The sequence below is a fragment of the Acidovorax facilis genome (assembly GCF_023913775.1).
Lineage (GTDB): Bacteria > Pseudomonadota > Gammaproteobacteria > Burkholderiales > Burkholderiaceae_C > Acidovorax > Acidovorax facilis.
Map to the genome: position 1 here is coordinate 1 of NZ_JAMXAX010000039.1, position 40,857 is coordinate 40,857.

Consider the following 40,857-nt stretch of genomic DNA (forward strand, 5'->3'; position numbering starts at 1 on the left):
CGGGTCTTGGGCGACTCGCAGCGGTCTCAGCCGAGTCGAAAAGGCAGACTCCGCCTCGCGCCGCCGCGAACGGCGCTGCGGGGTCGACGCAATAGACCCGCGCGGCTCAAGTCCGACGGCCTCCTAGCGCGAGGGAAAGGTTGTCGGTGCTGCCGCAGGACCCTGTGCTGGCTTGAACGGGCTGGCGGGAGGTGCGTTTTGACCTCGGGCCGGACTTGGATTCGGATCATCGGTCGGTGGTGGTGCAACTGACGGAATCGCCGTAGTGCACACCACCCGAATACTACTGATTTGATAGCTTGAAGCGAATATCCATCAAGCGCTGGATACCTTTTCGGCATAATTTTTGCGGAGGCGTTCCTCTACGGCCTGCGAGCACAACGGGCCGTTCACGCTGAGCCTGCCCAATCACCTGGTGGGCCATTGACAAGCGCAGCCCGAACGGATTTGCGCCATCTACCCCCATCCAGCACGACGTTCCCGGCGGGGGTAAGTTGTGGCGCCCTCAACAGCCGTTCGCGTGCACGGCAGTGCCTGGGTTGAGCTTCTGGCACGCTTTGACCTGGTTGGATTTGACCCGGTTATCCACCCAAATAGTGATGTGCGGATCCGTGGCCTGATGGCAGCCTTTTTCGACCTCAACCACACCACACGAGTCCAGAATCTGGCTGGCCAGGGGTGCGCCGGAACGGCGGTCCTTCGCATTGTTGAGGAACGCCTCAATCTGAGTCTGGGTGTAGGGCTGCCCGGTGGCGCCGTTGTTCACATCGTTGTTGTTGGGTTGATTCCACTGAGGCTGGAATACATAGGTCGGCCTCGCAAAGGCTGTGCCGCACAGCAGCAACACGCAGACCGCAGTCATGAATTTTTTCATTGCCAAGTTCCCCTTCATGCCTACTCTCTGACGATTTTCGGCGCCCTCGGCTTCATCACGTGTTGATGAAGTGAGCCCATGGTGGCGCCACCAAAGCGGTTTGGCGATTACAGGAAATTACAGCGAAGCTACTCCCAACGTTTGGCGCATTTCACGCATTGAGCGTGGGGGCGGGCCTGATCAGCGGCTTGCTGTGGTGGAGCCAGGAGTACCCACCCCCTTCGAACGGGGCCGCCGAATCGTCCACAGCGCCACAGCCATCAGCCCCACGCCGCCCAGTTGGATGGGGCTGAGCGTGCGGCCATACACCACCCAGTCCACCAGCACCGCCGTGAGCGGGTACACAAACTGCAGCACCGCAATGCGCCCCAACCCCAGGCGCGACATGCCGGCAAACAGCACCACATACGCCAGGCCGGTGTGCAGCACGCCCAGGCCCAGCAGCCAGCCCCACGCGGCGCCCTGCTGCGGCCAGCCCAGCACAAAGGGCGCCCACACCAGCACCACCGCGCCCACCAGGCACTGCCACAGCGCCATGGCAAAGGGGCTGATGGTTTTCTGCGTGTTGGCGAGCAGCGTCACGCCCGCATAGCAGAGCGAACCGCCCAGGCACATCAGCACGCCAACCACATAGCTGCCGCCGCCGGTGCTGCTGGCCGCTGCGACACCTGCGGTGCCGTCGAGCAAGCCCGTGGTCAGCACCAGCCCGCCCAGCGCGGCCAGCGTGGCCAGCCACTGCGTGGGCGACACGGCCTCGCGCAAGAACAACGCGCCAAACACGATGACCCAGATGGGCTGGATGTGAAAGATCACGGTGGCCACTGCAATCGATGTGCGTGGGATGGCTGCAAAGAACAGCGCCCAGTTCATCACCATGAGTACGCCCGTAGCGCAGGCCACCCAGCGGGCGCGGCCGTGCAGAAAAAGTTGCTGTCCCCGCCCCGTGGCCAGGCACCAGGCCAGCAGCGCCAGTGCACCGAATGCGCAGCGGAACCACACCGTGACCAGCGGGTGCTGGCCCGCCTCTTCCACAAACACGCCGATGGTGCCCAGCAGCACGCCACCGGCGATGAGCAGCCACTGGCCGTCGCGCTCGCGGGTGAGGGCATTGGCATTGACGGGCAGCGGTGTGGTGGCCAGGGAAGGCGATGCGACGGTGCTGGCTTTGGAGTGGTTCATGCCGCCGATGCTCACGCTTTACAGGCATCCTGTAAAACGGATAAATCGAACAGCTACCATTCGATAAACGAATCCACCAATCCACTGGGGATGACCCACCACTTTCGTCACTGGTCCGACCGATAAAGGCCCCCATGAACTACCCAGACTTTCAGATCGACTGGCTGCGTGCCTTTGTGGCCGTGGTGGATGCAGGCTCGCTCTCGGGCGCGGCGCCGCTGGTGCACCGATCACAGTCGGCCGTGAGCATGCAGATCAAGAAGCTGGAGGCCGCGCTGGGCCGCCCGGTTCTGCTGCGCGGGCCGCGCCACCTGGAGGTGACGCCAGCGGGGGCCGAGCTGCTGTCGTATGCGCGCCGCGTGCTCGATTTGCAGGCTGAAGCACATGCCGCTTTGTTTGGCCCCAAGCTGGCGGGCCGGGTGCGGCTGGGGGTGCCCGACGACTATGCGTCGGCCTACCTCACGCCAGTGCTGCGCAGCTTTTCGCACCGCTACCAGGGGGTGGAGATTGAGCTGACGTGCGAGCAGTCCACGTCGCTGATCCCGCGTGTGGTGAAGGGCGAGCTGGACCTGGCGCTGGTCTCGCAAGACAAGCCGCAACGCGGGCGCTTCTTGTTCGACGAGCCGCTGGTGTGGGTGGGGGCCGCCCAGTTCGAGGCCTGGCGGCGCGACCCGCTGCCGATTGCGGTGTATGAATCGGCCAGCATGGCGCGGCAGGCCACCCTGGCCGCGCTGGGCACGCGGCGGCGGGCTTACCGCATCGTGTACCACAGCTCCAGCCTGGCGGGCCAGCTGGCTGCTGTGGAGAGCGGTTTGGCGGTGGCGGTGCTCACGCGGTGCAGCGCCCCGGCCCATTTGCAAATCTTGCAGAACCTGCCGGCGGAGTTTGACCTGCCGCCGCTGGCTTCGATGAACGTGGCGGTGCTGCGCAGCAAGGTGTCGCTGCGCTCACCGGCCGTGGATGCGATGTATGAGCAGATGGTGCGAACCTTGGGCCGACGGGGCGAACTGCTGCCCAAGGCCTGAACGCCGCCGCCGGTCATCCACGGCGTCAGGCCGCCAGGACGTGCTCTACCAGTTTCTCGCGCGGCCCCAGCAGCGCATCGCCTCCGATCAACCGCAGCGCACCGCCCTGCCCCGCCACCACCAGTTGCGGCACGCCGCGGGCACCCACGGCACGCAGCATGGCCTGGGCGCGGGCTACGCGCTCGGCCACCACGCTGTGCAGTGCGGCGTCGGGTGCCAGCGTCAATGCGGCGGCATCGGCCAGGCCCAAAGCCCGCAACAGGTCTGCCAGCACCTCGGGTTCTGCGGTGTCGCGGCCTTCCACATAGCGTGCGTGCTGCAGTGCGTGCAAGGCTTCCAGTTCATGCGCAGGCGCGGTCTGCGCCACGGCAGTCAGCGCGAGGGTGGCAGGGCCTGAATCAAAGCGACCGGACGCAGCACCCAGAATTTGATCACGGTAGGCCTGCGTGAAGGGCTGGCCTGTGAGCTGCTGGATGCGCTGGTCGTTGGACCAGGCATAGGCGGCAAACTGCGCGTCCATGGGCCGTGCGCCTGCGCCTGCAAACAGACCGGTGGGGGCCAGCACCACCTCGACACCCTCCTGTGCTTGCAGGAACTTGAGCGCGGGCGCGGCGGCATAACACCAGCCGCACAAGGGGTCAAACAAGTAGGTCACGGTGACGGTGGGCATGGGTCAGGTTCTTTCTTGAGGGTCTGAGGTTTCGGACGCGGCCAGTGCGGCCTCAAACGCTGCGATTTCTTCGGCCAGCGTGCCCCGGCTGCGGAAGTGGCGGGCGGCGCGGTCGTACCAGTTTTCGGCGTCTTCCAGGTCGCCCTCTTGCAGGTGCAGGATGCCGTGCAGCCACGCGCCGAGCATGGAGCCGTCGTGCTGCACCAGATCGTGCGCTGCGTTCCAGCGCCCGGCGTGCAGGTGCTGCAGGACTTGTTGGAGCGGGTGCGTGGTCACGATCTGGTTCCTTTCAACAACTTGCTTTGACAGCTTTCAGCACGTCATCTCACCACTTCATCTCGCCCTTGTTGACCTTGGCGCCGATGTCCAGCGACAGGCCCATGGGCGCTGCGGGGTAGGCCTTTTTCATCGCGTCGATGAGTTCGGCGCTGGTCTTGGTGGCGGCGGCGTTCTTCTCAAACGCTTGCAGGTAGCCCTTGGTGTAGCTGATGTTGGCGGCATCCAGCGCGCCACCGGCGGGCATGTGGCCGGGCACCACCACTGTGGGCTGCAGCGCGGCCATTTCGTCGAGCTGGGCCACCCAGGCGCTGCGCTCGGCCACCGTTTGCGTGTCGGCCGTCCACACATGGGTGTTGGTGCCAAACACACCGATGGTGCCCACCACGGCCTTGATGGACGGAATCCACGCATACGGGCGGTGCGCCAGCAGGCCGGTGGTGCCGCGGATCTCGACGGTCTGACCGTCCACGCTCAGCGTATTGCCGGCGATGGCCTTGGGCAGTACGGGCGTGCGCGGTGCGTTGGCGCCCATCTTGGGGCCCCAGAAGGCGATCTTGCCCGCCAGCTTGGCGTTGATCTTCTCCAGCACGGCGGGCGTGGTCACCACGTCGGCCTTGGGGAAGATTTCTTTCAGCGTCTCGACGCCAAAGTAATAGTCGGGGTCGGCCTGGCTCACGTAGATGGTCTTCAGCTCTTTGCCGGTGTCGAGCACGTTGGCTGCAATGCGCAGCGCGTCGGCACGGGTAAAGCCAGCGTCGATGACCATGGCTTCTTTGTCGCCATAGACCAGCGTGGAGTTGACGTTGAAGCTGTTGCCGTCGGCGTTGTAGACCTTGACTTGCAGGGGCTGGGCGGCCTGGGCGCCGGTGAAGGCAACGGCGAGGGTGGCGGCAATGAGGGTGGTGCGGAACATGGTGGTTTCTCCAGGGTTTTGAGAGGTTGGTCTTGATGACGTAATGAAGTTTATTTGCGCAAATCGATCCAATAAACCCGATAATTCGCGCATATTTGTTTCACCAATCGATCAAATAACGCCTTATGGACCGCCTGACCGCCATGCATGTGTTTGCCGAAGTCGCCACCAGCGGCAGCTTCAGCGCCACGGCCGACAAACTCGATATGTCGCGTGCCATGGTCACGCGCTATGTGGGCGAGATGGAGCAGTGGCTGCAGGCCCGCCTGCTGCAGCGCACCACCCGCAGCGTGACGCTGACCGACGCGGGCGAACACGCGCTGCGCCGCTGCCAGCAGATGCTGGCGCTGTCGCAAGATCTGGAAGAAGAAACCGCCACCACCACCGAGGGCGCATTGCGCGGCCAGCTGCGGCTGACCTGCAGCGTGTCGTTTGCGTTTGCGCAGATGGGTGCGGCGATTGCGGACTTTCTGGCGCAACACCCGCAGCTCAAGATCGACCTGGACGCGAGCGAAGGATCACTGAACCTGGTGGAAAAGCGCATCGACCTGGCCATCCGCATCAGCGCCGAGCCCGACCCGCTGCTCATCGGCCGGCCGCTGGCGCGGTGCGATTCGGCCCTGGTGGCATCCCCCGCCTACTTGGCCGCCCACGGCGTGCCGCAGCAACCTGCCGACCTGGCGCAGCACCGGTGCCTGAGCTACGCCAACTTTGGCAAAAGCGTGTGGCAGCTGACGCGCGGCGAGGTGGTGGAGCGTGTGGGCGTGAGCGGCCATTTCAGCGCCAACGAGGCCACCACGCTGATGCGCGCCGCGCTGGCGGGCGGCGGCATTGCGATGCAGCCGACGTATCTGGTCAACCCCTACCTGCACAGCGGCGAGTTGCAGGCGGTGCTGCCACAGTGGGACTTGCCGGTGATGACGATCTATGCGCTGTACCCGTCGCGCAGGCACTTGTCGCCTGCGGTGCGGGCGCTGCTGGATTTTTTGGTGGAACGGTTTGCCGGGGTGCCGTGGTGAGGGATGGTCGCCTCGGCCAAATCACTACCAAATTGATAGCTAATAGTTCTTATCCATCAGGCGACAGAGGCCTCTTTGGCTTGATATTCACACCCCTTTGAAAGCGCGCTGACACTCCCTCTCGCCTGGTCGGAGAGGGAGTGAAGACGCGGCGCAGCGTGTGTTAACCGCCACCGCTACCGGGCCTTCGATTTACTCCGCCTCAATCCCCGCCGCCTTGATCACCTTGCCCCACTTCTGGGTTTCGGCAGCCTGGAACTTGGCCAGTTCATCGGGCGTGGTGGTCCAGGCTTCGGAGCCCGCGTTCTCGAAGAAGCTCTTGGCCGCTGGGCTTTTGGTGGCGGCGGTCAGCAGCTCGTTGAGGCGCGCCACCACCGGCGCGGGCGTGCCTGCGGGTACGTAGGCCGCAAACCAGTAGCCCATGTCGTAGCCCTTCACGCCGGCTTCGTCGATGGTGGGCACGTCGGGTAGCTGGGTACTGCGCTTTTGCGTGGAGTAGCCCAGCGCACGCAGCTTGCCCGCCTTGACCTGCGGCACGCCGGTGGAGGTGTCGGTGATCATCAAATCGATCTGCCCGCCCAGCAGGTCGGTGATGGCCAGCGGGTTGCTCTTGTAGGGCACGTGCAGGATATCCACGGCCGCCAGCTGCTTGAGCATCTCGCCCGCCATGCGACTTGATGAGCTGCCGCTGCCAAAGCTGAGCTTGCCGGGGTTCTTCTTGGCAAAGGCCAGCAGCTCGCCCACGTTCTTGTACGGCGCGCTGGCGTTGACCACCAGCACCTGCCCTCCCTTGCCCAGGCCGGTGACGGGGGCGAAGTCCTTTACCGGGTCGTACGAGAGCTTTTTGTACAGGTGCTCGTTGGCTGCGTGTGTGGTGTTGGTGGTGATGAGCACGCTGTAGCCATCGGCCGCCGACTTGGCCACGGCCGACGCGGCGATCATGCCGCTGGCGCCCGCCTTGTTGTCGATGACCACGGGCTGCTTGGTGTCGTTGGTGATGGACTGGCCCAGCGCGCGTGCCAGTTGGTCGGTGGCGCTGCCTGCGGCAAACGGCACGACAAAGGTGATGGCCTTGGCCGGGTAGGCACCGGCCGCCTGGGCCAAGGCTGCTGGGGCGTGCAACGCGCCCAGCGCCAGTACGGCAGCAGTGGCGAGCAGAGCGCGGCGGGGGGACGAATGGGTCATGTTGTCTCCTGGTGTTGGTATGGATGGAAAAGAAAAACGGGGCTACACGGAAGGGCCGCCAAAGTGCGTTGCCAGGTGCGCGGGCACGGTGACGGGTAAATCGAGCAGCAAGTAGCTGAGCGCCTTGCCATGGCTGTCGAGGTTGAGCGAGTCGTTCACACCGCCGTCGAGCACGTCGTCCAGCACGAGGTTCATGGCCTGCAGCTGGGGCAGCAGGTAGCGTGTGACCTGGCGCGGGCGGCGCTGCGCAAACTGCTGTGCCACGGCGGCCTCGGTGACTTGTTCGACCAGCACATCCCACAGCGCGGGATGCCAGGCGATGACGCTGATGTTGGAGCGGTTGCCTTTGTCGCCGGTGCGGCTGTGGGCAAGTCGATACAACGGAACGGTGATGGTGGTTGTCATGGTGTGTGTACTCCTCAATCCACCATCTCAAACCGCACGGCCACGGCCTCGCGCGGCACCAGGCACGACACCGTGCCCAGGCGCGGGCGCATGGCGGTGCGCACGCCACCACCGCCTGCGGGGCCGCAGGTGTAGAGCGCGGTCACCTCGCGCACCAGGCGCTGGGCGCTGGCATGGTCGCGGTGCTGCAGGGCCACGCGCAGGCGCACATCGCGGGTGTCACGGCTGTCGCTAGCGGGCGCATCCAGCCAGCGGCTGGTGTCGTCGCCAAAGATGCTGGTCACGCCGATCAGGTCGATGCGCAGCGGGCCCAGGCCCTGCAAGCGCTCGCGCAGCACCTCGCCCGCCAGCCGGGCACGGGCTTCGGCACGCGGGCCGGCGTAGGAGATTTCGCCCTCGGCAAACCAGCCCGATTCAAAACACACATTCACTTTGAGCGTGGCGGGCCGCGCATGGCCCTGCACACCCTCCAGCCGCACCGCGTCGGCGCCCACGGTGGTCACGCGGGCGGTGGTGATGTCGGCCACCACATCGGGCGTGAGGTACGCCGCCGGGTCGTGCAGCTCGTACAGCAGCTGCTCCTTCACCGTGCGCTCGGTGATGCAGCCGCCCGTGCCCGGGGGCTTGGTGATGGTGCAGTGGCCGTCGGCGTCGATCTCGGCGATGGGGTAGCCCAGTTGCGCCAGGCCTTGCACATCCTTGTAGCCAGGGTCGGCAAAGTAGCCGCCCGTAACCTGGGCGCCGCATTCCAGCAGATGCCCCGCCATGGTGGCGCGGGCCAGCCGGTCCCAGTCGTCCAGCGCCCAGCCGTAGTGCGCCAGCGCGGGGCCCAGCACCAGTGATGGGTCGGCCACACGGCCGCAGACCACGATGTCGGCGCCTTCGCGCAGCGCATCGGCAATGGCCTGCGCGCCGATGTAGGCGTTGGCGCTGACGATAGGCTCGGTGGGCATGGCGCTGCCCAGCGCGCCCTGCAGCAGCGCGCGGTGTTCAGGGCCGCTCAGGTCGTCGCCCTGCAGCACGGCAATGCGCGGGCGGGCCAGGCCCAGCTCGGTCGCCAGGGCGTGGATGCGGCGCGCGGCGCCGTGCGGGTTGGCGGCGCCAAAGTTACTGACTATGCGCACGCCGTGCGCCAGGCACTGCGCCAGCACGTGGCGCAGCAGGTCCACCAGCAGGGGTTCATAACCCGCATTGGGGTCTGTGCGGCGCGCCAGCTGGGCCAGTGCCAGTGTGCGCTCGGCCAGCGTCTCGAAGATGAGCACCGCAGGCTGGCCGCTGGCGATGAGCGCCTGCACCACAGGCAGCGCCGCGTCGGTGCGGTCGCCCGAGAAGCCGGCGGCGCAGCCCACCAGCAGGTTGGTTTTTTGGTCGTTCGGCATCAATCCGTTGTCTCCTGCAGCCGACTGTAGGAACATCCCGGTATTCTGTGAAATCGATTGTTCTTATGAATCCATCTGAAACACAGATGAATCAAATCACCCCCGAATGAGCGACCCCCACCTTTCCAGTCGCCAGCTCGACGCCTTCCTCGCGTTGGCCGAGCAGCGCAGCTTCACACGCGCCGCCACGCTGTGCCACCTGTCGCAACCCGCGTTCAGCGCGCTGATCCGCGCCCTGGAGGACGACCTGGGCCTGCGGCTGTTCGACCGCAGCACGCGGCATGTCCATCTCACGCCCGAGGGCCAGAACTTTCTGGAATCGGCCCGCCGCATCCGGGCAGAAATCACCAACGCGCTGGCCGCCGTGCGCGACACAGCCACCTTGCAGCGTGGGCGCGTGGCGGTGGCGCTGCTGCCGTCACTGGCCGCAGGCTGGCTGCCAGGCGTGCTGGCGCAGTACCGCGCGGCGCACCCCGGCATCGAGATCGACATTGCCGATGTGCTGTCCGAGCCCTGCATCGACCGCGTGGCCAGCGGCCATGCCGACTTTGCGCTGGCCGCCATCCGCGCCGACACGCCCGCGCTGCAGGCCGAGCCGTTTTGCAGCGACGACTTCTACCTGGTGTGCCCGGCTGACCACCCGCTGGCGCGCCGCCGCAAGCCCATCACCGCGCAGGACCTGGCTGCCTGGCCCTTCATCCACCTGGCGCGCACCAGCAGCGTGCGCCAGTACCTGGAGGCCGCCCTGCACCCGCAGGCCATGCACACGTTGATGGAGGTGGAGCAGCTCGCCACGGTGATGGGCATGGTGCGCGCGGGCCTGGGCATCAGCGTGGTGCCTGCGCTCACGTTGTTCCACTTTGACCAGCCGGGGCTGGTCACGCGGCCGCTGTCGCTGCCGGGGCTTACGCGGCAGATCTACCTGGTGCGGCGGCGGGACGAAAGTCTGTCGGTGGCGGCGCAGGCGTTGTATGGGCTCGTGATGGCGCAGCGGCCCTGATTCGCAACGCAGGGCAGCTACTGAATTGATAGCTTTTAACGCTTATTGGATGAGCGCCTGAAGGCAATCAGAGCCAAAAATCCACAGCCATCCATTCGCAAGCTCCATTCGTTGCTCAATCCGTGCTCTGGTCCCGCGCCAGCACCGTAAGCTCCTGGTGCAGCAGCAACTCCACCTCAGTCGGCTCGAACTGGTCCTGCAGCAGCGGGATGGCAAAGCGGTATTCGCCTGCCACATGTTTGCGCAGCACGTAGGCCAGCTGCAGGCGTGCCAGTGACTGGCGCAGGGCCTGCGCGTCGCCCGCGATGCCGTGGCTTTGCAACAGTTGGGCCAGGGTGACCAGGCTGGACTGCCCGGCCTGGGCTGTGTGGTAGACCACGATGCGGTCGAGGCGGCAGGCGGCTTCGTCGTGGCTCAGGCGGCCCCAGCCGGCCAGTGCGTCCTGCACGGCCTGCGAGGCCAGGGCCTGGTCGAGATGGCGCTTTTCGATCACGCGTTCGCCGGGCAACAGCGCCTCCAGGCATTCCTGGCACAGGATGGCGACCAGGTTGGCACGCTGGCCGCTGGCGTCGATGAGACGATCCACCAGTTTTTCGTTGTCAAAGCCCAGGCGCAGCTTGCGCAGTGGCTCGGTGGCCAGTTCGCGGCAAGCGGCGCGCTCCAGGCCGCCAATGGCCAGCACCTCGCCAAAGTTGCGCAGAGGGCTTTGGTAGTCGAGCACGGCCGTGGCATACAGGTCCCAAAAGCCCGCCAGCATGAACCAGCAGCGCCCCTCTTCGCTGAGCGCGCGCAGGGTGGACAGCTGCACGTAGCCGTTGGCCGATTCATCGCGGAAGAACAGGTCGGCCTCGTCGATCAGCAGCACCAGGCGCTTGCCCTGGTACTGTGCCTGCAGATGGTCCACGATGGCTTCGAGCGGGGTGTCGGCCGCCAGGCCAAACTGCAGCGCCATGCGCGGCGCCAGGCGGTGATCGCGCAGCGAGACGTAATGGCACACAGTGTGCGGATGGCCCGCCATGCGGCGCTGCACGGCCTTGAGCAGGCTACTTTTGCCGAGCTGGCGCCCACCCACCACCAGGTAGTTGGCGGGCTCGCGGTTGATGACACGCGCCAGCAGCTGGGCGCGGCCGAAGAAGGCGCCTTCGCGCGTGACGCCGCCGCGCGTCTGGTACGGCGAGATGCGGGTGATGCGCAGTTGCGCGGCCAGTTGGCGCAGCAGCACTTGCAGCGCATCGCCGCCGATCAGCCATTCGGTCTGGCTGGCGCTGTCCACCATCACATGCAGGTTGGCGCGGTCGCCGGCGTGGGCCTGCAGCAGCGGCCAGGGCGTGTCCATGCTGTGCTCACACAGGATCAGCAGCACGTCGCTGCCGGTCTGCACGGCGCGCAGTTGGCGCAGCACGGTGGCTTCGTCGATGCCGGGCGTGGGCACAAAGACCAGGCAGCGGTCCAGCGACACGGGCAGGTCGGGCGGGAACAGCCACTCAAACACCGCACCGGGCAGCGCCCAGTCGGTGCTGGGCTGGCAGCGGGCCGACACGCGCTCGGCCAGCGCGCGGGCCAGTGCCGGGGCGCGCTCGCCGCCCGTGGCCTGGGCGCAGGCCACGGCGCGGCGCCAGTCCACCATGCGAATGTCGGCAGCCAGCAGCGTGGGTTCCAGCCGCCGCAGCCAGCGCAGCAGCCGGTCGATCTGAGGCAGCCGCGCCAGCGGGGTGCGGCGCAGGCGCGCGGGCCGCAGCTGCCCGGCGCCGATCATGGGGTGGCGCACCACCCATACCACGGCGCCTGCGGCAAAGATCACGCCGCACCACAGGATGAGCGAGCGCACCCAGCCGAACGGGTCTGCGTCGGGTGCAGGTTTGGCGGGCTCGAAGTCGTCGGAGCTGCCTTCCAGGCAGTTGATGGGCAGGTAGCCCGGTGGAATGGGTGGGTTGCCGGGGCGGCACGTCCAGGTGTGGGTGCCGGGTTTGAGCTCCACCACCACCTGCGTGCCTGCCAGTTTGCCCAGCTCGGGGTTGTGGGCGATGTCGGCCTGCAGCACGTTGGGGCGCGGAGACGTTACGCGCAGCTGCGGGTTGGCAATGCGCGGTGCGTATTGGTGGATGTCCTTGGGCCAGCCATCCAGCTCGTTGCGCGCCTCGATCATGGCAATGCGCCACTGCACCAGCTCGCCCCACACCGGGCCAACATTGACCGACGCCAGGAACGAGCCCCGCGTGACCGGGTTGAGCTGCGGCGTGAACAGCGCGCTGGCCACGAACAGCGTGACCACCGCAATGACCACGGCACGCACCACGGCCCTGGAGAAAAAGGGGCTCAAGCGTTCGAGCATGCGTCCAGCACCATCAAGCCCGCATCGCGGATGGTGGCGCAGCGCCAGTGCAGCCGCGCCGCATCGCCCGTGCCGCGCACGTGGATGAGGTTGCCCCAGAACAGGCCGCGCAGTTCGTCGTCCTGCAGGTAGGGCCGTGCACGGCCCAGGTCGTCGGCCTGCAGCAGCTGCTGCAAGCGCGTGCGCGTGGCGGGCGCCTGGGCCAGCGGCAAAAAGGTTTGCCACAGGCGCGGGCTGCTGGTCAGGTGGGTGCGCAACGCAGCAGACGATGCATGACCATCACCCACCCCTTGGTCTACCAGCCACTGCAACCCTTCTTCAAACAACGCGGGATGGCCGCCGCTGAGCGCCTGCAAGTCGGCCACCACGGGTTCGGTCCAGGAGTGCTCTGGCCAGCGGTGGCGGGCCAGTTGCGTGAGGTCGTCCAGCGACGGGTCGGGCCAGTGGTGGACCTGTGCGATGTTGAGCAGCGAGAGATCGCCACTGCGGTACTTGAGGTCGGCCAGCGCCTCGCCGCCACACAGAAGCAGGTGCAGGCGGCCGCTGTGCATCTCGCTCAGGCTGCGCAAGATGCCCGCCAGGGTTTCGCGCAGTGCGGGCGTTCCCTGCTCAAAGCGGCTGACCAGGCAGAAGATGCGCTCGCCCGCCAGCAGGCGGCGCTCCAGCGCGGATTCAAACTCGTAGTCCGACGCCACATCGCCCAGGCCACATTGGCGGCCGATGGCGGCGAAGTATTCGGCGGGCACGGTGCTCACGCTGTAGGGCGGCTGGATGTGCAGCACCGAGCCTTCGGCATACTGCGCGCGGGCACGCTGCAGCAGCTCGTGCCGAAACGGCGGCTGCCCCCAGTGCGCGGGCGACAGCAGCAGTGAGATGGGGTAGGGCACGGCCTGCGCCAGCTGGGCGAACACTTTGTCCTGAAACGCGGCAAACGGCTGCGCGCCGGTGGATTCGGCCTGCAGGGGAAATTCTGGCGCAAACCCTGCTGCGCTGAGCAGGCGGTTGGCCTCGCTCTCGGTCAGGCGCAGGTAGCGGGTGCAGGCCACCAGCTTGTCGCGCGAGCGCGGGTTGGGCACCGACACGCCGTTGCGCCAGTTGTTCACCGCCTCGCGACTCAGGCCGATTTCGGTGGCCACGCCCGAGGCGCTGGCACGGATGCGGCGCATGTAGATCGACAAGAGATCGGCGAAGGAATCGGGGGACATGGGCGATGCGGCGGTGGCAAGGATGGGCACGCTGGAACAAAAAGGGACCCGTGCTGCAAATAATCGGCAGGTGGCTGGCGGGCATTGTCATCGGTGCCGAACCACCCGGACGCAAGGTATCGGCATTGCCGATGCGTTAGAGCAACGGCTGCACCATGGGCCAGGCCTTGAAGCAGGCCAGGCCACAGGCCGTGAGGACCGGGCTGTACAGCACGATGGCGCCGACTACCGACATCAGCCATCCTGGCTCCTCGTAATCATCGGCCTCGGCTGTCTGGCCCTCCTTCAAAGGCTCCTTGCTGCCGCCCCCCTCTTCACCCTCGCCCGAATCCCCCGTCATCTCCTGCACCAGCATTACGGCCACCACCAGCAGCGAGATGGCCAGCAGCGCCAGGTAGCCGTATTGCAGCGCGGGCTGCGTGAGCGGATAGAAATAGCCCGCCAGCAGCGCGGCCGGGGCCAGAAAGAACACGTGCATCATGAGCCGGTACCAGGGAAAACCGTCCACTGGCCTTTCCAGCGCCCCCATGACCATGCGGTAGGTCAGCGCCCCCAGCACAAAGATCACCCCACCCCACCATTCGATTTGCGTCAGCATGTTGTTGTCCTGAAATTCACTTACTGGGGGGCCATCACCGTGGCGGGGCCATCGTCGCCAGGCTTGTCGGCGTCATCGCCGCCGTCGTCCCCGCGCAGCTCCTTGTGTTCAGTGACCATGTTGTACAGCGGCAGCGCCACGGCCAGAAGCAGCCCCAGGCCCATCCACAGCCAAAAGCCTTTGAACAGCAACACGGTGACCACCGTGAATGCCACCGCATGCACCAGCCCCTTGAGCCCGGCGCGCAGCAGCAGCACGGCAATGAGGCCTTGCATGGGCGATTTGCCGCTCTTGCCCATGGCCTGCGCCATTTCCACGAAGGCCTCGGCCGCCTCCCGGGCCTCGCGCATGCGCTTTTCTTCCTGCTGGCGCAGCTTGGCCACGGCAAGGGGCTTGGCCGGGTCTTTGGAGCAGGCGTAGGGGTCATCGGCCTCACCACCCTCCTCGCCGCCGTTGCCCTGCCCTTCGCCACCATGCTGCGCAGGCTCTACCACTGCGCGCCACTGCGGGTTGGCGTCCATGAATGCCTTGCGCGACACCCACTGGCCCCGGTCGAAGTGCATGCGCTCGGTTTCCCCCACCTGGTCGTAGAAGATCTCCAGCACTGCAGCCCGCAGGCCCTGGTCAAACAGGGCTTCGAGCTGGCGCAGCGGTGGTGGGTCGCTCGTACCCGTGTCGAACTGGAGCAGAAGGTGCGTGGAAGCGGCAGATGCCGACGCATTGAACCATTGCGCATCCCACAGGGACTCCAGACTGGAGGCCCCCAGCTTGTCCACCCAGCGTTGGGCCTGTTCCGTGTTGTCTGAGCACAGGTATTGGTACGTGAGCTGTGCGAGCTTCAGCTTGATCGGGTCTTCGAAAAACAGTTGCAAGGTCAGGGTGTTTTGCGACATGGGAAACGCTGTTCACAGCGGTAGGCATTGCGATGGATTGGGATTGTGTGGACGAGGCCCGCGCATGTCCCCTGCGGGCTTGTCCATGCCGGGGCGGCGCGAGGTTGACAAAACGTCCACCGGCACGGGTCGCCAAGGCGCTGATTGTCACAAAACGTTCATGCATACTGGCCGACCCGCGCGCAGAACGCGCTTTCACCACAATTGGAGGGAAAACAACGATGCGATTCGATACCCGCTTTTTTGCACTGCTGTCTGGCACCGCGCTGATGCTGGGCCCGGTAGCTGCGCAGACCGACCGGGCCGCGCCTGCCCGCGCCGCCGCAGCCACCCCGGCCGCCACGAGCTTCGCAGGCAGCCCACGCGAGAAACTGGTGGTGGCCATGCCCAAGACCTATGCCAAAAGCGAAACCATGCTGCTGTGGGGCGACTACTTCAACCACCTGGCGCGCTGCGGCAACATTGATCTGCAGAATCTGCAAGGCGAATCGCTGGAGAAGAGCACCAACATCGATGTGCTGGGCGAAAAGGAGCTGATCGACAGCCTCCTCAGCGGCAAGGCACAGCTGGCGCAGGTCAACCCCGGCCTGGTGCCCCAATTGGTGGGCGCTGGCCAGCCTGCCCCGTTTGGTGTGCCCGGCAACAAGGCCAGCGGCAAACGCAATTCCTACACGCTGATCCTGATCTCGCGCGTGGACAGCCCTTTCACCAAGCCGCAGGATCTGGTGGGCAAGAAGATTGCCCACTCCACACCCACCTCCAACTCCGGCAACCTGGCGCCGCGCGCGCTGTTCCCGGCCATCGGGCTGGTGCCGGACCAGAACTACGAGGTGGTGTTCTCCAACGGCCACGAGCGCTCGGTCACAGGCGTGATGCACGGCTTCTACCCCGCCGCAGCCGTGGCCAGCGATTTGTACCAACGCATGGTGGTCAAGGGCGATGTGAAGGGCTCCAGCATCCGCACGCTGTGGGAGAGCCCGCCCTTCATGACCGAGACCTGGACGCTGGGCAAGGACGTATCGCCCGAGCTGCAGGCCCGCGTGAAGAAGTGCTCGTACAGCTACAGCTTTTCGCCCAAGCTGCGCCAGCTGCTGCCAGGCAATGACACCTTTTTGCCCATCAATTTCGAGCGCGACTTCGCGACGGTGATGGAGGTCTACACCGAGACGCAGAAGGCGCAGGCTGCCAAGGCTGCCGCCAAATAAGTCCCGGTGTCAAAAGCGTCTATCGCCGCCCCCGCAAGCCGGACTCTGGTTTGCGGGCTCAGATGGTGCAGCAACAGAGTGCCGCCATAACACGACAGAGCCAGGAAGAGCAGGCCGCCCGGCACCAGCAGACCCTGGCAAGCAGGGATGCAAACACGAAAGCAGCGCCGGTACCGGAAGGCCGTCGTACCCCAGGCCTGGTGGAAACCATCAACACTCTTGTCTGAATGCGGCCACTCAAGGGGGACGCATTGCGAGAAGTGCGCCACGGCAAATTCCATCAACTCCATCTCCGACAGCGCTCCAGAGTGGTGGCCTGGAGAGGTATGGAACGACGGCAGCGCCACCACACCAATGCACATCCTGCCGACAACCGCTGCCAGCGCGCGCCTACACACTGGCCCGCTCGCAGTGCCTACAGTGGATCGCACGAACAGCCGCTGCGCAGTGCACACATTCCGTCAGGTGCCATAAGGTGACGTCAGGTGCAACGGCAGCCCCGGCAGCAACCCCAGGAGGAGCAAGCCCCATGCGCATTCACACCCCACCCCGTGCCCATTCGCCCTGGCCGCTGGTCATCGGCGCTGCCGCAATGATGGCGTTGCTGGCGCTCACGGCCTGCTCCACGCCCCGCGCGCCCGAAGGCATTCAGCCCGTTACGGGGTTTGACGCAGACCGCTATGCAGGCCACTGGCACGAGGTGGCACGCATCGACCACGCCTTTGAGCGCGGCCTGACCCAGACCAGCGCCACCTACAGCCGCAACGCCGACGACACGATCAAGGTGGTCAACCGAGGCTACGACCCAGTGCGCAAGGAGTGGAAGCAGGCCGAGGGCACGGCGCGCTTTGTGGATGAGCCCACGCGCGCTGCGCTCAAGGTGTCGTTCTTTGGACCGTTTTACGGCGGCTACAACGTGGTGGCGCTCGATGAAAACTACCAGTGGGCCATGGTGGTGGGCTCCAGCACCGATTACCTGTGGATCTTGTCACGCACGCCCACCCTGCCCTGGCATGTGCGCGAGCACCTCATGGAGCGGGCACAGACGATGGGTGTGGATGTGCGCAAGATTCTGTGGATGCCCGCCGCCAGCGAGCAACACGCCAAGCGGGCCGTGATGACCTGAAAAGCTTCAACGCCAGCAAGCGCAAATAGCTATATTTTTGATAGCTATTAACGCTTACCTAATAAGCGCTAGGGATCCTCTGCACGAATCGAGCGGCAAGTGTGCGCTGCGGATCGGGAGGGGCTGCAAGGCGCAAAACGCAGCAATAGCCGCAGCTATTGCGAGTATTTGCAACGCGGCAAACCGCCCGAGCCCGCAGATGCACGCGGCGCGGTGATTCGTGCAGAGGGTCCCTTGGTGCCATTTTTATTCAAACATCAGCCGATACCCGGCACGGTGGCCGCCGCCACCAGGCGCTGGGTGTAAGGGTGTTGTGGTGCATCCAGCACGTCGTTCACGCTGCCACCTTCCAACACGGCGCCATCCTTCATCACCACCACGTCGTGCGCCATGGCGCGGATCACATCCACGTCATGGGTGATGAGCAGGTAGCTCAGTCCCTTTTCTTTTTGCAGCCGCTGCAACAATCCCAACACCTGCTGCTGGATGGTCACGTCCAGGGCGCTGGTGGGCTCGTCCAGCACCAGCACCTGCGGCTGCACGATGAGAGCCCGGGCGATGGCCAGGCGCTGGCGCTGGCCGCCGGAAAATTCATGCGGATAACGCTCCAGCAGACGGGGGTACTGTGCTTCGGCCAGTCCCACCTCTTCCAGCGCGGCCTCGACGCGCATGCGGCGCTGGGCCACGGTCAGTGTGGGCTCGTGCACCTTCAGGCCCTCGCCCACGATCTCTTCGACCGTGAGGCGCGGGGACAGCGACGAAAACGGGTCTTGAAATACCACCTGCACGCGGCGGCGCAGCTGCTGGTTGGCGGGGGTATTGCGCATGGCAGGTTGCTGCCACGCCTGGCCCCCGACCTGCAACTGGCCGGCGTAAGGCAACAGCCCCAGGATGGCCTGCGCCAGCGTGGACTTGCCCGAGCCGGACTCACCCACCACCCCCAGCGTTTGGCCCGGCAGCAACTGCAGCGTGGCGCCCTGCACGGCCACAAACTCGCCCTTTTTGAACCAGCCCTTGATGCCGGACAGCGGCGTGGGGTAGACCACGCGCAGATCCTGCGTCTTCACCACCGGGGCAGTGCCTGCGGGCGGATCGGCCTCGACCACATCGCGGCGGGGCTGGCTGGCAATCAGGCGGCGCGTGTAGGCGTGCTGGGGTGCACCAAACACCTCCGCAACGGGGCCCTGCTCTACCAGCACGCCCTGCTCCATCACGGCCACGCGGTCGGCAAAGCGGCGCACCAGGTTCAGGTCGTGCGTGATGAGCAGCACGGCCATGCCCGTCTGGCGCTGCAGATCACTCAGCAAGTCCAGGATCTGGCCGCGCAAGGTCACATCCAGCGCGGTGGTGGGCTCGTCGGCCAGCAGCAGCTTCGGGCTGCTGGCCAGGGCCATGGCAATCATCGCGCGCTGGCGCTGGCCGCCTGAGAGTTGGTGCGGGAAGCTGTTGGCTCGGCGTGCAGGCTCGGGGATGCCGGTTTGGGCCAGCAGCTCGATGGCAGCCTGCGCGCACTGGGCGCCGGTCAGGCCTTTTTTGAGCTGTAGGATTTCGGCAATCTGCAGGCCAATCGTCATCAGAGGGTTGAGCGCGGTCATGGGCTCCTGGAACACCATGGCGATGTCGCCACCACGCACGCCGCGCATCTCGCGCTCTGTCAGCGCCAGCAAGTCGCCCCGTCCTTGCAGCGTTGCCTGCCCGGTGATGGCGGCATTGCCCGCCAGGCGCAGCAGGCTTAAAGCGGTGATGGTTTTGCCCGAACCAGACTCGCCCACCAGCGCAAGCTTTTCGCCTGCAGCAATGCGGAAGTTGACGCCCCGCACCACTTCTTTGGGGCCAAAGCGAACGTGGAGGTCCTGAACCTGCAACAAAGGGGTCATGGCCGTAGGGGTCACTGGTCGGCCTTTCGGGGGTCCAGGGCATCGCGCAGCGCATCGCCCATGAAGGTCAGCAGCAACAAGGTGGTGACCAGCACCGCAAAGGTAGACAGCGAAATCCACCACGCGTCAATGCTGTTCTTGCCCTGGTTCAGCAGTTCACCGAGTGACGGCGTGCCCGGCGGCACCCCCAGGCCCAGGAAGTCGAGGGAGGTCAGCGCCAGGATGGCGCCACTCATGCGGAAGGGCAAAAAGGTGACCACGGGCGTCAGGCTGTTGGGCAGGATGTGGCGCCAGATGATCTGGCTGTTGCTCACCCCCAAGGCCCGGGCGGCCTTCACATAGTCGAGCTGGCGGTTGCGCAAGAACTCGGCGCGCACATAGTCGGACAAACCCATCCAGCCAAACAGCGACAGCAGGATGAGCAGCAGCGCAATGCTGGGCGCGAACACGGCGCTGAAGATGATGAGCAGATACAGCTCGGGCATGGAGCCCCAGATCTCGATGAAGCGCTGAAACGCCAGGTCGGTCTTGCCGCCAAAGAACCCTTGGATGGCCCCGGTGAGCATGCCCAGCAGTACGCCGGTGATGGTGAGTGCCAGACCAAACAGCACACTCACACGAAATCCGTACAGCAGCTGCGCCAGCAGGTCGCGCCCCCGGTCATCCGTGCCCAGCCAGTTGTCGGCCGTGGGGGCTGACGGGTTGGGCGATGTGGCAAAGTAGTTCAGCGTGTTGGGGCCGTAGGGGTTCAAGGTGTACAGCGCCCAATTGCTGCCTGCGGTAATGCGCTCCTTGATGAAGGGATCGAGGTAATCGGTGGGGGTTTCGAAGTCTCCCCCGAAGGTCTTTTCGGAGTAGTCCTTGAGCATGGGAAAGTAGGTCTGCCCCTCATAGCGCACCAAGAGCGGCTTGTCGTTGCTGACCAGCTCGGCACACAGGCTCACCAGCACCAGGGCGCAGAAGATCAGCAGGCTCCAATACCCCAAGCGGTTGCGCTTGAAGCGCAGCCAGGCACGGCGGGAGGGCGAGAGCGAAGGCGATGCGGAAGCAGAACTCATCAGGGCCATGGATTCGTTCGGGCTAGTCAAACTTCACGCGCGGGTCCACCCACACATAACAAAGGTCGCTGACGAGCTTGGTGACCAGCCCGATCAGTGTGAACAGATACAAGGTGCCCAGCACCACCGGGTAGTCGCGACGGATCACACTCTCATAGCTGAGCAAGCCCAGGCCATCCAGCGAGAACAGGGTTTCGATGAGCAGCGAGCCCGCAAAAAAAGCACCGATGAACGCAGCCGGAAAGCCGGTGACGATGGGAATAAGCGCATTGCGGAACACATGCTTCCACAGCACCTGCCGCTCGCTCAAGCCCTTGGCGCGGGCGGTGAGCACATACTGCTTGCGGATTTCTTCGAGGAACGCGTTCTTGGTCAGCATGGCCGTCACCGCAAAACTGCCCAATACCATGGCCGTCACAGGCAGCGTGATGTGCCACAGATAGTCCACGATGCGCGCGCCCCAGGTCATTTCATCCCAGTTGGCTGAAGTAAGCCCGCGCAATGGAAACCATTGCAATTGCCCACCAAAAATGACCAGCAGCGCCACGCCCAGCACAAAGCCGGGAATGGCATAGCCCACCAAAATGAGCAGCGTGGTCACCAGATCAAAGCGTGACCCGGCTCGCACCGCCTTCGCCACGCCCAATGGCACGGCGACGAGGTAGCTGATGAAAAAAGTCCATAGGCCCAGGCTGATGGAAACCGGCAGTTTCTCCTTCACCAGTTGCCACACATCCTTGTTCTGGAAAAAGCTCTTGCCCAGATCAAACCTCGCGAACTGTCCCAGCATCTGCAGGAAGCGCTCATGGGCAGGTTTGTCAAAGCCGTACAGCGCCTTGATCTGCTCCAGCCGTTTGGGGTCAACGCCCTGCGCGCCCCGGTAGCTCAGGCCGCCCCCCTCGGCGCCGCCACCGCCCACACCGGCCTTGGCCTCGGCCATGTACTGCTCCACCGGGCCGCCCGGCACGAACTGGATCACCACAAAGGTCAGCAAGAGCACGCCCAGCAGCGTGGGCAGCATGAGCAAGACACGTTTGAGAATGTAGGCAAACATGGGTGGGCGGTCTTAGGGCTATTTCTTGTCTGGCGCGGTCTGGGGAGGAATACGCGCCCACCACGTGTCGATGACCCACCCTTCGCCGCTGGCGTAAGGCGGCACCGTGGCCGGCCGTGCCAGCCGCCAGGCGTTGTAGGCCATGCGGTGTGTGCCCGCCGTCCACTGCGGAATGAGGTAGTGGCTGTGCGCAATGATGCGCTCCAGGGCGTGGCAGGCGGGAAGCAGTTGTGCCTCGGTCTTGGCGGAGGTCATGGCCTTGATCATCGCGTCCACCGCAGGGTTCTTGACGCCCGCAAAATTGCCGGAATCCTCCACGTCGGCCGCCTGGCTGCCAAACATGTCGGCAAACTCCTGGCCCGGGTTGTTGGTGCCCTGGTAGGCAATCGAGGTAATGTCGAAGTCGAACTTCTGCAGACGCTGCTGGTACAGCGCAAAGTCCACTGACCGAAACCGCAAGGTGACACCAATCTTTTCGAGATTGCGCATCCAGGGGGTGATAGTGCGCACGCCGCCTTCATTGCTGTCCATGTATTCGAGCACCATGGCCTCGCCCTTAGCGTTGCGCAGGGCACCGTCGCGCACCTCCCAGCCCGCTTCCTTGAGCAAAGCCTGCGCCCGCCGTAGGTTGGCCCGCAGTGAGGAGTCGCCATCCGTGCGCGGGGGCACCGTCATCGGGCCAAACGCGGCAGCCGGAATGTCCTTGCGGTAGGGCTCCATCAGCGCAAGCTCCTCGGGCGAGGGACTGCCCTTGGTTTCGCACGCCGTGTTGCCAAACAGGCCGTTCACCCGCTGGTAAGCGCCATAGAACATCTGGCGGTTCATCCACTCGTAGTCCATGGCCAGGCCCAGGGCCTCGCGCACGCGCGCATCCTGCAGCAAAGGCCGGCGGGTGTTGAGCACATAGCTCTGAAAACCCGAGGGGAGCTTGTGCACAAACTCGCCCTTGACGAGTTCACCCGTATCGAACTTCTTGCCCGTAACACGTCGGGCCCAGTCGCCCGCGCTGAAAAACCGCATGAGGTCGAACTCGCCCGCCTTGAGGGCCTCCAGCCGCGCGGTGTTGTCCTTGTAGATCTTGACAAGGATGTTGTCGAAATTGGCCGTGCCCTTGCGCACGTTCAGGTCGCGCGCCCAGTACTGCGGGTCGCGCACATAGGTGATGTCCTTGCCAAAACGCACCGGGCCGATTTTGTAGGGGCCACTGCCGATGGGAATATCCATCACCACCTGGTCAAACGGCTTGGCCTTGCCGTTCTCGACGCCCCAGTCGCGGCTGAACACCGGCAGGCCGCCCACGGTGAGGGGCAGCTCGCGATTGGGCAGCTTGAAGCGGTAACGCACGGTGCGGTCGTTGATCACATCCACGCCCGCCACCTCGATCAGCAGCGTCTTGTAGGCAGGGGATGTGAAGGGGCCCACCAGCGTGTCGTAGCTGTGCTTCACATCCTGCGCCAGCACGGGCTTGCCGTTGTGAAAACGCGCCTCCGGCCGCAGGCGGAAGGTGGCGGACAAACCATCGGGGGCAACTTCCACATCTTCGGCCAGCAGACCATAACCGGTGGCGGTTTCGTCCATCGAACCGGCGAGCAGCGAATCGAACATCAGCGACGACAAATATGCTGGCGCGTTGCCCTTGACGGTGAACGGGTTGTATTTGTCGAAGGTGGAAACCCGCAGGTTGCTGACCAGCCGCAGCTCGCCGCCTTTCGGCGCATCTGGGTTCACATACGCAAAATGCGCAAACCCGGCGGGATAACGCGGCTCGCCCCACAGGGCATACCCATGTGCAGCCCATGCAGGAACCGCACACCCCATCAGCAAAAAAGTCAGCCAAAACCGCATGCGACAATTCTGCACTACGTTCGCCGGGCCCCGCTGCAGATCGCGCATACCCACATGCGCCAGGCCGCCCGCCGACATTTCGCCATTCCAAAAGGAGATTGAACATGGGTTTTCTGACCGGCAAGAAGCTGCTCATCACGGGTGTTTTGTCCAACCGCTCCATCGCCTACGGCATTGCCAAGGCCTGCCACGCACAGGGCGCCGAACTGGCGTTCAGCTACGTGGGCGAGCGCTTCAAGGACCGCATCACCGACTTTGCAGCCGAGTTCGACTCCAAGCTGATCTTTGACTGTGACGTGGGCAGCGACGAGCAGATCGAGCGCATGTTTGCCGAGCTGTCGCAGACCTGGCCCCAATTCGACGGATTTGTGCACAGCATCGGCTTCGCCCCCCGCGAGGCGATTGCCGGCAATTTCCTCGAAGGCCTTTCGCGCGAGGGTTTTCGCATCGCCCACGACATCAGCGCCTACAGCTTTCCCGCCATGGCCAAGGCCGCCCTTCCCTACCTGAACGACAAGTCGTCGCTGCTGACGCTGAGCTACCTGGGCGCGCTGCGCTCCATCCCCAACTACAACACCATGGGCCTGGCCAAGGCCAGCCTGGAGGCATCCGTGCGCTACCTCGCCGAGGCCGTGGGCCGCACCGAAGACGGCCGCAGCATCCGCGCCAACGGCATCAGCGCCGGCCCTATCAAGACCCTGGCCGCCAGCGGCATCAAGGACTTTGGCAAACTGCTGAGCCGCGTGGCCGATGCATCGCCCCTGCGCCGCAACGTGACGATCGAAGACGTGGGCAATGTGGCAGCCTTCCTGCTGTCGGACCTGGCCTCGGGCATGACGGCCGAGATCACCTACGTGGACGGCGGCTTCAGCCAGACGGCGGGCCTGAGCGCAGACCAGGTCTGATTGCCATCGAAAATTTAGATCAAAACAGGGCCTAGCGCTTATTGAACAAGCGCTGGTAGCTATATATTTAATAGCAAATGCTCCGCAGGCACTGGCTGGCGTGGCTGAGTTTCACTGCGCTGCCCACGCACGCAGCAGATGCCCCTGCCCTGTTGCTGGCCAATGTGTACCGGCCCGGCATGCCGCTGGCCGACTATTGGGTCAGCGAAAAGTACGACGGTGTGCGTGGCTACTGGGACGGCCACACGCTGCGCACCCGGGGCGGCGAAACGGTGATGGCCCCCGCCTGGTTCACCGCCGGGTGGCCCAACACCCCCATGGACGGAGAGCTGTGGGCCGGACGCGGGCGCTTTGCGCACGCCCAATCCACCACGCGCCAACAGCAGCATCATGAGGCGGCCTGGCGCCAGATGCGCTTCATGGTGTTTGACCTGCCCCGGCACGGCGGCATGTTTGATGAACGGCTGCGGTCGCTCAACACCTTGGTGATGCAGATCAACCAGCCTTGGGTCCAGGCGGTGCCCCAAAAGCGCATCGAAAACGATGCTGCCCTGCAGACCCTGTTGCAACGCACGGTGCGGGCGGGCGGCGAAGGCCTGATGCTGCACCGGGGCAGCTCGCTCTACCAGTCTGGCCGCAGCGACGACCTGGTCAAGGTCAAGACCCACGAAGACACGGAAGCGCGCGTGGTCGCCCACCTGCCTGGCAAGGGCCGCCACGCCGGTCGCATGGGAGCCCTGCTGGTGGAAATGCCTTCGGGCCAGCGTTTCCGGCTGGGGGCGGGTTTCAGCGATGCGCAGCGGGCTGACCCGCCACCTGTGGGCAGCTGGGTGACGTACCGGTTTCGCGGCACCCACGACGGGGGCCTGCCGCGCTTCGCGAGTTTTGTGCGTGTGCGGGACGACATGCCGCCGGCCCGCTGACGGGACCACAGCAACCTCTGGCCGATCCCGGCCCTGCGATGCGGCGGCCATGCACAGCGGACGGGCAGCCCCTCCCATCCGTTGCTCAATCAGTTCGGCAACAGGACCTTGTCCACCACGAGGATCGCGCCGTTGGACTGGTACACGTCGGCAATCGTCACCGTCGCCGTACCGCCCTTTTCGTCCGTCACCATGACGGCATTGCCGCTGGCCTTGGCGGTGAGCGTACCGCCCGCCACCGTCTTGAGGTTGGCCATGCCTTTGCCGTCTGCAATCATCTTGGACAACGCAGCAGCGTCGTACTTGCCCGCGACCACGTGGTAGGTGAGCACCTTGGTCAGGGTGGGCTTGCTCTCGGGCTTGAGCAGCGTGTCCACCGTGCCGGCGGGCAATGCGGCAAATGCCGCATTGGTAGGCGCAAACACGGTGAAGGGACCGGGGCCCTTGAGCGTCTCGACCAGGCCCGCCGCCTTCACAGCGGCGACCAGCGTGGTGTGGTCCTTGGAGTTCACGGCGTTGTCGACGATGTCCTTGCTGGCCAACATGGGGGCACCGCCCACCATGACCTGCGCCATGGCAGGCATTGCGGCAGCGGCAATGGCAGCAGTGAGGGCGACGGCGGCAAGGCGGGCGTTGAATCGAAGGGTCATGAGAATCTCCTGAGAGGTGTGTGAAGACAGTCGTCACCGCATGAAAACCACGCGGCTGACAGTCAATACGGCAGCACCACAACAGCGGATTCAAATGCACAAAAAAATCGCTCCGCCAGCCATGCCGGGGGAGCGATTTTTGAGACGCTGGTGCACCCACACACCAGCGCGAAGACGTGCTTACACGTTGCGCCCGTAAGGCCCGTCGTCACCCACCTGCACCAGGTTCTGGGCGGTGGCCAGGGGCTTGGGGTTCTTGCCCGAGTGCTTGCCGTCGGCCACGCAGTCGGCGTAGTAACGCACCTGGCCGTTCTCGTCTTCCACTTCCACCAGGCCGTGGATGTCGGTCTCGAAGCCCGGGCACAGCTTGGCGAATTCGCGCGCGAACTTGAGGTAGTCCACGATCTTCTTGTTGAAAACCTCGCCAGGGATCAAGAGCGGAATGCCCGGTGGGTAGGGCGTGACCAGGCCCACGGTGATGCGGCCTTCCAGGTGGTCGATCTCCACGCGCTCGGTCTGGCGGTGGGCGATGTGCGCGTAGGCGTCCGAGGGCTTCATGGCGGGCGTCAGGTCCGACAGGTACATCTCGGTCGTCAGGCGCGCGATGTCGTACTTGGCGTACATCTCATGCACGTGCTGGCACAGGTCCTTCAGGCCCATGCGCTCGTAACGTTTGTGCTGCTGGCAGAACTCGGGAAGGATGCGCCACATGGGCTGGTTCTTCTCGTAGTCGTCCTTGAACTGTTGCAGCGCCGTCAGCAGCGTGTTCCAGCGGCCCTTGGTGATGCCGATGGTGAACATGATGAAGAAGCTGTACAGGCCGGTCTTCTCGACCACCACGCCGTGCTCGGCCAGGTACTTGGTAACGATGGACGCGGGAATGCCGGTCTTGTCGAACTTGCCGTCCAGGTTCAGGCCCGGTGTGACGATGGTGGACTTGATCGGGTCCAGCATGTTGAAGCCGTCGGCCAGCTGGCCAAAGCCGTGCCACTTGCTGGCGTTCTTCTTGCCCTTGCCATCGCTGCGGATGATCCAGTCCTCGGCGCGGCCCAGGCCTTCGTCCACGAGCTTTTCAGGGCCCCAAACCTTGAACCACCAGTCGTTCTTGCCAAAGTCGTGCTCCACCTGGCGCATGGCACGGCGAAAGTCCAGCGCTTCGAGCAGGCTTTCTTCCACCAGGGCCGTACCGCCGGGAGGCTCCATCATGGCGGCGGCCACGTCACAGCTGGCAATGATGCTGTACTGTGGGCTGGTGCTGGTGTGCATCAGGTAGGCCTCGTTGAAGAGGTGGCGATCCAGCTTGGTGGTTTGCGAATCCTGCACCAGCACGTGGCTGGCCTGGCTGATGCCGGCCAGCAGCTTGTGGATGGACTGCGTCGCGTACGTCACGGAATGCTTGGGGCGCGTGCGCTTCTTGCCCATGGCGTGGTAGCTGCCATAAAACGGATGGAAGGCCGCGTGTGGCAGCCAGGCCTCGTCAAAGTGCAGGTTGTCCACGTAGCCGTCGAGCATGCCCTTGATGGTCTCGGTGTTGTAGAGCACACCGTCGTAGGTGGACTGCGTGAGCGTGAGCACGCGCGGCTTGACCTTTTTCGCATCCACGCCCTTGAGCAGCGGGTTGGCCTTGATCTTGGCCTGGATGGCGGCAGGCTCGAACTCGCTTTGCGGGATAGGGCCGATGATGCCGAAATGGTTGCGCGTGGGCTTCATGAACACGGGGATCGCCCCGGTCATGATGATGCTGTGCAGGATGGACTTGTGGCAGTTGCGGTCCACCACCACCACGTCGCCCGGCGCCACCGTGTGGTGCCACACCATCTTGTTCGATGTGGACGTGCCGTTGGTCACGAAGAAGCAGTGGTCGGCATTGAAGATACGCGCGGCGTTGCGCTCCGATTCACCAATGGCACCGTTGTGGTCCAGCAGCTGGCCCAGCTCTTCCACCGCATTGCACACGTCGGCACGCAGCATGTTCTCGCCGTAGAACTGGTGGTACATCTGGCCCACAGGGCTCTTCAGAAACGCCACGCCGCCGGAATGGCCGGGGCAGTGCCAGCTGTATGAGCCGTCTTCAGCGTAGTCGAGCAGTGCCTTGAAGAATGGAGGCTGCACGCTTTCGAGATAGCTCTTGGCCTCGCGGATGATGTGGCGCGCCACAAATTCGGGGGTGTCCTCGAACATGTGGATGAAGCCATGCAGCTCGCGCAGGATGTCGTTGGGCAGGTGGCGGCTGGTCTTGGTCTCGCCGTGCACATAGATGGGCACTTCGGTGTTCTTGCGCCGCACTTCACCGATGAAGTTGCGCAGGCTCAGCACGATGGGGTCCAGCCCCTCACCCACCGTAAATTCCTCATCGTCGATGGACAAAATGAATGCGCTGGCGCGGCTTTGCTGCTGGGCAAACTGCGACAGGTCACCATAGCTGGTGACGCCAACCACCTCGAAACCCTCAGACTCGATAGCCTGCGCCAGCGCGCGGATACCGAGGCCCGAGGTGTTCTCGGAACGATAGTCTTCATCGATGATGATGATGGGAAAGCGAAACTTCATGCGCAGCCTCCGTGCAACCGTGCCCTGCCCGGCCAAAAAACGAAATAGGCGCGAAGTGTAAGGAATAACCTTGACGCGCCTTTGAACTGCAACCCTTTTGTCCCAGAATGTGGTGCACTAAACACAACCACAACAAGGAGTTGGCTATGGAGGAATCCACCATCTGGTGGCTCGCAGCGGGGGCTGTGGTCGTTGCAGAGCTGCTCACCGGTACGTTCTATCTGCTCATGGTGGCCATTGGCCTGGTGGCAGCGGCCCTGGCGGCCCATCTGGGGTTGCCAATTACCGCGCAGATCGTGGCAGCGGCTGTTGTGGGCGGTGGCGCAGTGGTGGGCTGGTACTACCTCAAGAAAAAGCGGCCCGGAGATCCCTCGGCCCGTGCGGATCGCAGTGTGAACATGGACGTGGGCGAAACCATTCTCATCGAGGGCTGGAACGCTGATGGCACCACCTCCGTGAAGTACCGGGGTGCCACCTGGACAGCCATCCACCGTCCCGGAGTCACCCCCTCCACGGGCATGCACCGGGTTGCTGAACTGGTGGGCAATCGCCTGCTGGTAGACCCTCTCTAAAAATCCCGCTGTCGCTCACCTTCACAGATCAACAACGAAAAAGAGGCTCCTCATGGAAATTGCCATCGTCATTCTCATCATTGCCGTCATTTTCATCGCGCGGTCCGTCAAGGTCGTGCCCCAGCAAAATGCCTGGGTCAAGGAGCGCCTGGGCAAGTACGCGGGCACGCTCACACCGGGACTGAACTTCCTGGTACCTTTTGTCGACAAGGTCGCCTACAAACACAGCCTCAAGGAAATCCCGCTCGACGTGCCCAGCCAGGTTTGCATCACGCGCGACAACACCCAGCTTCAAGTGGACGGCATCCTGTACTTTCAGGTGACTGACCCTATGCGCGCCAGCTACGGCTCCAGCAACTACATCATGGCCGTGACGCAGCTGGCGCAGACCTCGCTGCGCTCGGTCATCGGCAAGCTGGAGCTGGACAAAACCTTTGAAGAGCGCGACATCATCAACGCCCAGGTCGTACAGGCCATCGACGAAGCTGCCCTCAACTGGGGCGTGAAAGTGCTGCGCTATGAAATCAAGGACCTGACACCACCCAAGGAAATCCTGCACGCCATGCAGGCCCAGATCACTGCAGAACGCGAAAAACGCGCGCTGATCGCCGCCTCTGAAGGCCGCCGCCAGGAACAGATCAACATCGCCACCGGCGAACGCGAGGCCTTCATCGCCCGATCCGAGGGCGAAAAGCAGGCCGTCATCAACAAGGCCCAAGGCGAGGCAGAATCGATCAAGGCCGTGGCCGAAGCCAACGCCCAGGCCATCGAGCGTGTGGCCTCGGCCATCCGCCAACCCGGTGGCGAACAGGCTGTACAGCTCAAGGTAGCCGAGAAGGCCGTGGAGGCCTACAGCCAGGTGGCAGCAGACTCCAACACCACACTTATCGTGCCGAGCAACATGACGGAGGTGTCTGCGCTGATCGGGTCCGCGATGAAGATGGTGCAAGCTTCACAGAAAGCGGCCTGAGCGCAAGCAAAGCTTTTTTCGAGGCAACGGCTACTGTCAGCCCAGATATCCCTTTTCCTATGGCTATAATCGAAGGCTTCGGAGAGGTGGATGAGCGGTTTAAGTCGCACGCCTGGAAAGCGTGTGTGGGCTAATCCCCACCGCGGGTTCGAATCCCGCCCTCTCCGCCAGTTTTCTATATAAATCAACAACTTAGGCGATTTGTAGAATTCTGACCCACATAAAAACCCACATAAAATTGTTGGTTCAAGATCTGATTTCAGGATCTAGGTGGTGCACACTGCACTAAGAACCTGTTCAAAGTCTTTTGAGCAGTAGAGCCAAGAACGTCAAGTGGATGAATTGCAAGCTGGGGTTGAGCAGCCTCTCGCAGTTCTTCCACAGCCGCCTGTTTTTCTCCCACCACGCAAAGCTGCGCTCAACCACCCAGCGTTGGGGCATCACCTTGAAGGTATGTGGCTCGCTGCGCTTGACTATCTGCACGCTGACGTGTCCGCCCAACATGTCTTGCACACCCTGGGCAAACGGCTTGCCTACATTTTTAAATCAAGAAGTTACGCGGCAGGCTTCACAAGCTGCATCAATAACTGGGAAATTGAACCCCAACATAGGTGAAAGGAACGCTCATCAACTACCGACTGAGGCCAGGCCACATAACTGCTGGTGTTGTGATCACTGACTAAAGGTGTGGTGGCACGCAAGGCACTTGTAGTTGTCTAGCACGTGCTCATCTACTGCTTTCCCTGCAGCAGCACCTGCGGCCGCGCCAACCGCGCCGCCTCCCAAACCGGCGGCAATTGCGCCGGCAATCGCACCAATAGTTGTACCTGAAATCGCACCCACAGGGCCTGCAAGCGCGCCAATCAAGGCACCAGCCTCGCCCCCGGCTACGGCGCCTGCCCATGCTCCAGCAGCACCACCAGCAGCTCCGCCAGCACCACCAACGGCGGCGCCTACACGCTTACCATAGTTTCGAACATCCACTCGGCCAGAGTGGCAATTTGGGCAGACAGGTGTCATCAACATCTTTCTTAGATAGGGGGCTCCGCAAGTCCTTGCAAGCTAAATAGCTGTACGCTTCAAGAAAAAAGCTCACTCGTCAAGAGTGCACGCCTTCTTGCGATACCGCCGAAGAGTTAGGCACTCCCGCCCTGGGCCAACGACTCGCACCCGAACTTTGCATCGATCTGCAGCTCGTGAATGTAGATCACTGGGCTGACTATTTCGTGCCGAAGTATCCGCCCTTCCTTCACTGCCAATTTTTCGGGGTAGTCGGCAAACCTGTCATTGCTTAGCACAAAGCTATGGTTATCATCTTCTGCAGCAGACAGGACGGTTTCGTCGGCCTTTCGCATTGAAGCCACTATGTGGACTCTGGCGCCAAGGAACACCCCCCCAATGTCCCGGTCGCTCATCCCGAGCTTGCGACGAATGGTCGCGTCGAAGACCAGCGTGACCGCATATTTTTGAGCTAATACTGGGACCAATGCCTTTAGCGCGAGAAGTCCGAGAAAACTATTACCTTCGTAGCAAAGGTTGTTCGCATCGATGATGATGCTTCGGATATCCCAAGAAGCAAATTTAGCGAGACCGTCAATCCGCGTCTGAAGCTTTGAAATAGCGTCATCAACTCGGCGTAGTTCAGCTCGGTTCTGCCGTAATACACTTGCCGGTTTTCCGACCCCAAAAGTCTCTTCGCAACGTGCATGGATTTGAGCTTTTTCACGAGGACTCGCAGCTCGAGTCAGTGCGGTTTCAAATGCCTCCGCTCGCGAAATATTCTTTAAGAACATAGTACGCTGCGCCTCTTTATGGCGCAGACTCTTGAGGGGCTCAAGCAAAACTTTATCCAAGTCATTGCTGCGCTGGCGCAAATTCGCCAACTGTGGTTCTATCCGGTCCAAGATTGATTGCATAGCCGCAATCGCTGACTGGGCGAGCAATGGATCAAATGCCCGCGCCCGAGAAATCTCTTCCTGGTTTCTGCGCTCAGCTTCTGCCTCCTCCAAAACTTGGGCCTTTACGGCAGTGATCTCGGTGTGAATGTCTGCGATCATCGACAACTGCGCGGCGGACTTCTGCTGCACGTCTGCTAATTTTCGCTTTGCGACTGCGCGTTCGGATGAGAACCAAGAACGCGGGTCGATGCCAATTGCGACTTCGAGTTCTAGCTGTTTTTTCGATGAGTCCAAAGCCGCTGAAGCTTGCTGCGCTTGTCGGAGCCTGAACGTAACCTCTAGCAGTTCGCGCTCAAGGCGCTGGACATTAGATTTTTTCGGAGCTGGTTTGAAGTTGTCGAACCAATCGAGTTTTGTCTTCCACTCCCGCATCTCGCTACTACATTTAGTGTATTCACGTTGCAAGGCTTCAATGTCTTTCGTAAAGGGATTCATGATATAGCTGAGCTCCACTCGGGAATGCAGGATGTTGGTGATTAGAGAGCAGCTAGATCAGGGCAGAAACCGGTTTGAGGGGCTTGGACGAGGTTTTGCGTAATGCTGGTAGGTGAACAAAGCGCCGGCAGCAAAAACCAGCGTATACGAGGCCACAATGCGTAGTGGGGTTGAAACGATGATGATCATCAAAGCACCTATGAACTCAATTCGCAGGGAGCCGTAGGGAAAGCGGCGTGCCACATTCACCGCAGAACTTTTTTCCGACCTCTACAGGAGCCTTGCATGCGGGGCAACTGCGATAGGCTGCTTTTTGCCGCATGTATGCGATTTGGATCACGCAAGGAACCGTCACGCGGTAGGCGGGGCTACCGAGGTCGAACACAGTCCATATCGCCGTGATAGCCCAACCAATTGGACCAGCGAACACGCTGATGCTACGCATCAGCCCTGCAGTGGCACCAAAGGCCAGACCACGCCCGAGAATTGCTTTTGCGACTGCGTTGGCGACCACTGCGGCCAGCTTGAAGGCCCCGAAGCCGGAGGCTTTAATTGCAGCTTGAAGCGCCGCCATCACAGCAGGCCCAGCCCCCGGCTTGTAAGTGGCCCCAAACTCTGCGAACAGGTCTGCTTTATCTTGTTCGCTCATCTTGACCATAGACTGCGCCAACACAGCCTCAAGGATAGCAATCTCAATTTGCGCGCAATCGTCCTTGGGATTAAAAGTTGCCTTCACATGACTGGCCACATCGCAAAGCAGCTCCTTGTAGGGCACCCCAGTGCCACCGCGCGCAATATTAAAAAGGGTATTTCCACCGAAGCGCTGGAGCTCTTCGGCAATGAGAGCGCGGATGGTCTCGTCCATTGAACCGCTGGCTTTCGCGCTCATCAATTTCTTGCTTGTTTCAGACGACAGCGAGATCCGTCCGTCGCCCTTGTCTGTGATGTGATCGATTAGCACGCCGAGATCATCAACATCGGCAGTGCCTAGCACGTGGGCGAGGTCTGGGTCGGAAATAAGAGTGCTCATAATCAAAGTCCTTTTATGCTGTTAGGCGCTGGGGTTGGCTGTGGGATCATGGGGCGTCATTGCGTTGGCCAATGCCGCAGAAAGAGCAGTCAGTTCCACAAAGAAGCTGCGTTCGCCACGCGCTGCCGGTTGGGCTAAAGCTGCCAACACCAAACTGCAACGACGTCTCCATTCGTTGCGAGCGTCAAGACGCTTGAGCTCTTCAGGCTGCGGATCCGCATACATCGGAGGTCGATCCGGATGAACCTTGCATCGTTTCAACACGATTTCGGCGATTGCCGGGCTACCAAGCTCGTCAGCCACCAAAGCCTCGGCGGCAGTCCGGTATAGGCCTAACCCATTGCTGATCTTCGCCAGTAGCCGCCAGTCGTCTGGAGACATGAGCAGAAAGGCAAGAGGAACGCCTATTGCGTGCGCAAGTTTGTGCAGGGTAACAAGATCAGGGTTGCGTTGATTGCGATTAGATGTGTCTAACAGCGGCCTGAGCGTTGTTCGGGACATTCCTGTGCTGCGCATAACATCGATTTGGCGAAGCTTGTTCGCTTTACCGGCGCGAGCCGGCCCGGCAACACGCAGAGCCGCCATAAGGTTCAGAGCAAGTTGCCGTTTCAGCGTTCGGGTGTTGGCGCTATGGGGGTCAGGAGGGTGCATGGAAGCAACTCATTTGTCTGGTGCGATGTAAGCAGTTTATTGAAATCTCTTGCGCGGAGCTCCAAAAAAGCATCGGCAACGATCGCATTTATACAAATAAGGATCGACAACGGTCTTTTTTAGTAGTGTTGTCGGAACTGGTAAACATGGCTCCATCTGTACCCAGACGAGCTAGGGACTATGCTGGTTGTTATCGGTGGCTCACACTCAAGAGCTGAAACGAGCCCTTTGGCGGGTTGTAGAGACTAGGAGCGTCCCTAGACACAAGCGGCAACCGCTCAACGAGCCGCATTGCGCAAGGCAGACTCGCCACAAAGGATCGCCAGGCAACTAGCCATCCGAGCCGACTTCGCCCTATCTACCTGAACTCACGTCTACACATGAATACGTTTGAAGGAGTGCTGAGACAGCAGCGCTCTGGGAAGCCGGAACTCGTCGCTCACCAATCAAGAGACCGTTGGTTGAACGTATCCGGGAGCCAAGCTCGTGCTCGCACCGTAGATTGACAAAGGATCACGAAGCCAAAGGTGAAAAACTTCGGGGTCCAAGCTGTGATCTGGAGAGCAATCTACCGCCCAAAGTTTGAGCAAGTAACCCACATTCGCAGCGCGAGCAGCGACCCGAAAAACGCCATCTGGCATGTCGTAATCCAGTCGGACGACACTCTCTCGTTTGTGGTTCGGATGTGGCACAAGCTCCAGGTTGATGATCCGACTCCACTGCACGTCTGAAGCAGAACGTTCGTGTGGCTCGATCTTGCTGTCGTCAAGCACTTCAGCAGACAGGATCCGTCTCAGAACGAAATCTAAAAACTGCTTCTTGTTGCGGTCAAAAGCTCGGGCGTGCCAACGAACACGGTTGCTGACCAATGCAAAAGGGACGATGTCACGTTGCATTTCGCCACTCGTGATGGAGACGTAAGTGATTCGCAGCGCTTTGTGCTGATGAATTGCGCGTGCGACGGCCGCGAGAATGTCCAGGCGTGGCACTGCCAGCTCCGATGGCTGCTCGCATGGCAATAGCTCCCCTTTTACCCCACTTCCCCCGTAGGCGGCCCCCTCAGAAAGCGCAGCTAGAACACGAGAAACCGAGTGCTCGTGCCAAGGGGCGAATTGCGAAGTGGGCCTGTAGACCTTGCGGGGGTCCAGTATCAGGTTGCCTGGTGCAAGCGCTATGTACTGAGCGATAGCACGGGTTGCAACTGCAGGAGATATGCCGAAACGATCGACGAGATCCGCCCGCGTTACCCCCCCAAAAAAGTAGGCTCTGAAGTCAATGAAAGCGAGCCTCTCTCTCTGAGCGAGGTTCAACGACTGGCCAGTTGAAGGGTCAACTGTTGAAATTGTCATCATGAGTGTATGGTAGGGACGGATCAAGATAAGTCAACTTTCGATGCATTGACATGATCATTTTGATGATACAAAATCGTCACCGTGATCGCTTTGGTCACTCATTCGAAAGGATAGTTGTATGGCAAAAAATGCCCCTGCCGGCGACGGTCAACGAGTTGGCGCAGTGCGTCAACGCAGCCAAACCCAGACCCCTTCAGGTCATTACGTCAAACGTGATACTGAGACAGGCCGATTCATGGACGTAAAAACGTCCAGCAAAGAGCCTTTCAAGGGTGTGCGCAAAGAAGGAAAGTAGGCGTCCGGGATGCTCGAACATACGGTGCCAAAGGCGCAGCACGCTACTGGCCAGCGGTTGGAAGCTGCGAGCTTGCCCGTGTCATGCGAAAAAAGCGCTGTCGGAGCTCACTCTCCGCAACCGGCGAAAAAGAAACGGGTCATGAGGGAACTCATGACCCGTTTCTATCCCATGGGCTCCTGTCTGGCGACAAGGGCAAAGGGAGATGCACTGAAATACTCAATGCGTGTTTGGCGACCGCGAGTGTACTGCAGAGCTCTTCCCCTGGGCGAATCTCGCCAGAGGAAGGAGGTTGCAATAAATGAGCAAGCAATTGAGCTTTGACTTTCCCTTGCCCGAGGGCATGAAAGTCATCTTCCGCCCCTACCGGACGCTTCCGAATGGCCAGCGACTCTGGGCACGCGCATATGGCTACAAGGCGTTCCCAATGCTAGTGCCGATCTAGGCCAGAGGTTGGCCTATCAACCGAGCTGATAGGCCAACTTTTTACCTAGCGCCCTGCCCTGCATGGCAAAACCAACATAGAAGTGTATGTGGCTTGGATGGCCTGCGACGGCGTCTTTTCCGACAGGCAGTTGTCCGAGCCCCCTCCCCCTTTACAGCCCCATATTTGGGTGAGAGGCAAACGACTCATCCGCTTCACGTCCATGTAGGTCGGAGCTACTTATGATCAGGACTCAAGAGCAACAACGAGCTAGACCGAGGAAAACAACAATGCGACGGGAGCATCGATGGCCAAAGAACCATTTTTGGTACGCCCGTAGTTGCGTGAGGAGAGCCAATACGCGCGTCGAAATCCTCGCATTTGCTGCAGTCGCACATGGGGCTGGAGTCGCATCCATCCCCCCAGGATCAAGCTGTCGTTCCGCCGCAGCGTCCGCAGAACCGAAATCGCTGGGACGTGAGAAATGACAGTACCCTTCGGCTCAAACGCAAACCCGAATCAACTCGAAGCTATTCTTGCCACCGATGGGCCTGTTCTCATCATCGCAGGACCTGGATCGGGCAAGACCTTCACGCTGGTCGAGCGCATCGTCTATCTCATCAAGTACAAGGGGGTTGCCCCCGAATCGCTGCTGGTCGCAACCTTCACGGATAAGGCAGCACGCGAGCTAACCACCCGCATCTCCAACCGGCTGGCCGAGCTAGGCATCCAGTTCAACCTGAACGAGATGTACCTCGGCACATTCCACGCCATCTGCCTGCGGCTGCTGGAGGATTACCGCGAGTTCACCCGCCTCAAACGCAGCTTCACGCTGCTCGACCAGTTCGACCAGCAGTACTTCCTGTACCAGCGCATCAAGGAGTTTCGGGAGTTGCCGGATGCCCAGTTTGTCATGGGAGACGATCAGACAGGTCGTTGGGCTCAATCAGAAAGTCTGCTGAAGTGGCTAAACAAAGTCGGTGAAGAGGCGCTCGACGCCTCCACACTCGCAGCAGCCCCCGAACCGGAAATTCGCGCCTTGGCGGCTTGCTTTGCCAAGTACCAGGGCCTGCTGAACGAACACAACTCCCTGGACTTCTCTGGCATCCAGTACGAGGCCTTGCAACTGCTGGGTAAGCACCCCGAGGTGCTTACCCAGTTGCGAAAAAAGCTGACCCACCTCATGGTGGATGAGTACCAGGACACCAACACCATCCAGGAACGCATCCTTCTGTTGCTGGCGGGCGAGCGCCGAAACTTGTGCGTGGTGGGCGACGACGACCAGGGCTTGTACCGCTTTCGCGGGGCCACTATCCGCAACATTCTGGAGTTCCCGGCACTGTTCGACGACGGGCAATGTAAACAGGTCAAGCTGACCGTCAACTACCGCTCGCACCCGGACATCATCCGCTTCTACAACGAGTGGATGAAAGAGCAGGTATGGGACGACGGCACGCGCGTGTTTCGCTTCGCCAAAGAGATCGTTCCGCGAGAGGATGACTTCCCGGACATGCCGACGGCTGTGCGGCTGGCCGCCAGTGACGACAAGGATGACACCACCAACTGGCATGCGGAGGTGCTGGCATTTCTCAACGGCTTGAAGTCCACGGGCCAGCTCGCAGACTGGAATCAGGTCGCTTTTCTGTTCCGATCGGTCAAAAATGACAAGGTGGTGGCACTGGCGCGCTTCCTCGAGACTCAGGGAGTGCCCGTATTCTCGCCCCGCTCGAACATGTTCTTCGAGCGCGAGGAGATCCGCCTGGTGATTGGCGCGCTGATCTTCCTGTTCCCTCAGTTTCCCAAGGTTCGTGCATGGGCCGAAGGCGTCACACTGCCCATCTGGGACTACTACGACCACCTGTGTTTCAAGCCCTTCATTGACGAGCTGCGCAAGCCGGAAAATAAGCCACTACTGGACTGGGCGCGCCCACTGGCCAAGCGCCACGCCGTACTGACTCAGAACACCGACTACTCGTTCTCCGGCCTGTTCTACCAACTGCTGCAGTTCCCGTTGTTTTCGCGCTTCCTCACTGAGGAGGCTGTGCAAGGGGTGGACAAGGGGCGCGCCGCGCGCAACTTTGGCATCTTCTCAAAGCTGCTCACCAAGTTCGAGTACCTGCACTTTGTCAGCGTGCTTAACCCCGAGTGGCTGGAAAAGAACCTGCGTGACCTGTTCAACCAGTTCCTGCGCTTCCTGCAGGATGGTGGCATCGGCGAATACGAGGACGAGGCCGAGTACGCGCCCAAGGGCTGCGTCTCGTTCCTGACCATCCACCAGTCCAAGGGGCTGGAGTTTCCGGTGGTTGTGTGCGGTTCGCTGGAGGCGGTGCCGCGCAAGCAGTACGGGGTGTTGGCGCCGATTGAATCTTGACAGTGTGTGCCGATCCAACTTTGATAGGGGGCGTGTAGCCAGTATCTGCTAGGCTGGCTGTGGATAACTATAGCCTCCTACTGGGCTTGCACCTCCAGACTGGTTTCTGTTTTTCTATTCATTTCTCTGGATTTGATCTTTCCCTTTGCCTCCTTGGAGCTGTGGCGGAAGCGGTAGGACTCATTGCCGGTTTCAACGATGTGGCAGTGATGGGTGAGCCGGTCCAGCAGTGCCGTGGTCATCTTGGCATCACCGAAGACAGCGGACCACTCGGCAAACGTCAGGTTGGTGGTGATCAGAACGCTGGTGTGCTCATAGAGTTTGGACAGCAGATGGAACAGCAATGCTCCACCGGCCTGGCTGAATGGCAGGTATCCAAGTTCATCCAGAATGACCAGGTCCATGCGCATCAAGCTCATGGCTATGCGCCCCGGATTTCCCTTGGCCTTCTCTTGCTCCAACGCATTGACCAGATCCACCGTCGAGTAGAACCGGACACGTTTGGAATGGTGCGTCAGCCCATTGATTCCCAGCGCCGTTGCCAAGTGGGTTTTGCCGGTGCCAGGACCACCAATCAGGACAACGTTCTGCGCATCGTCGGTGAAGCTCAGGTCCGCCAACCTCTTGATCAGCACCTTGTCCACGGGTGAGACCTCGAAGTCGAAGCCAGCAAGATCCCGGTGAATCGGGAAGCGTGCTGCTTTCATCTGGTGGGCAATCGAGCGCATATGCCGATCCACGTCTTCCGCTTGAAGCAGGTGCTCTATCAGCCAGCGCGAGCTCTGAATCGAGGAGCCGCCATCCTGCTCCATAAGGTCAGCCCAGGCACTGACCATGCCATTCAGGCGCAGTGCCTTGAGCCCGCTTTGCACATCGCGTTTGGATTCAGACATGGATGACCCCTTGGTTATCGTTGTGGGTGGGGCGCAAACGGTCGTAGCGCGCGGTATCGGCCAGCGGGAGGTTGGTCAGTTGCAATGTGGTTTTGGCATGCTCCGGCCTGGGTGGCGCATTCAGCCTAGCCAGCACATTGCGCACATGCTCAGCACTGACACTTCCATTGGGCGTGGCACCTTCAAGGACAAGATCAACCGCCACCAGTACTGCGTCCAAGCCCGCCTGCGGCACGCTGGCCAGCACCTGTGCCATGGTGCGGTCACCGCCAGGGTGCCTCAGAAGGGATTTGCGCAAGCGCTGCAAGGGCTCAGGCAAGTCCAGGAACGGCGCACCGTTGCGCAGTGCGCCGGGCTTGCGCTGCACGAGTTCAATGTAGTGCTGCCAGTCATAGGTGACTTGGCCACTGCCCGGCGTGCGGGCGTGGCTGGCGATGATGGTTTGCGCGCAGGCAATGTCCACCCGATTGGGGTACAGACGCGTGCTGACCAGGTGCCCAGCCCATTCGCAAGGAACGGAGTAGCGATTGCGCGCCACCGCCACCAGACATGTACTACTCACCCGCGCGGGCTTCTCCACATACCCATCAAACAGCACAGGCATGGACATGAGGTGGGGGCGCTCCAACTCCAACATCTCTGCCACCGTGAACTGCTTGTGGATCGGATGCACGGAGTCGGACCACACCGAGCGACACCGCTCGCCCAGCCATGCATTGAGTTCGGCAAACGATCCGAAGCGCCTGCTGGCGGCCTCGATCCAGATCCGCCTGCGACTGTCCTGCACGTTCTTCTCCACCACCCCTTTCTCCCAGCCCGAGGCGACGTTGCAGAAGTCCGGATCAAACAGGTAGTGGCTGCACATGGCCGAGAAGCGTGCGTTGACGATGCGCCCCTTGCCTTTCTTGACCTTGTCCACCGCCGTCTTCATGTTGTCGTAGATGCCACGCCTGGCAACGCCTCCCAATGCATGGAAGGAGCGGGTATGGGCATCGAACAGCATCTCATGGCCCTGCCCAGGGTACGCAACAAGCCAGAAGGCACGACTGGCGCAGAGCTTCAGATGGGCCACTTGCAGTTTGTAGAACACTCCACCAACCAGCAGTCCTTCCTCGCTCCAGTCGAACTGGAAGGCCTCGCCCAACTCGAAGCTCAGCGGCACAAAGGCCTTGGCGGGATCCTTGGCGCTATCCACCCGCCATGCTCGAATGAAGTCAGTCACGGCGCTATAACCACCCCGGTATCCCTGAGCCTGGATCTGGGCAAACAGCGCCTTGCCACTGCGCCTTGCGTTCTTGGCCCGGTGCGCATCCGTGCGCAGGGCCTGCTCCAGCACCGCCACAAATGGCGTGAGCTTGCCATCAGCCTTCTTGCGCTCGTACTTCGGGGGTATGTCTCCGGGGGCCTTGAGCCACTTCTTGACCGTGTTTCTGGCCAGTCCCGTTCTTCTGCAAATCTCTCCGTCAGAGAGTTGGTCGCGCCACTTCATGCGCCTGACCTTGCCAATCATGTCCATGGTGATCACCTCTTACATCCCTGCTGAAAAATTCAGCAGGGCAGTTGAACACCCCTGTCAATTTTGGATCGGCACCAGACCTTTCAGACTGTCAGTTTTCGGTCGGCGACAACAAGCAAGCACAAGGCGCTGTCCTGGGAGCACGCCAACAAGATCGAGGCACAGTTGCGCGAAGAAGTGCAGCAGTTGCTGAAGCTGGCCGAAGACAGCGACAGCCGTCCTGTCAATGACGGCTTGGATG

35 protein-coding genes, 1 tRNA gene and 1 pseudogene are annotated in these 40,857 nt (G+C 62.2%); 12 read left to right on the plus strand and 25 right to left on the minus strand.

What is annotated here, in order from left to right; translation table 11 throughout:
* Positions 1–505 precede the first annotated feature (505 nt).
* Entirely contained in the window at positions 506–874 is a 369-nt protein-coding gene (locus NFX52_RS13050; protein WP_055401844.1) for a hypothetical protein, read from the minus strand.
* 180 nt (positions 875–1,054) lie between these two features.
* Positions 1,055–2,053, minus strand: coding sequence for a DMT family transporter (locus tag NFX52_RS13055; RefSeq protein ID WP_055401843.1), 999 nt, complete (start codon positions 2,051–2,053; stop codon positions 1,055–1,057).
* A gap of 134 nt (positions 2,054–2,187) precedes the next feature.
* Between NFX52_RS13055 and NFX52_RS13060 the strand changes: the two genes are divergently transcribed.
* Positions 2,188–3,078, plus strand: coding sequence for a LysR family transcriptional regulator (locus NFX52_RS13060; RefSeq protein WP_082437627.1), 891 nt, complete (start codon positions 2,188–2,190; stop codon positions 3,076–3,078).
* A gap of 25 nt (positions 3,079–3,103) precedes the next feature.
* On the opposite strand, the gene NFX52_RS13065 is transcribed toward NFX52_RS13060, so the two are convergent.
* The 3 genes from NFX52_RS13065 to NFX52_RS13075 are packed head-to-tail and all read right to left on the minus strand — an operon-like array spanning position 3,104 to position 4,940.
* The gene (locus NFX52_RS13065) at positions 3,104–3,748 is read right to left on the minus strand and encodes a DsbA family protein (protein ID WP_055401839.1); all 645 of its coding nucleotides are present in this window, start codon (positions 3,746–3,748) and stop codon (positions 3,104–3,106) included.
* A 3-nt stretch (positions 3,749–3,751) separates the two neighbouring features.
* A complete protein-coding gene (locus tag NFX52_RS13070) occupies positions 3,752–4,024 on the minus strand; it encodes a hypothetical protein (RefSeq protein WP_238385766.1) in 273 nt (90 codons plus the stop codon).
* A gap of 49 nt (positions 4,025–4,073) precedes the next feature.
* The gene (locus NFX52_RS13075) at positions 4,074–4,940 is read right to left on the minus strand and encodes an MBL fold metallo-hydrolase (RefSeq protein ID WP_055401835.1); all 867 of its coding nucleotides are present in this window, start codon (positions 4,938–4,940) and stop codon (positions 4,074–4,076) included.
* Positions 4,941–5,065: 125 nt separating this feature from the next.
* On the opposite strand from NFX52_RS13075, the gene NFX52_RS13080 reads away from it, so the two are divergent.
* Positions 5,066–5,959 (plus strand): LysR family transcriptional regulator, encoded by an 894-nt coding sequence (locus NFX52_RS13080; protein ID WP_055401834.1) that lies wholly within the window; start codon positions 5,066–5,068, stop codon positions 5,957–5,959.
* 192 nt (positions 5,960–6,151) lie between these two features.
* Here NFX52_RS13080 and NFX52_RS13085 read toward each other — a convergent pair whose 3' ends face one another.
* Genes NFX52_RS13085 through NFX52_RS13095 form a run of 3 tightly spaced genes read right to left on the minus strand, consistent with a single transcriptional unit; the run spans position 6,152 to position 8,928 of the window.
* Entirely contained in the window at positions 6,152–7,144 is a 993-nt protein-coding gene (locus tag NFX52_RS13085; protein WP_055401832.1) for a Bug family tripartite tricarboxylate transporter substrate binding protein, read from the minus strand.
* Between the two features lie 42 nt (positions 7,145–7,186).
* On the minus strand, positions 7,187–7,549 hold the full coding sequence (locus NFX52_RS13090) for an AtuA-related protein (RefSeq protein WP_055401830.1): 363 nt from the start codon (positions 7,547–7,549) through the stop codon (positions 7,187–7,189).
* Positions 7,550–7,563: 14 nt separating this feature from the next.
* Positions 7,564–8,928, minus strand: a complete 1,365-nt coding sequence (locus tag NFX52_RS13095) for an acyclic terpene utilization AtuA family protein (protein ID WP_055401828.1) — start codon at positions 8,926–8,928, stop codon at positions 7,564–7,566.
* Positions 8,929–9,034: 106 nt separating this feature from the next.
* Here NFX52_RS13095 and NFX52_RS13100 point away from each other — a divergent pair, with 106 nt between their 5' ends.
* Positions 9,035–9,928: a LysR family transcriptional regulator gene (locus NFX52_RS13100; protein ID WP_252635672.1), complete on the plus strand. Its 894-nt coding sequence runs from the start codon at positions 9,035–9,037 to the stop codon at positions 9,926–9,928.
* Between the two features lie 115 nt (positions 9,929–10,043).
* Here the strand turns inward: NFX52_RS13100 and NFX52_RS13105 are convergent, their stop codons facing one another.
* From NFX52_RS13105 to NFX52_RS13120, 4 genes are all read right to left on the minus strand, one after another.
* Positions 10,044–12,260: an ATP-binding protein gene (locus NFX52_RS13105; protein ID WP_055401824.1), complete on the minus strand. Its 2,217-nt coding sequence runs from the start codon at positions 12,258–12,260 to the stop codon at positions 10,044–10,046.
* The gene (locus NFX52_RS13110; protein ID WP_055401854.1) at positions 12,245–13,465 is read right to left on the minus strand and encodes a radical SAM family protein; all 1,221 of its coding nucleotides are present in this window, start codon (positions 13,463–13,465) and stop codon (positions 12,245–12,247) included. The genes NFX52_RS13105 and NFX52_RS13110 overlap by 16 nt, the downstream gene beginning before the upstream one ends.
* Before the next feature lie 136 nt (positions 13,466–13,601).
* A complete protein-coding gene (locus NFX52_RS13115) occupies positions 13,602–14,063 on the minus strand; it encodes a hypothetical protein (RefSeq protein WP_055401823.1) in 462 nt (153 codons plus the stop codon).
* Between the two features lie 20 nt (positions 14,064–14,083).
* The gene (locus NFX52_RS13120) at positions 14,084–14,956 is read right to left on the minus strand and encodes a hypothetical protein (protein WP_055401820.1); all 873 of its coding nucleotides are present in this window, start codon (positions 14,954–14,956) and stop codon (positions 14,084–14,086) included.
* Between the two features lie 221 nt (positions 14,957–15,177).
* Here NFX52_RS13120 and NFX52_RS13125 point away from each other — a divergent pair, with 221 nt between their 5' ends.
* Both NFX52_RS13125 and NFX52_RS13130 read left to right on the plus strand, forming a co-directional pair.
* Positions 15,178–16,161 (plus strand): PhnD/SsuA/transferrin family substrate-binding protein, encoded by a 984-nt coding sequence (locus NFX52_RS13125; protein ID WP_055401818.1) that lies wholly within the window; start codon positions 15,178–15,180, stop codon positions 16,159–16,161.
* Positions 16,162–16,690: 529 nt separating this feature from the next.
* Positions 16,691–17,287, plus strand: coding sequence for a lipocalin family protein (locus NFX52_RS13130; protein WP_055401814.1), 597 nt, complete (start codon positions 16,691–16,693; stop codon positions 17,285–17,287).
* A 257-nt stretch (positions 17,288–17,544) separates the two neighbouring features.
* Here the strand turns inward: NFX52_RS13130 and NFX52_RS13135 are convergent, their stop codons facing one another.
* Genes NFX52_RS13135 through NFX52_RS13150 form a run of 4 tightly spaced genes read right to left on the minus strand, consistent with a single transcriptional unit; the run spans position 17,545 to position 23,121 of the window.
* On the minus strand, positions 17,545–19,164 hold the full coding sequence (locus NFX52_RS13135) for an ABC transporter ATP-binding protein (protein ID WP_055401812.1): 1,620 nt from the start codon (positions 19,162–19,164) through the stop codon (positions 17,545–17,547).
* 11 nt (positions 19,165–19,175) lie between these two features.
* On the minus strand, positions 19,176–20,222 hold the full coding sequence (locus NFX52_RS13140) for an ABC transporter permease (RefSeq protein ID WP_055401853.1): 1,047 nt from the start codon (positions 20,220–20,222) through the stop codon (positions 19,176–19,178).
* A 22-nt stretch (positions 20,223–20,244) separates the two neighbouring features.
* On the minus strand, positions 20,245–21,276 hold the full coding sequence (locus NFX52_RS13145) for a microcin C ABC transporter permease YejB (RefSeq protein WP_055401810.1): 1,032 nt from the start codon (positions 21,274–21,276) through the stop codon (positions 20,245–20,247).
* A gap of 18 nt (positions 21,277–21,294) precedes the next feature.
* Entirely contained in the window at positions 21,295–23,121 is a 1,827-nt protein-coding gene (locus NFX52_RS13150; protein ID WP_055401851.1) for an extracellular solute-binding protein, read from the minus strand.
* A gap of 104 nt (positions 23,122–23,225) precedes the next feature.
* On the opposite strand from NFX52_RS13150, the gene fabI reads away from it, so the two are divergent.
* Both fabI and NFX52_RS13160 read left to right on the plus strand, forming a co-directional pair.
* Positions 23,226–24,026, plus strand: coding sequence for an enoyl-ACP reductase FabI (gene fabI / locus NFX52_RS13155; RefSeq protein WP_055401808.1), 801 nt, complete (start codon positions 23,226–23,228; stop codon positions 24,024–24,026).
* A gap of 77 nt (positions 24,027–24,103) precedes the next feature.
* A complete protein-coding gene (locus NFX52_RS13160; RefSeq protein ID WP_055401806.1) occupies positions 24,104–24,949 on the plus strand; it encodes a DNA ligase in 846 nt (281 codons plus the stop codon).
* 89 nt (positions 24,950–25,038) lie between these two features.
* On the opposite strand, the gene NFX52_RS13165 is transcribed toward NFX52_RS13160, so the two are convergent.
* Both NFX52_RS13165 and NFX52_RS13170 read right to left on the minus strand, forming a co-directional pair.
* Entirely contained in the window at positions 25,039–25,599 is a 561-nt protein-coding gene (locus NFX52_RS13165; RefSeq protein ID WP_252635673.1) for a fasciclin domain-containing protein, read from the minus strand.
* Positions 25,600–25,779: 180 nt separating this feature from the next.
* Entirely contained in the window at positions 25,780–28,149 is a 2,370-nt protein-coding gene (locus tag NFX52_RS13170; RefSeq protein WP_055401802.1) for an arginine/lysine/ornithine decarboxylase, read from the minus strand.
* 146 nt (positions 28,150–28,295) lie between these two features.
* Between NFX52_RS13170 and NFX52_RS13175 the strand changes: the two genes are divergently transcribed.
* The 3 genes from NFX52_RS13175 to NFX52_RS13185 all read left to right on the plus strand — a co-directional run bounded on the left by NFX52_RS13175 (position 28,296) and on the right by NFX52_RS13185 (position 29,861).
* Positions 28,296–28,721, plus strand: coding sequence for an NfeD family protein (locus NFX52_RS13175; protein ID WP_202907224.1), 426 nt, complete (start codon positions 28,296–28,298; stop codon positions 28,719–28,721).
* 52 nt (positions 28,722–28,773) lie between these two features.
* On the plus strand, positions 28,774–29,691 hold the full coding sequence (locus tag NFX52_RS13180; RefSeq protein ID WP_055401799.1) for an SPFH domain-containing protein: 918 nt from the start codon (positions 28,774–28,776) through the stop codon (positions 29,689–29,691).
* Positions 29,692–29,771: 80 nt separating this feature from the next.
* Positions 29,772–29,861, plus strand: a tRNA-Ser gene (locus tag NFX52_RS13185).
* A gap of 127 nt (positions 29,862–29,988) precedes the next feature.
* Here the strand turns inward: NFX52_RS13185 and NFX52_RS13190 are convergent.
* The 5 genes and pseudogenes from NFX52_RS13190 to NFX52_RS13210 all read right to left on the minus strand — a co-directional run.
* Positions 29,989–30,228: pseudogene (locus NFX52_RS13190) on the minus strand (transposase); the annotation flags it as partial.
* A gap of 599 nt (positions 30,229–30,827) precedes the next feature.
* Entirely contained in the window at positions 30,828–32,084 is a 1,257-nt protein-coding gene (locus NFX52_RS13195; RefSeq protein ID WP_156358855.1) for a hypothetical protein, read from the minus strand.
* A gap of 205 nt (positions 32,085–32,289) precedes the next feature.
* Positions 32,290–33,114 (minus strand): zinc ribbon domain-containing protein, encoded by an 825-nt coding sequence (locus NFX52_RS13200; RefSeq protein ID WP_055401795.1) that lies wholly within the window; start codon positions 33,112–33,114, stop codon positions 32,290–32,292.
* A gap of 21 nt (positions 33,115–33,135) precedes the next feature.
* Positions 33,136–33,765 carry a helix-turn-helix domain-containing protein gene (locus NFX52_RS13205; protein ID WP_156358854.1) on the minus strand — a complete coding sequence of 210 codons (630 nt, stop codon included), beginning with the start codon at positions 33,763–33,765 and terminating at the stop codon, positions 33,136–33,138.
* Between the two features lie 446 nt (positions 33,766–34,211).
* Entirely contained in the window at positions 34,212–35,117 is a 906-nt protein-coding gene (locus tag NFX52_RS13210; RefSeq protein WP_202907223.1) for a WYL domain-containing protein, read from the minus strand.
* 596 nt (positions 35,118–35,713) lie between these two features.
* On the opposite strand from NFX52_RS13210, the gene NFX52_RS13215 reads away from it, so the two are divergent.
* Both NFX52_RS13215 and NFX52_RS13220 read left to right on the plus strand, forming a co-directional pair.
* On the plus strand, positions 35,714–35,857 hold the full coding sequence (locus tag NFX52_RS13215; protein ID WP_156358853.1) for a hypothetical protein: 144 nt from the start codon (positions 35,714–35,716) through the stop codon (positions 35,855–35,857).
* Between the two features lie 463 nt (positions 35,858–36,320).
* Positions 36,321–38,207, plus strand: a complete 1,887-nt coding sequence (locus NFX52_RS13220; protein WP_238385758.1) for an ATP-dependent helicase — start codon at positions 36,321–36,323, stop codon at positions 38,205–38,207.
* 77 nt (positions 38,208–38,284) lie between these two features.
* Here the strand turns inward: NFX52_RS13220 and istB are convergent, their stop codons facing one another.
* Together istB and istA are read right to left on the minus strand one after the other, a co-directional pair.
* A complete protein-coding gene (gene istB / locus NFX52_RS13225; RefSeq protein ID WP_008906665.1) occupies positions 38,285–39,100 on the minus strand; it encodes an IS21-like element helper ATPase IstB in 816 nt (271 codons plus the stop codon).
* A complete protein-coding gene (gene istA, locus NFX52_RS13230; RefSeq protein WP_034695485.1) occupies positions 39,093–40,616 on the minus strand; it encodes an IS21 family transposase in 1,524 nt (507 codons plus the stop codon). Before istA ends, istB begins: the two co-directional genes overlap by 8 nt.
* Positions 40,617–40,857 lie beyond the last annotated feature (241 nt).

Bases quoted from the DNA above. Each gene is read 5' to 3' on its own strand.
- NFX52_RS13180 (WP_055401799.1), top strand. From the start codon at position 28,774: ATGGAAATTGCCATCGTCATTCTCATCATTGCCGTCATTTTCATCGCG.
- NFX52_RS13215 (WP_156358853.1), top strand. From the start codon at position 35,714: ATGAGCAAGCAATTGAGCTTTGACTTTCCCTTGCCCGAGGGCATGAAA.
- NFX52_RS13075 (WP_055401835.1), bottom strand. From the start codon at position 4,940: ATGTTCCGCACCACCCTCATTGCCGCCACCCTCGCCGTTGCCTTCACC.
- NFX52_RS13065 (WP_055401839.1), bottom strand. From the start codon at position 3,748: ATGCCCACCGTCACCGTGACCTACTTGTTTGACCCCTTGTGCGGCTGG.
- NFX52_RS13135 (WP_055401812.1), bottom strand. From the start codon at position 19,164: ATGACCCCTTTGTTGCAGGTTCAGGACCTCCACGTTCGCTTTGGCCCC.
- NFX52_RS13150 (WP_055401851.1), bottom strand. From the start codon at position 23,121: ATGCGGTTTTGGCTGACTTTTTTGCTGATGGGGTGTGCGGTTCCTGCA.
- NFX52_RS13220 (WP_238385758.1), top strand. From the start codon at position 36,321: ATGACAGTACCCTTCGGCTCAAACGCAAACCCGAATCAACTCGAAGCT.
- NFX52_RS13165 (WP_252635673.1), bottom strand. From the start codon at position 25,599: ATGACCCTTCGATTCAACGCCCGCCTTGCCGCCGTCGCCCTCACTGCT.
- NFX52_RS13160 (WP_055401806.1), top strand. From the start codon at position 24,104: ATGCTCCGCAGGCACTGGCTGGCGTGGCTGAGTTTCACTGCGCTGCCC.
- istB (WP_008906665.1), bottom strand. From the start codon at position 39,100: ATGTCTGAATCCAAACGCGATGTGCAAAGCGGGCTCAAGGCACTGCGC.
- NFX52_RS13085 (WP_055401832.1), bottom strand. From the start codon at position 7,144: ATGACCCATTCGTCCCCCCGCCGCGCTCTGCTCGCCACTGCTGCCGTA.
- NFX52_RS13090 (WP_055401830.1), bottom strand. From the start codon at position 7,549: ATGACAACCACCATCACCGTTCCGTTGTATCGACTTGCCCACAGCCGC.
- NFX52_RS13130 (WP_055401814.1), top strand. From the start codon at position 16,691: ATGCGCATTCACACCCCACCCCGTGCCCATTCGCCCTGGCCGCTGGTC.
- NFX52_RS13195 (WP_156358855.1), bottom strand. From the start codon at position 32,084: ATGAATCCCTTTACGAAAGACATTGAAGCCTTGCAACGTGAATACACT.
- NFX52_RS13140 (WP_055401853.1), bottom strand. From the start codon at position 20,222: ATGAGTTCTGCTTCCGCATCGCCTTCGCTCTCGCCCTCCCGCCGTGCC.
- NFX52_RS13210 (WP_202907223.1), bottom strand. From the start codon at position 35,117: ATGATGACAATTTCAACAGTTGACCCTTCAACTGGCCAGTCGTTGAAC.
- NFX52_RS13115 (WP_055401823.1), bottom strand. From the start codon at position 14,063: ATGCTGACGCAAATCGAATGGTGGGGTGGGGTGATCTTTGTGCTGGGG.
- NFX52_RS13110 (WP_055401854.1), bottom strand. From the start codon at position 13,465: ATGTCCCCCGATTCCTTCGCCGATCTCTTGTCGATCTACATGCGCCGC.
- NFX52_RS13175 (WP_202907224.1), top strand. From the start codon at position 28,296: ATGGAGGAATCCACCATCTGGTGGCTCGCAGCGGGGGCTGTGGTCGTT.
- NFX52_RS13060 (WP_082437627.1), top strand. From the start codon at position 2,188: ATGAACTACCCAGACTTTCAGATCGACTGGCTGCGTGCCTTTGTGGCC.
- NFX52_RS13095 (WP_055401828.1), bottom strand. From the start codon at position 8,928: ATGCCGAACGACCAAAAAACCAACCTGCTGGTGGGCTGCGCCGCCGGC.
- NFX52_RS13205 (WP_156358854.1), bottom strand. From the start codon at position 33,765: ATGCACCCTCCTGACCCCCATAGCGCCAACACCCGAACGCTGAAACGG.
- fabI (WP_055401808.1), top strand. From the start codon at position 23,226: ATGGGTTTTCTGACCGGCAAGAAGCTGCTCATCACGGGTGTTTTGTCC.
- NFX52_RS13080 (WP_055401834.1), top strand. From the start codon at position 5,066: ATGGACCGCCTGACCGCCATGCATGTGTTTGCCGAAGTCGCCACCAGC.
- istA (WP_034695485.1), bottom strand. From the start codon at position 40,616: ATGGACATGATTGGCAAGGTCAGGCGCATGAAGTGGCGCGACCAACTC.
- NFX52_RS13125 (WP_055401818.1), top strand. From the start codon at position 15,178: ATGCGATTCGATACCCGCTTTTTTGCACTGCTGTCTGGCACCGCGCTG.
- NFX52_RS13050 (WP_055401844.1), bottom strand. From the start codon at position 874: ATGAAAAAATTCATGACTGCGGTCTGCGTGTTGCTGCTGTGCGGCACA.
- NFX52_RS13200 (WP_055401795.1), bottom strand. From the start codon at position 33,114: ATGAGCACTCTTATTTCCGACCCAGACCTCGCCCACGTGCTAGGCACT.
- NFX52_RS13145 (WP_055401810.1), bottom strand. From the start codon at position 21,276: ATGTTTGCCTACATTCTCAAACGTGTCTTGCTCATGCTGCCCACGCTG.
- NFX52_RS13055 (WP_055401843.1), bottom strand. From the start codon at position 2,053: ATGAACCACTCCAAAGCCAGCACCGTCGCATCGCCTTCCCTGGCCACC.
- NFX52_RS13170 (WP_055401802.1), bottom strand. From the start codon at position 28,149: ATGAAGTTTCGCTTTCCCATCATCATCATCGATGAAGACTATCGTTCC.
- NFX52_RS13100 (WP_252635672.1), top strand. From the start codon at position 9,035: ATGAGCGACCCCCACCTTTCCAGTCGCCAGCTCGACGCCTTCCTCGCG.
- NFX52_RS13105 (WP_055401824.1), bottom strand. From the start codon at position 12,260: ATGCTCGAACGCTTGAGCCCCTTTTTCTCCAGGGCCGTGGTGCGTGCC.
- NFX52_RS13120 (WP_055401820.1), bottom strand. From the start codon at position 14,956: ATGTCGCAAAACACCCTGACCTTGCAACTGTTTTTCGAAGACCCGATC.